Raw genomic sequence first — 55,839 nt, forward strand, 5'->3', positions numbered from 1 at the left:
TCCTTGCCGAACAGCACTTCGCTGTGCGGCTGGTCCAGCTCGATAGCGGCCAGGTGCAATACGCCCGTCCACAGGCTGTCGAGTTGCAGGTTGCTATACAGGCGCTCGAAGGCAACCTGCTCCTGGCCGGCTTCGCCGATGCGCAGGCCCCAGAGGCTGAGCTCCAGGCTGAAGGGGTTGAGTTGCAGGCGCTCGAGGCTGGCGGGGCCGGTGGCGTACTGGGCCAGTTGCTGGTTGGCGATGCGCAGACCGATACCGGGGAGGATCAGAAAGCCCAGCAGGCTGTACAGGGCCACGGCTATAACGGTTGCGCTGGCAGCGCGCTTTATTCCTTTAAGCATAAAAACGTCATCTATCCCGACGAGAAATGCCTTGGAGTATGGCATGCGCGTAGGGTTCCACAGAGTCCTGGGTGGGATTTTCTCTGGGGCGATCAGAATTGCAGGATCAGGGTTTTTAGCGGCGGCTGGCCATCCAGGGAGGGGAAGTCCGCCGCCGGTGCCAGCACCTGACAATCGCGCACCGGCCGGCCGAGCTTTTCCGCGCAGCGCAGCACCTGCTCGCGCCAGTCGCTGAGGGCGACTTTTGCCAGGTTGTTGCAGCAGATCAGTACACCGTCGTCGGCGGTGGCGAGGATCGCCGGCTTGAGCAGGCTCTGGTAGTCGCGCAGCAGGTCGACGGTGCCGAAGGCGCTCTTGGCCCAGGCCGGCGGGTCGAGCAGCACCAGGTCGAACTGGCGTTGTGCAAGGCGCGGGTAGTGCGGCAGCTTCTGCCCGCGCCGCGCATTGATCGGCAGGCCGGCCAGCTGGCGGATTGCCGGAAAGTAGTCCGACTGGACAAACTGCATGGCGGGTAACTCGGGGTTGAGCGCGCCATTCTCGCGGCCCACCGCCAGGTTGCCCTCGGCGAAATCCAGATTGACCACTTCCCGCGCGCCGCCGGCCGCGGCACTCAAGCCGACGCCGCAGGTGTAGGCGAACAGGTTGAGCACGCTTTTATCGGTGCTGTGCGCTTTTACCCAGCCGCGGGCGTTGCGCAGGTCGAGAAACAGCAGCGGGTCCTGGCCGGCGTGACGGCCGCGTACCCGGTAATTGAGGCCCCATTCATGGCCGATCAGGTCTTCCAGTGCCTCGGGTGCGGCCTGATAGACGGGGTCGCTGCGGTCGACCCGCGAGTTGCCCCGGGAGCGGTCGTTGTAGACCAGCAGCAGTTCGTCGCCGAGGCTGGCCTGGCACTGCTCGGCCAGCTGCAGCAATTGGTCGCGTTCGAGGCTCTGGTGAAAGCTCTGCACCAGCAATTGTGGGCCGTAGCGGTCGATGGTCAGGCCGCCGGCACCCTCCTGGCTGCCGTGGAACAGGCGGTAGCAGTCGGTGCCCTGGGCGTACAGCTCATTGAGCAGGGGCTGGCGATGGGCGAGGGCGGCGCGCAGCGCCTGGTCGAGAGCAGGCATGCGCGGCGGCTCGGAAAAAGGAAGGCGCGCAGTTTAGCAAGAAAAGCCCCGGGGTTTGCCTGGGATGCGCCTAGCCCTGGGCGAAGCTGCGCAACTCCTCGCCAGCCAGGCGATAGCGAATCCACTCATCCTGGGGCTTGGCCCCCAGGCTCTGGTAGAACTGGATGGCCGGCTCGTTCCAGTCCAGCACGCTCCATTCCAGGCGCGCACAGCCCTTGGCGCAGGCCAGTTGCGCAAGATGGCGCAGCAACTGCTTGCCGGCACCGCTGCCGCGCTGTTCGGGGGTGATATACAGGTCTTCCAGGTACAGGCCCTGGCGGCCGAGCCAGGTCGAGTAACTGAAAAAATACACCGCATAGCCAATCGGCACGCCGTCGCGGCTACAGATCAGTGCGTGCGCCGGCGAGCCCTCGGCGAACAGGCTCTGCTCGATATCGGCGACGCTGGCCAGCACTTCGTGCTCGGCCTTCTCGTAGATCGCCAGGTCGGTGATAAAGGCATGGATAAGCGCGGCATCGCTGGGGGCGGCCGGGCGAATGCTAAGGGTCATGACTACTCCTGAAGTTAGGGGCTGTGGCCATTTCATTGCTCGTGGCACGCGGTTCGCTATGACGCGGCAACAGGCTCTAGGCCGTAGGTGGTGGGGGTTGCAGCAGCCGCGCGAAGAGTTCGGCGTGACCGCTGACGCCCAGCTTGTGGTAGAGGTTGCGCCGGTGCACCTTCACCGTTTCCGGGGAGATGCCCAGGCGCTGAGCGATGGCCTTGCTGGAGAAACCCTGCAGAATCAGCCGCGCGGTTTCGGTTTCACGTTCCGACAGGCGCGCGTCCAAACGGTCCAGCAATGCCAGCAGATCGCCCGCCGCTGGGGCGACCTTGCCCTCCGGCGGCAGCAGCTGCACATGCCGGCGCATGGCCGCCAACACCCAGTCACGCACGCACAGCAAACGGCCCTGCTCCTGCGCGTTGAAGGCCGTATTGCGCCCCAGTGACAAACCCAGCACCACGCCGTCGAGGGTGCAGAAGAACTGCAGTTCACCCATGCCGATCACCGGGCGGAAGTAGCTCAAGTAGTACTCGCTGTGCTGAAACTGATCCGGGGCGACTGATTCGAGGCTGTGCAGGCCATCGGCGATGCCGGCGCAGGCGGCCTGGTAGAAGGGGTCGAGCAGGTACATGCCGGCGCAGTAGTCGGCCAGCCCCTCGCGCTCATCGGTGCCCGCGCGGAACTCGAAATCGGCCAGCAGAGTGGGCACTCGGCCGCTCTGCATCAGGGTTACCAGGGCATTGTCCAGTGGCACCAGCAGTCGCAGGGCGTCCACCAGGCTGCGCCAGAAGCCATCCTGGCCCACGGCGGCGAACATCCGTGCCAGGCTCTGATGCATGGGCAACTCTTTCAATAAAGCGTCCACTGACTACCCCTTTCGCGTAACCCGTGATGGGAATTGGTCTGGCCCCTGCGCGGCACTAGCCTGGGCCCTCCTGAACCAACCGGCCTGTAGCAGGCCAGGAGTGCCGCATCATGCGTGGACATCGCTTGTATCTCAACCTCGGAGTCGGGGCCTGCCTGTCGGCATCGATAACGGCTGCCGCAGCGGATGCGCCAACTGTGCATGTGTACAACTGGTACGACTATATCGGCCCCACCACCCTGGCCGACTTCAAGCGCGATACGGGGATCATGCCGATCTACGACACCTTCGACAGCGCCGAGGTGCTGGAAAGCAAGCTGCTGACCGGACGCAGCGGCTACGACGTGGTGGTGGCCAGCAACTTCAGCCTGCCGACCCTGATCAAGGCCGGCGTGCTCGAACCGCTGGACCCGGCCAAACTGCCGAATTACTCGCAAATGGATCCGGAGCTACTGGCCAAGCTGGCCAACAATGACCCGGGCAATCGCTATGCCGTGCCCTATATGTGGGGCACCAACGGTATCGGCTACAACGTCGAGCAGGTGCGCGCCGCCCTCGGCGACAACGCCCCGGTGGACTCCTGGGACCTGCTGTTCAAGGAAGACAACCTGGCCAAACTCAGCCAGTGCGGCGTGGCCCTGCTCGACTCGCCCTCCGAGATACTGCCCGTCGTTCTGCACTACCTGGGCTTGCCGCCCAATAGCCAGGACCCGGCCCATTACCAGCAGGCCCAGGCACTGTTGCTCAAGCTGCGCCCGCATATCGCCTACTTCAACTCGTCCAAGTTCATCACCGACCTGGCCAACGGCGATATCTGCGTGGCCCTGGGCTGGGCCGGCGGCATGCTGGACGCCAAGGCCAGCGCCGAGCAGGCCGGCAATGGCGTGCAGATCGAATACAGCCTGCCCAAGGAGGGCGCGCCAGTGTGGTTCGACACCCTGGTGCTGCTCAAGGACGCGCCCCATCCCGCCCAGGGCCTGGCCTTTATCGACTACCTGATGCGCCCGCAAGTGATCGCGCCTATTACCGACTACCTGCGCTACCCCAACGGCAACCTCGGCGCGACCGCCCTGTTAGCCGCCGAGACCCGCAACAACCCGGCCGTCTACCCGTCGGCCGAGACCATGGCCAGGCTGTACACCCTGGAGCCGCTGCCGAAGAAGATCGAGCGCATTCGCACCCGCGTGTGGAGCAAGGTCAAGAGCGGCCAGTAAATCCCCCCCTGAGTTCGTCCTGCAACAACCCCGCTATTGATAAAGAGCAGTGAGAAAGACCATGAGAGAGACGATGAAACCACGTGCCCGCGACCTGAAGATTCAATTCGGCCAACTGCAGCCCGGCCCGCTCAACGCCATCACCGACGTACCCGGCGTGCGCGTCGGCCACAGCGATGTGCGCGGGCGCACGGTGGGCGGCCGTGACATCAACACCGGGGTCACCCTGATCGAGCCGCGTGCCGGCTCCACCACCGAGCAGCCGTGCTTCGCCGGCGTGCATATCCTCAACGGCAACGGCGACGCCACCGGCCTCGAGTGGATTCGCGAGGCCGGCCTGCTGACCAGCCCGATCGCCTTTACCAACACCCACAGCGTCGGCGTGGTGCGCGACGCGCTGATCGCCCTGGATCGGCAGAATCAGTCCACCGACGGCCGCCTGTACTGGAACATGCCGGTGGTGCTGGAAACCTTCGACGGCCTGCTCAATGACATCAACGGCTTTCATGTGCGCCCCGAGCATGTGGCCGAGGCCCTGGACCGCGCCAAGGCAGGCCCGGTGGCAGAAGGCGCGGTGGGCGGCGGTAGCGGCATGATCTGCCACGAGTACAAGGGTGGCATCGGCACCGCCTCGCGCCGCCTGAGCGAGGCCCAGGGCGGCTGGACCGTGGGGGCCATCGTCCAGGCCAACCACGGCACGCGCCGCGAACTGCGGGTGGATGGTTATCCGGTGGGGCGCTATATGGAAAAGGCCACCTCGCCGTTCCTGCGCGCCGACCTGCCGCATCCCGGCATGGGCTCGATCGTGGTCTGCCTGGCCACCGATGCGCCGCTGCTGCCGCACCAGTGCACGCGCCTGGCCCAGCGCGCCAGCATCGGCATCGCCCGCACCGGCGGCGGCAACGAGGACTGCAGCGGCGATATCTTCGTCGCCTTCTCCACCGGCAACCCGCAGCTGCAGGCCACCGCTTACGAACGCAAGGGGGCCTTTACCTGCGACGGCCTGCGTATGGTCAACAACGACCATATCGGCGACCTGTTTCTCGCCGCCTCGGAAGCCGTGGAAGAAGCCATTATCAATGCCCTGCTGGCGGCCAACACAGTCGAGGGCAATGGCCACCGGGTCCAGGGGCTGGACCGTGAAACCCTGCTGCAGGCCCTGCGCAAGGCGGGCTGGCCGGGGGATGAGCAGCCGGCGTAGTTAAACCGCCATAGTCCGCATAGGGCTACCGCGCGACTCTGCAGGCTCCCGGGCGCGCTGTGCGCAGCTGGGGCATGCAGATAAGCCGGAGTCGATAGGCATCGGTAACGCCACGGCGAATCCGCCAGACGAGAAATCGAGAGCCTGGGGGCCTTCGTTCTGAAGCGCAGGCGCGCTCAGACGGGGGTCATTGCCAGCGGCGGGCTGGCCCTCTGCTGCGCCGCGCAGGCCAGGTAGGCGGCCAGCATCTCGGTCAGGCTATCGATCAACTCTTCCTCGCTCAGGGGCGGGTTCTCCAGCGCCAGGTAACGCACCAGTGTCATCAGGGTGCCGTTGATGATCACGAACAGTACCGGGATGGGGTTTTCGATGGGGAACTCGCGGACATGGCGCAGCAGGTAGCGTCGGCACACCTCGGACAGGTGCTGCTCCAGTCGATCGACCACTCGCAGGGTCTGCAGCTGCTGCCAGTGACGCACCAGCTCCAGGTAGCGGCCGTCGCCGCCGCGGATAAATGCGAGCATTTCGCCCAGCAGCATCTTCACCGCGGTTCTGACATCGGCTGCCAGCAGCTGCGTCATGCGTGCATCTATCAGGCGCGTCATGTCCAGCGCCATGCGTTCGAGCAGCGCCTCCAGCAGCTCCTGCTTGTTGGCGAAGTACTGATACAGGGAGCCAATGCTCACGTCTGCCTCGGCGGCCACCCTATTGGTGGTCAGGTTGGCCAGCCCCTGGCACGCGATCACCCGGCCACTGGCCTCCAGGAGGATATCCACCATCTGTTGCGAGCGTTGTTGGCCGGGTCGCTTGCGCATGACTGTTCCTTTGCGAATTAAATGCGAGCCAACACTCGCATTAACATCGGTGGCACACAAGCGCATGGGAGCGACCGAGTATGCAGGCCACCTGTTCCATTCCAACCGAGCAGCAGATACAACCCCTGGGGCCAGAGTCGCTGACGTGGCGATGTTTCGGTGATCTGCGCGGGCTGTTGTTGATCAGCCGCGTCGGCCTGCTGCAGAACCTGCACCCGAGTCTCGCCGCTGGCGTGCAGGAGCATTCCGACCTGTTCCTCAATCCCTGGAACCGCCTGTTTCGCTCCATCCCGCCGATTCTCGCAGTGGTGTACGGTGGCAAGCAGGCGATGGCGACCGGTCAGCAGATTCGCGACTGGCATCGCCAGATCAAGGGCGTGAACGCCCATGGTCAGCGCTATCACGCCCTGAGCCCGGAGCTCTTCTACTGGGCCCACGCCACCTTCTTCGAAGGACAGATCGCCATGCAGGCCATCTTCGGCACGCCTCTGGATGCGGCCACGCAGGAGCGCCTGTATCAGGAGTCGATCCAGTGGTATGCCCTCTACGGGCTGCCGATGGCGACGGTGCCGGCCGACTACGCGGCGTTCAGGGTCTACTGGCAAGGCATGCTGGAAAACCGCCTGGAAATGACCGACGTGGCCCGCTGGTTTCTTGCCGGCAACCCGAATCTGCCGGCTCCTTATGCCTGGATGCGCGGTCCGCTGTGGTGGGTGCTGCGGCCTCTATTCGACCGGGGCGCGCGCTGGCTGGCGCTGGGTACCCTGCCTGTGGACCTGCGTCAGCGCCTGGAACTGCCGTGGACCGCGAAAGACCAGCGGCGTCTGAATGGCCTGGCCTTTTTGGTCAGGAACCTGTGGAAGGTGCTGCCACGGCGCTGGCGCTATTTCCCTCAGGCACACGGCGCGATGCGCAGGGCTGGAGGCCAGCGCTGACGAACGCCAAGGGGGACAAGGTCGCATAATCATTTCGCCTGGAGCCCCTCCCGCAAAGGGGCGGGGGAACTGGCCGATGTAAGCCGTGCCATCGTGCAACACCGCCTGGACCCAGAACCTGTAAAAAAGCCCGTCCTGCGCATCTGCCGCGCAGGACGGACAAGGGGTGATTCAGTGAGCCAGCTGCAGCCAGTCGGCCAGACGCGCGAGCATGGCGTCGCAGCCGGCCAGTTGCGTGAGGCTGATGAATTCGTCCGGCTTGTGGCCCTGTTCCATGCTGCCGGGGCCGCAGACCACGGTGGGGATGCCGGCCTGATGGAACAGCCCACCCTCGGTGCCGAAGGCCACTGTGGTGAAGTCGCGGCTGCCGCTAAGCCGCGCCAACAACTCGGCCGCCTCGCTGTGCGGGTCGGTGGCCAGGCCGGGGTAGGCCGACAGCGGCTGGAAGTCGATGGCGCTGGCGGCGCTGCGCTGGCGCATCTGCGGCAGCAGTTCGCGTTCGGCATAGGCGCGCAGCTCCTCGGCGACCTGCTGTGGGTCGTCGCTGGGGAGGGCGCGCACCTCGAAATCGAACTGGCAGTCGGCCGGGACGATATTCAGCGCGCGGCCGCCCTGGATCAGGCCGGTCTGCACCGTGGAGTAAGGCGGCTCGAAGCGCGCGTCCTGGCGCTCGATGGCGCTCAGGCGCTGGCCGATATCGCCGAGCTGGTTGATCAGTTTGGCGGCGTACTCGATGGCATTCACCCCCTGGGTTGCATAGGCCGAATGGCAGGCCGCGCCCTGCACCTGGCAGCGCATGGCCAGCTTGCCCTTGTGCCCGAGCACGGGCTTGAGTTCGGTGGGCTCGCCGATAATGCACAGCACGGGTTTGTTGGGCCGTTGCTGCAACTCGGCCAGCAGCGAACGCACGCCCAGGCAGCCGACTTCCTCGTCGTAGGAAAACGCCAGATGCAGCGGCAGGCGCAGCGGCGTTTGCAGAAAACGCGGCACGGCGGCCAGCACGCAGGCGATAAAGCCCTTCATATCGGCGCTGCCACGGCCATACAGCTTGCCGTCGCGTTCGCTCAGCTCGAACGGTGGCCGCGTCCAGGCCTGGCCGTCCACCGGCACCACGTCGCTATGCCCGGACAGCAGCACGCCGCCACGGTCAGTCGGGCCAATAGTGGCGAATAGATTGGCCTTGCTGCGTTCGTCGTTGTAATCCAGCTCGCAGACCACGCCGAGGCCCGCCAGGTAGTCGCGGACGAATTCGATCAGCGCCAGATTGGAGTCGCGGCTGACGGTGGGAAAGGCGACCAGTTCGGCCAAGAGTTCGCGACTGCTGAGCATGGGTCAGGCTCCAGATTGCTTGGTGATGATGGGTATCGCTGCGCTCAACCCATCGCTTCACGCGTCGCCGGGCACGCCATAGCTGGGCGCGGCGGTGGGGTCGAGGGCGCGGATCAGGTAGTCCTGCATCTGCGGCCGGTAGGCCTGCCAGAGCCGATCCAGCGCAGCGATGGGGTTGTCCTCGGCCCAGTCCACGCGCAGGTCGATGATCGGCCAGGTGAGGTCGCCGACCACCTTGAGCGCCGCCGAATGCACCGGTCCCGCCTCCCCACCGGCGGCCATGGCCGCGTGCATGGCCGCCAGCAGGCGTTCGGCCAGTTGTCCCGGCGTCTGTTCGAAGGTCGTCACCAGCGCCTCGATCACGGCAGGCGAGGCCAGCAGATTGCCGGCCGCGACGCATTGCTCGCCCGCCAGAGCGTTATGCCTGCCGAGCGCCTCGCTGCCGGAGAACAGCGCGCTGCGGCCCTGGCCATCGAGCACCGCGACCTGGCGATACTGGCTGTAGCCATTGCGGCTAAGCGCCTGGTCCAGCGCCGCCGCCGGCTCCAGCCCGTTGCTCAGGGCGTCGAGAATCTGCGGGCCGAGGGCCGGCAGGGTGATGTTCTGGCTGGCCACCGCGCCCACCCCGGCGCGCAGCCAGGGGCAGCGGGCACCGACGGCGATGCTCGACGAGCTGATGGCGATGCCCAGCTGGCCGGTTTCGGCGCAGCGGCCGACTATGGAAAAGGTCATGGCTTACTCCTTGGCATTGGTAGGGCGGATGACGCTTTATCCATCCACCATGCGCCACACGGTGGATGGGAAACGCGCCGTCCTCCCTACTTAATCTCGCTTATGGCTGGCTGTCCGGGATAACCGCAATTACGTCGATCTCCATCAGCCACTCGGGCTGGCCGAGGCCGCTGATCACCAGGCCGGTGGAGATCGGGAAGACGCCTTTGAGCCACTTGCCGACCTCCTGGTAGACCGGCTCGCGGTAGCGCGGGTCGGTCAGGTAAGTGGTGGTCTTGACGATGTGCGAGAGGTCGCTGCCGGCTTCTTCCAGCAGTTGCTTGACGTTCTTCATCGCCTGCTCGGCCTGGGCCCGCGGGTCGCCGAGGCCGACCAGCTTGCCGGAAAAATCGGTGCCGATCTGGCCGCGCACATACACGGTATTGCCGGCGCGCACGGCCTGGCACAGGTCATTGTCCAGGCTCTGGTTGGGGTAGGTGTCCTTGGTGTTGAACATGCGGATACGGGTATGGGTAGGCATCAAGTGCTTCCTTCGATCTGGTGGTTGGAGCGGGCTGGGTCAAGCGTCCTGACGCTGCGCGGCGTCCTGATAGGCCAGGTAGCTGCGCTGGGTGGCGATATGCCCGGCCACGTGCTTGGCGTCGTGCCATACACCCCAGATAAAACTCGAACCGCGGCGTGACAGCCATGGCAGGCCGAGGAAGTACACCCCCGGCTCGCGGGACACGCCGCGCTGGTGCTGTGGCTTGCCCTGGGCGTCGAAGGTATCCACCTGCAGCCAGCTGAAATCCACGGCGTAGCCGGTTGCCCAGATGATGGACGTGACCCCGGCTGCGACCAGATCGAGTTCGAGAATGGGCTGGGTCACGCACTGCGGGTCCGGCAGCATGCTGCGAGCCTCGGGTTCGTGCGGCAGGTCGAGGCCATTGCGGGCGATATAGGCGTCGGCCGCATCCAGCAGCGCCAGGTAGTTCTTATCGCCGTTCTTGAGGTTTTCCAGCAGGTCCTGCTGGAAAGTCACCACGCCGTCGTTGAAGGTTTTGGTCAGGCCGACCAAAGTCATGCCCTGTTGGGCCAGACGACGGAAATCCACCGTATGGCCGCCCCGGGCACCGCTGACGGCGATGGTGACGTGCTCCTTGCCCGGCTGGGCGATTTCCGCGTCCCATTCACCGAGTACCCCCAGCCACCAGCAGAAGTCGCGGTTGCGGTAGGCGCGCGGCGGGCGATCGTGCGGGCCCACCGAGAGGTAGACCTTTTTCCCGGCGCGTTGCAGCTCGTCGGCGATCTGCACCCCCGACGAGCCGGCACCCACCACCAGCACCGCGCCCTCGGGCAACTGCTGCGGGTTGTAATACTGCGCCGAGTGGATCTGGGTGAAGCGTTCATCCGTGGGCGCGAGCGCCGGGATCACCGGGCGCTGGAAGGGGCCGGTGGCGACCACCACGCGGTTGGCCTGGATCACCCCCTCGGAGGTTTCCACGGTAAAGCCCGAACGCTCGGCATTGCGCGTCACCTTGCGTACGTCCACGCCGGTGCGGATCGGCGCGTTGAACTTCTGCGCATAGGCTTCGAAATAGGCCGCGACCCGCTCCTTTGGGGCAAAGGCGTCGGCATCGATATCGTCGAAGGCCAGGCCCGGGAAACGGTCGTGCCAGGCCGGGCCATTGGCCACCAGTGAATCCCAGCGGCCGGTGCGCCAGGCTTCGGCGATGCGGTTTTTCTCCAGCACCAGGTGCGGCACGCCGAGGCTGCTCAGGTGCTCGCTGATGGCCACGCCGGCCTGACCGGCACCGACCACCAGGGTGTCGATGCTGCTGCCGGGGGTGGGCATGGCGTTGATGCGGGCGAGGTCGGGTTGGTTCAGGTCGGTCATGGTTGATTTCCTCTGCTACCGATCGTTGTTGTTCTGCAGGTGCGGCTGTCTGTGGGGTGTTGGCCGCATTCTGGGTGGCGCAGGGCAATCGCGAAATTATGATTTTTGTGCTCGTTGGCGAGGAAAAAGCGTGCCCCTGGCCAGCGCGGCGCAGGGGCGACAAAAGAGGCAGGTGCGCGATGCGCCGGGGCAGGGCCAGCCACGGCATCCCTTGGGCCATGGCCGCCAGGTGTTGTCTAGCGCCAGCCGAGCAGCGCGCAGAGCGCCGGTTGCAGCATCAGCGCGGGGGAAGGGGGAAGGGGGGGAGGGGGACTTCGCGATGCACCGCGACGGCATCCCGACCATCGACCCGGACACCCTCAGCGGCCGCATGGCCTATTCCAGCAGGCTTTCGCGGCTCCATTGTTCCAGCGCCTGGGCCAGCGGCAGCACCTCGCCGGGACGGCTCAGGGCATAGCCGGGCAGCTGGCTGATACGCGCCTGGAAGTCCGGGTGTTGCAGCACTTCGAGCAGGGCCCCCATGGCCGGCAGGGCCAGGCTGTCCTGATGGCAGAGCAAGCAGTAGTGCTCGCGGGCCATGGGAATAAAGGCCAGGCCGAACATCCGCGCCGCCGCCTCGACGCCGAAGCCGACATCGGCCATGCCGCTGGCGACGTAGGCGGCGACCGCCGCGTGGGTGTATTCCTCGTTGTGGAAGCCGCCGATGCCGACGCTGTCGATCTGCGCCTGTTGCAGCAGGCTTTCCAGCAGCATGCGTGTGCCCGAGCCCTGTTCGCGGTTGACCAGGCGCAAGCCGCTGCGCTGCAGGTCGGCCAGCCCGGTAATGGCCAGCGGGTTGCCGGGGGCGAGGATCAGGCCCTGGGTGCGCACGACGAAGGTGATCACCCGGTGCTCGGCGCGCAGCCAGGGCTGGATGCGCGCCATGCTCAGATTGCCCAGCGGCCCGGCCGGTACGTGCAGGCCGGCCAGGTCGCAGTCGCGGCGCTGCAGCGAGAGCATCGCCTCGGCTCCGCTGCGAAACTGCAGCTCCCACTGCCAGCGGTCGTCCTGCTCCAGCCATTCGCGCAGCGCCGCCACGGCGAAGCCATGGCTGGCATGGATGCGCAGGCCGGGGCGGGTTTCCTGTAGCGCGCGGTTGAGTTCGACCTCCAGCTCGCCGGCCAGGTTGTCCAGTTGCGGTGCCAGGCGCGCGCGGATCCGCTGGTCGGCGCGCAGCAGTTTTTCCCCTAGGCTGGTCAGGCGCGCACCCTTGCCGCGCTGCAGCTCGATCAGTGGGCTGCCGAAGAACTCCTGCCACTTGCCCAGCAGGTTCCAGGCATGCCGGTAGGAGTAGCCGCTGCGGGCGGCGGCCTCGGTCAACTTGCCGCAGTCGTGGACGTTCTGCAGCAGGCTCAGACCCTGGGGGTCGAGGCTGCTGCCGTCTATCTGGTGAAAGCGCCAGCGCGGTTGAATCTCGATGCGGATCATATGTCCTCTGCTTCATATTTGATCGCGGAATGGCCCATGCTAACGTGCGGCATCTGGCGGTTTTACGCCTGAGTATAAGAACATTACTTCATATATGGCGACCCTCAGCGGAACGCCAGAGATAACTGGGCCAGCAGCCGTGACTGGCCCCGTCTATCTCCCCGACAGCACCGGCTTAGCCCGCCGGCTGGAGCATCGAACATGGCCACTCTTCCCCAGCGCTTCGACCCCGAACAGTACCAGGCCGTCACCCGCGAGGTGCTGGCGGCGCACCGCGACGAACCCGGCGCCCTGCTGCCGATTCTTCACGACATCCAGGATCGTCTCGGCGCGGTGCCGCCCGAGGTGCTGCCGCTGATCGCCGAGGACCTCTGCCTATCGCGCGCCGAGGTGCATGGGGTGGTCAGTTTCTACCATGATTTTCGCGCCAGCCCGCCGGGGCGTGTGCACCTCAAGCTGTGCCAGGCCGAGGCCTGCCAGTCGATGGGGGCCAAGGCCCTGACCGCCGAGCTGCAGGAAAAACTCGGCCTGCAACTGGGTGAGACCCGCGCCGATGGCAGCCTGACCCTGGAAGCGGTGTATTGCCTGGGTAACTGCGCCTGCGCGCCGAACGCCATGCTCAACGGCGAACTGCACGGTCGCGTCGATGCCGAGGATCTGCTGGATTTGTTGGAAGAACAGGAGGCGCGGGTATGAATTCGCCCATTACCGTTTATGTGCCGCGTGATGCCAGCGCCCTGAGCCTGGGTGCCGACAAGGTGGCCCGGGCCATCGTCGCCGAAGCCAAGGCGCGCAATCTGGACGTGCAGCTGGTACGCAACGGCTCGCGTGGGCTGTTCTGGCTCGAGCCGCTGGTCGAGGTCGCCACCCCGGCCGGGCGTGTCGCCTATGGTCCGGTCAAGGCGCGCGACGTTGCCGGGCTGTTCGACGCTGGCTTCCTCGACGCCGGCGAGCATCCGCTGGCGCTCGGCCTGACCGATGAGATCGACTACCTCAAGCGCCAACAGCGCCTGACCTTCGCCCGCGCCGGGATCACCGATCCGCTGTCGCTGGCCGACTATATCGCCCATGACGGCTATCGCGGCCTCAAGCGCGCACTGCAAATCGGCTCCGAGGCGATCATCGCCGAGGTGCTCGAGTCCGGCCTGCGCGGGCGCGGCGGCGCGGCCTTTCCCACCGGCATCAAGTGGCGCACCGTGGCCGGCTGCGAGGCTGTGCAGAAGTACATCGTCTGCAACGCCGACGAGGGCGACTCGGGTACCTTCTCCGACCGTATGGTGATGGAGGACGACCCCTTCGTGCTGATCGAGGGCATGACCATCGCTGCCCTGGCCGTCGGCGCGACCGAAGGCTATATCTACCTGCGCTCGGAATACCCGCATGCCGAGGCGGCGCTCCTGGCGACCATCGCCACGGCCAATGCCGAGGGCTATCTGGGTGACGACATTCTCGGCAGCGGCAAGGCTTTCCATCTGCACCTGCGTCGCGGTGCCGGTGCCTATGTCTGCGGTGAGGAGACCTCGCTGCTGGAGAGCCTCGAAGGCAAGCGCGGCGAAGTGCGGCCCAAGCCGCCGTTGCCGGCGATCGAAGGCCTGTTCGGTCAACCGACGGTGATCAACAACGTGATCTCCCTGGCTTCGGTGCCGATCATCCTCGACAAGGGCGGTGCCTATTACAAGGATTACGGCATGGGCCGCTCGCTCGGCACCCTGCCGATCCAGCTGACCGGCAACATCGCCCGCGGCGGCCTGATCGAACTGGCCTTCGGTATCACCCTGCGCGAACTGCTCTATGACTACGGCGGCGGTTCGGCCACCGGCCGGCCGATTCGCGCGGTGCAGGTCGGCGGCCCGCTGGGTGCCTACCTGCCGGAAGCGCAATTCGATACGCCGCTGGACTACGAGGCCTTCGCCGCCCTCGGCGCGGTACTCGGCCACGGTGGCATCGTGGTGTTCGACGACACGGTCGACATGGCCGACATGGCGCGCTACGCCATGGAGTTCTGCGCGATCGAATCCTGCGGCAAGTGCACACCCTGCCGGATCGGCTCGACCCGTGGCGAAGAATTGCTCGATCAGATCATCGTCGCCCGCTCGGAAGGCCCGCAGCCGGGACGCATCGAACTGCTCAAGAGCCTGTGCGACACCATGCTCGGTGCCTCGCTCTGCGCCCTCGGCGGGATGACCCCCTATCCGGTGCTGAGCGCCCTCAATCACTTTCCCGAAGACTTCGGCGTGTCGCAAGACACTGCCGAAGCTCGCTGATCCGGAGACGCCCCCATGGCCCTGTTTCGTGAACTCGACTACGGAACCCCCGCCCGCACCGGCGCTCCGGTAACGGTGGAAATCGATGGCACGTCCATCACCGTACCGGCCGGTACTTCGGTGATGCGCGCCGCCCAGGAAGCTGGCATTTCCGTGCCCAAGCTGTGCGCCAGCGACAGCCTCGAGCCGTTCGGCTCCTGCCGCCTGTGCACCGTTGAAATCGAAGGTCGCCGCGGTTTTCCGGCGTCCTGCACCACCCCGGTAGAAGCCGGCATGAAGGTCAGCACGCAGAGCCCGAAACTGGCCGAACTGCGCCGCGGCACCATGGAGCTGTATATCTCCGACCACCCGCTGGACTGCCTGACCTGTTCGGCCAACGGCAACTGCGAACTGCAGGACATGGCCGGCGTGGTCGGCCTGCGCGAGGTGCGCTACGACCCGGTGAAGACTCACCTGGCCGAGCCAAAAGACGAGTCCAACCCCTATTTCACCTTCGATCCGGCCAAGTGCATCGTCTGCAACCGTTGCGTGCGCGCCTGTGAGGAAGTGCAGGGCACCTTCGCCCTGACCATCACCGGCCGTGGCTTCGATTCGCAGGTCAGTGCCGGGCAGAACGAAGACTTCCTCGACTCCGAGTGCGTGTCCTGCGGAGCCTGCGTGCAGGCCTGCCCGACCGCCACGCTGATGGAAAAAACCGTGGTCGAAAAGGGCCAGGCCGAACGCAGCGTCACCACCACCTGCGCCTATTGCGGTGTCGGTTGCTCGTTCAAGGCCGAGATCAAAGGCAATGAAGTGGTGCGCATGGTGCCGAACAAGGATGGCCACGCCAACCACGGCCATGCCTGCGTCAAGGGCCGCTTCGCCTGGGGTTACGCCACTCACCCGGACCGCATCGCCGCGCCGATGATTCGCGAAAGCATTCAGGATGCCTGGCGCACCGTCAGTTGGGACGAGGCGATCGCCTATACCGCCCAGCGTTTCAAGGACATCCAGGCGCAGTACGGCCGCGGTTCGGTCGGTGGCCTGACCTCTTCGCGCTGCACCAACGAAGAAGCCTATCTGGTGCAGAAGCTGGTGCGCGCCGCATTCGGCAACAACAACGTCGACACCTGTGCACGGGTCTGCCATTCGCCGACCGGCTACGGCCTCAAGGTCACCCTCGGCGAGTCCGCCGGGACCCAGGATTTCGACTCGGTGCTGGCCTCCGACGTGGTGCTGGTGATCGGTGCCAACCCCACCGACGGTCACCCGGTGTTCGGCTCGCAGCTCAAGCGTCGTCTGCGCCAGGGGGCCAGGCTGATCGTCGCCGACCCGCGCGGCATCGACCTGGTGCGCGGCCCGCACGTCAAGGCCGACCATCACCTGCAGCTGCGTCCGGGCAGCAACGTCGCCCTGCTCAACAGCCTGGCTCACGTCATCGTCACTGAAAATCTGGTGGACGAGGCCTTCGTCGCCGAGCGTTGCGAGGTCGAGGCCTTCGAGCAATGGCGCGCCTTCGTCGCCGACCCACGGCACAGTCCCGAGGCCATGCAGGAGTTGACCGGCGTGCCGGCCGCCAGCGTGCGCGCCGCTGCGCGTCTGTATGCCACCGGCGGCAACGCGGCGATCTACTACGGCCTGGGCGTGACCGAGCACAGCCAGGGTTCTTCGACCGTGATGGCGATCGCCAACCTGGCCATGGCCACCGGTAACATCGGTCGTACCGGCGTCGGCGTTAACCCGCTGCGCGGGCAGAACAACGTGCAGGGCTCCTGCGACATGGGCTCCTTCCCCCATGAGCTGCCCGGCTACCGCCACGTCTCCGACCCGCAGGCGCGGGCGCAGTTCGAACAATCCTGGGGCGTCAGTCTGCTCGACGAGCCGGGCCTGCGCATTCCCAACATGCTGGCGGCGGCGCATGCCGGCACCTTCAAGGGCATCTACATCCAGGGCGAAGACCCGGCGCAATCCGACCCGGACACCCAGCACGTCACCGATGCGCTCAAGGCCATGGAGTGCGTGGTGGTGCAGGACCTGTTCCTCAACGAAACTGCCAAGTTCGCCCATGTGTTCCTGCCGGGCGCTTCGTTCCTGGAGAAAAACGGCACCTTCACCAACGCCGAGCGACGCATCTCGCCGGTGCGCAAGGTGATGCCGGCGCTGGCCGGCAAGGAAGACTGGGAAGTGACGGTGGCGCTGTCCAACGCCCTCGGCTACCCGATGAACTACACGCACCCGGCGCAGATCATGGACGAGATCGCCAGCCTGACCCCGACCTTCACCGGCGTCAGCTACGCCAAGCTCGATCGTCTGGGCAGTATCCAGTGGCCGTGCAACGACGAGGCACCGGAAGGTACGCCGATCATGCATGAGGACGCCTTCGTGCGCGGCAAGGGCCGCTTTATGATCACCGAGTACATCCCCACCGAGGAGCGCACCTCGCGCAAGCGCCCGCTGATCCTCACCACCGGACGGATTCTTTCGCAGTACAACGTCGGCGCGCAGACCCGGCGCACCGCCAACGGTGCCTGGCACGCCGAGGATCGCCTGGAAATCCACCCGGTGGATGCCGAGGACCGCGGGATCAACGACGGCGACTGGGTGGCGATCAACAGCCGCGCCGGTGAGACGGCGATGCGCGCGATTATCACCGAGCGGGTGCAACCGGGGATTGTCTACACCACTTTCCACCACCCGGAATCCGGTGCCAACGTGATCACCACCGATAACTCCGACTGGGCCACCAACTGCCCGGAGTACAAGGTCACCGCCGTGCAGATCAGCAAGGTCGAGGCTCCGTCGCAATGGCAGGCCGAGTTCCAGGCCTTCACCCACGAACAGCTCGATCTGCTGCCGCAGATCAAGGTGGTGCTGCTATGACCGGGCGGCAATCCGTGCGCCCGGCCGCAGCCTGCGCCGACCGATCCATCCTGCCTTGGAGGACTGCCCGATGGGTATGAATGCCACGCACCTGATCAAGATGGCCAATCAGATCGGCGACTTCTTCGCTTCTCAGCCTGATCCGCAGCAGAGCCGCGACGATTTCGCCCAGCACCTCAAGCGCCAATGGGACCCGCAGATGCGCATCGCGCTCTACGCCCATCTCGACGCCAGTGGCGGCGAAGGGCTGAGCGCCTTCGTGGTCGATGCCATGCGCGCCCAGCGCGAACAGGTCGAGCCGTTGGCCCGGCCGGCTTAACGCTAGCCCATGGTCAGGGAGTCTTCGAGCATGCCGCCCGGCACCGCCAGCGTCATTACGGACGCCCCCGAGGCGCAGGATGCCTACGCCTATGTCGAGCTGGATGACGCGGCAGTGTGCGGCAGCGCCGTGCTGGCCGAGGAGTGCGCCCTGGCGATTGCCTACAACGGCATCGGCCATGCGGTGATGATGGTCTCGCCCTCGGCTATCGAGGACTTTGTGATCGGCTTTAGCCTGAGCAGCGCGGTGGTCGAGAGCGTCGAGGAGATCTATGACGTGCGCGTCACGCGCAACGGTGACGCCCTCAATGCCGAGGTGCAGATCAGCAATCGCGCGTTCTGGGCGCTCAAGCAGCAACGTCGGCAACTGGCCGGCACCAGCGGCTGTGGCCTGTGTGGCGTGGCGGCGCTGGAGCAGGCGTTGCCGCACCTCACCCCGGTGCCGGGCAGCCCGTTGCCGCCTGCCGAACACCTGGATGATCTGCGTACGCGCATCGCCAGTGCGCAAAGCCTGGCGCGCCACAGCGGTGCGCTGCATGCCGCGCTGTTCGTCGACCAGCACGGCGACGTCAGCCTGTGCCGCGAGGATATCGGCCGGCACAACGCGCTGGACAAGCTGATCGGCGCGCTGCGTCGGCAAGGTCACAGCGCTCGCCAGGGCTTCGTGGTGATCACCAGCCGCTGCAGCCTGGAGCTGATCCACAAGGCCGTGCGCGGCGAATTCGCCACCCTGGTCAGCCTCTCGGCACCGACCAACCTCACCGTGCGCTGGGCGCGCGAGCACCGACTTAACCTGATCCACCTGCCGCATCGCAGTGCGCCGCGGGTCTACAGCCCTGCACCGGACGTACGCTAGCTCCTGGACTTAGCCTCTGGGATATCGCTACCTGCGAAAGCCTTGCTATCGCGCCACAAACTGGCGGCACGCACGCCTGTCGGCTTGTGGGCATCTGCCCAGCGGCTGGCCGCGATGGGTTTCGCGGGCCTGGTCCGCGCCTCGATCGTTCTGCGCAATTTGCGCCGCAATGCAGCCTGCTAGGGCTCTCCGTGGCGGTTGCGGCTGGCCTGGACGATACGCTGGGCCGGCACCCGCAACTGGGTCAGCAGGTAGTCGGCGAAGTCCGCTGCGTAGGGCTGCAGGGCAATGGCCTGGGCCATGCAGCTCAGCCAGAGTTCGCTGAGGCGTTCGTCTATGGGCCACTGGGCGTGGAAGGACGGGATGGCGATGCTGCCGTACTTTTCCTGGAACAACTTGGGGCCGCCGAGCCAGCCGCTCAGGAAGCAGGCCAGCTTGTCGGCGGCCAGCTCCAGGCTGTCGCCGTGCAGGCGGCGCAGGTCGGCGGCTTGCGGCTGCTGATCCATCAATCGATAGAAATCGCCAGTCAGGCGCTGCAGGCCGTCGATGCCGCCAGCGGCCTGGTAGGAGGCGTCGCCGACGCCGTAGGCAGGGGCAGGGGTCATGGCAGGCTCCCAGGAAAAGACACCATTGTAAGGGCCTGGGGCTGCATGGGAATGCCTTTACCCAGGCTGGGGCATTTACCTGTAGGAGCCAGCTTGCTGGCGATCCTGCTGACGTAATCGCCAGTAAGCTGGCTCCTACAAAAGCAATTGCAGCGCTTCGCTGCGAGACATTTATCTGGCAAATACATAGCTCAGAGTTATGCATAACATAATAAATATACATTTGATAAATGCGAGGTGCGGGCGGATTCTTGCTTCGCGGCGGTGACCGGTTGGTCATCCAGTGCGATGTGAAGCGGGCTTGCGGGTGACGGCCGGCTTCACGGCGAATCACGATTCCAGAGGAAAATAAAATGAATAAGACTCTCCGCTCCCTGTTGCTCTGCGCCAGCCTCGGTGCACTGCCGTTCGCGGCCGCCCAGGCCGCCGAAGGCCCGACTCTGCGCCTCGCCACCGAAGGTGCCTACCCGCCCTTCAACTACTACACCGCCGACGGCCAGCTGGCCGGCTTCGATATCGAGATCGGCAAGGCCCTGTGCGAGCGCATGCAGGCCAAGTGCAGCCTGGTGGCTCAGGACTGGGACGGCATCATCCCCGCGCTGCTGGGGCGCAAGTACGACGTGGTGATCGCCTCCATGTTTATTACCGAGGAGCGCCGGCAGAAGGTCGCCTTCAGTGACCCCTACCAGAAGTCGGCGATGACCTTTGTGGTGGCCAAGGATTCCGAAATCAGCGATTTCAGCCCGGCTGCCATGGCCGGCAAGACCATCGGTGCCCAGGGCGCAACCACCCAGGCCGATTTCCTGATGGCGATGTTCCCCGACTCCGACGTGCGTCTGTATCCGACCCAGGATGCGGTGAACCTGGACCTGGTGTCCGGACGCCTGGATGCCCAGGTCGGCGACATGATCCCGATGCTCGACTGGACCCTGAAGTCCGAGGATGGCAGCTGCTGCCGTCTGGCCGGCGCGCCGATCAGCGACCCGAAGTATGTCGGCGAGGGCGTCGGCATGGCGCTGCGCAAGGAGGACGAAGCGCTGCGTCAGCAGCTCAACCAGGCCCTGGCGTCGATCATCGCCGATGGCACCTATCAGGCCATCAACGACAAGTTCTTCTCGGTCAATCTGCTGACCCTGGAGCAGTAAGCCACGCGCTGCTGACCTGCTGAGCGAGAAGAGGATCTGTTATGGACTGGCTCATCTACCTGAGCTTCGGTGACGCCGGCTGGGGCGACGAATTGCTGCAGGGCCTCGGGGTGACCCTGGCCCTGGCGTTGACGACCCTGCCGGTCGGCCTGCTGCTGGGCCTGCTGGTGGCGGCGCTGGCGCTGTTCGGCGCGCGCCCGGCCCGCGCCCTGGCTCTGGCTTTCAGCACCACATTGCGCGGCCTGCCCGAGCTGCTCACCCTGTTTATCATTTACCACGGCGTGGGCATGGGCCTGAACGCCCTGCTGCGCTGGTACAACCCGGAGGCCGGCTATCTCGAGCTGAGCCCCTTTATCGCCGGGGTGCTGGCCCTGGGCCTGGTCTTCGCCGCCTATTCCAGCGAAGTCTGGCGCGGTGCCTGGCAGGCCCTGGACGGCGGCCAGCGCGAGGCGGGACAGGCCATGGGCCTGCGCCGGCTGACCATCTTCCGGGTGATCGAGCTGCCGCAACTGCTGCGCCTGGCCCTGCCGGGGCTGGGCAACCTGTGGGTCAACCTGCTCAAGGACACCGCGCTGGTCTCGGTGATCGCGTTGAGCGACCTGATGCGCATGGCCAATATCGCCGTGGGCACCACCAAGAAGCCGTTTCTGTTCTTCCTCGTGGTGTGCCTGGCCTACTGGCTGGTGTGCCTGCTCTGCGAGTGCCTGCTGGCACGCATGGAGCGCCGCGCCAACCGCGGCTACCGCACGGGAGGTGCCACGGCATGATGGAACTCCTCACGCGCTTCTCCGGCCAGCTGTTGGCCGGTGCCGGCCTGACTCTGCAGCTCACCGCCATCGCCGCGCTACTGGCCTGCGCCCTGGCGCTGCCCCTGGCCATTGCCCGCTGCAGCGAACGCGGTCTGCTGCGTTGGCCGATTCGTCTGTTCGTCTCGTTCTTTCGCGGCACGCCTCTGCTGGCCCAGTTGTTTCTGGTCTATTACGGCTCGGGCCAGTTCCGCGCCGAGCTGAGCCAGCTGGGGTTGTGGTGGTTCTTCCGCGATCCCTACTACTGCGCGCTGCTGACCTTCGTCCTCAACTCCACGGCCTACCAGGTGGAAATCCTCCGCGGCGGCCTGCGCGCCGTGCCCTATGGGCAGATCGAGGCGGGCGTGGCCATGGGTCTGTCGCGCTTTAACCAGTACCGCAAGATCATCCTGCCCAATGCCTACCGCATTGCCTTTCCGGCCCTGGGCAACGAGATCATCCTGCTGCTCAAGGGCAGCGCGGTGGTCAGCGTGATCACCCTGTTCGATGTGATGGGCCAGACCCGGCGCATCTTCTCGCAGACCTTCGATTTGTCCGTGTACCTCTGGGCGGCACTGCTCTACCTGCTGATGACCAGCGCCTTCGTCTGGCTCTGGCACCGCCTGGAGCTGTGCCTGACTCGCCACCAGCGTGTGCGCCAGGCCCCATCCACTGCCACTTCACTCGCCTCGAAGCGGGTATCCGCCGGAGTGTCGCCATGACCGCCAGCATCCCCCAGACCACCGCCCTGCAGGTGGAGAACCTGTACAAATCCTTCGCCGGTATCGAGGTGCTCAAGGGCGTTTCGCTGACCGCCGAGAAGCACGACGTGATCAGCATCATCGGCTCCAGCGGCTCGGGCAAAAGCACCTTGCTGCGCTGCATGAACCTGCTGGAGTTCCCCGACAGTGGCCGCCTGCGCGTGCACGGCGAGGAGCTGGAGCTGGGCACCAACCGCCGTGGTGTGCGCTCGCGGCGCTGCCAGCGGCAGATCGAGCGGGTGCGGACGCGCCTGGCCATGGTCTTCCAGTCGTTCAACCTGTGGTCGCACATGACCGTGCTGGAGAACCTGATGCTCGGCCCCTGCCTGGTGCTTAAACGTAACCGTGTCGATGCGCAGGCCCAGGCGAAGAAGCTGCTGGCCCGGGTCGGCATGCTGGAGAAGTGCCAGATGTACCCCGACTGCCTGTCCGGTGGACAGAAGCAGCGGGTGGCCATCGCCCGCGCCCTGGCCATGGACCCCGAGGTGATGCTGTTCGACGAGCCCACGTCAGCCCTGGACCCGGAGCTGGTGGGCGAGGTGCTGCTGGTGATCCGCGAACTGGCCGAAGAAGGCCGCACCATGATCATGGTCACCCACGAGATGCGCTTCGCCCGCGAGGTGTCATCCAAGTTGGTGTACCTGCACCAGGGGCGCATCGAGGAGCAGGGCAGCCCGGAACAGCTGTTCAACGCCCCGCAATCGGACAACCTGCGCCGCCTGCTGGCGAGCCAGTACTGATTTTGTAGGGTGTCGCGGGGCCGCCTAGGCCATGCGCACCACCGGCAATCACGCGAAGGTGCGCACGGCGCACCCCCCCCTTCTTTAATGGAGTGAGCAAAGCCATGAGTCAAGTCGTCTCCCTGCACCCCTGGAATCGAGCGCAGCATCTTGAAAGCGCCCGCAATCAGCTGCTGATCGACGGGGTCAGCGCCGTCGAACTGGTCGAGCGTTATGGCTCGCCGCTGTTCGTCTACTCGGAAGCCAAGCTGCGGGAAAACGCCTGGGATATCCTGGAGAGCTTCCGCCGCGTGCACGGCAAGACCCGGGTCTGCTTCGCCAGCAAGGCCTGCGCCAACCTGGCGGTGCTCAAGGTATTCAAGGACTGCGGCCTGGACCTGGAGGTCAACTCCGGCGGCGAGTTCTACAAGGCGCAGATCGCCGGTTTCGCCCCAGAGCAGATGGTGTTCAACGGCGTGGCCAAACAGCTGGGCGAGCTGCGCGAGGTGATTGCCGCCGGAATCAAGGCGATCAATGTCGATTCGCTGTCGGAGCTGGCGCGCATTCTCGCGGTGGCAACCGAGCTGGGCCAGCAGGCCCGGGTCAGCCTGCGCATCATTCCGGAGATCCAGGGTGGTGCCGCCGCCGGCTGGCAAACCGGCACCTCGACCTCCAAGTTCGGCATGACCGCCGCCGAGCAGAATGATGCCATCGAGCTGATCCTGGCCCATGCGGACGCGCTGAAGCTGGTGGGCGTGCACGCCCATATCGGCACCCAGATCACCGACATCGGCGTGTACCAGGCCGAGGCCAACTTCCTCATCGACTACGTGCGTCAGGTCAGCGAGCGCCTGCCTTACCCGCTGGAGCATGTGAACCTGGGCGGCGGCTTCCCCAAGAACTACAGCAGCGCCCAGGAGAATTTCGATTCGGTGGCCCCGCACTACTGCGCCAATTATCGCACCGAGATCGACTTCGCCAGGCTCGCCGAGCACCTGATCAAACCTGTGTCCCAGGCTTTGGGCGAGCAGATCGAACTGATCGTCGAGCCGGGGCGCAGCATGGTCAGCGACACCGCCATCCTGCTGACCCGCATCGAGGCCCACAAGGAGCGTCAGGGTCGCCCGGTGTTCTATCTGGACGCCGGCTACAGCGTGCTGTTCGACCTGTATAACGGCTGGTACTTCCATATGCTCAACGCCTCCCGCGCCGATGATCGGGACACCCAGCACTGCCGCATGGCCGGGCCGCTGTGTGACAGCAGCGACACCTACTACGACATCGAAGGCGAGGGCGCGGTGGCGGACCTGATCGCCGAGGAACCGGCCCTGGGCGCATACCGGGCGGTGCTGGAGCAGGTGCTGGTGCACCAGCCGAACCTGCGCGAACTGCCGGCAGCCACCGCCATGGGCGATGTGATTGCTCTGCTGGACGTGGGGGCCTACGCCCTGGAGATGATGAGCCAGTACTGCGGCCGCCAGTCCGCCGCCGCGGTGCTGGTGGATCTGCAGCAGGGTAGCCGGCTGATCCGCCGGCGTGGCGAATACCGCGACCTGCTGGCCCATGATCTGGATTGAATGCCGTAGGGTGCGCTGTGCGCACCAGCGCCGACCGCAGATTGCCGGTGCGCATGGCGCACCCTACGCAAGCCTTGCGCCAGAGACGGTGTGCGGTGCACTGTTGCCCAAGTGGCCGATATGACGGCCTGTCTGGGAGAGCCACCGATCATGCTGTCGCCCCGCGAGCGTTTGCTGCGCAACCTGGACTGGAACCTGCTGTACACCTTCCTGGTCATCGTCGAGGAGAGCAGCATCACCGGCGCGGCGCGCAAGCTGTCGCTCAGCCAGCCCAGCGTCAGCAATGCCCTCAAGCGCCTGGAAGAACACCTGGGCATGCGCCTGATCCAGCGCAAGAAGGGCATGTTCTCCCTGACCGAGCAGGGTTTGCGGGTGTACGAGTACATTTCCTCGGCCGGCAGCATCATCGACAAGATGGCCGAGCAGTACGCCGGCGAGGCCGGCGCGGTGCTCGGCGAGCTGCATATCCAGGTCGCCAGCCATGTCAGCTGTCAGCCCTTCGACGACAGCCTGGCGCAGTTCCACCGCCTCTATCCCAATGTGCTGATCAGCCTCAGCTCCCAGCCCAGCGCCGACATCGTCGACGCGGTGGCCAGAGACAGCCTGCATATCGGCATCAGCAACAAGAAGACCGCTCAGACCGGTCTGCACTTCGACCTGATCGGCTACGAGCAGATGGCCTTCTACTGCGGCCCGCGCCACCCGTTGTTCGGCCGCGCGGACCTGACCGCCGCGGACCTGCGCGGTCTGGCCTATGTCTCCTTCGAGAGCGACCAGCCCGGCGAGGGCCTTAGCGCGGTCAACTCGGTGCGCACCGAACAGCAGTTCTGGGGCCGCCTGGTGGCTGTGTCGCCCAACGAGGAGGAGGTACGCCGGCTGATCCTCGCCGGCCTCGGCTTCGGTGCCCTGACGGTGGAAGGGGCCAAGCCCTTCGTGGCGCAGAAGCTGCTGTTCCAGCTGCCGCCCTACGACGAACTGCCGGTCAACGAGGTGTACCTGGTGACTCCGGAAAACCAGCTGCTGACGGATGTGGAGCAGCTGTTTATCGCCCTGCTGCGCGAGGCCACGGTGGCGGCGGTGCGGACGCGCTATTTCAGGTAGATACGGCGTAGGTACCGGCAGAACATGGGAGGCGCGGTGCGAAGCCCAACGAAAAAGGCGAAGCCCATGGGCTTCGCCTTTTGTTTGCTTGCCGCGCTTAGTGTTTGCGCGGTACCGGCTTGAGCAGTTCGTCCGGCGGCATCTCGCAGGCGATCTTGCGGCCCATCAGGGCTTCGATGGCTGGCAGGGCGTAGGCGTCGTCTTCGCCGGCGAAGCTGATCGAGGTGCCGCTGCTGCCGGCGCGACCGGTGCGGCCGATGCGGTGCACGTAGTCGTCGGGGGTTTCCGGCAGGGTGAAGTTGATCACGTGGCTGATGGCGTCGACATGGATGCCGCGACCGGCCACGTCGGTGGCCACCATGACGCGGATCTTGCCTTCGCGGAAGCCTTCCAGCGCCTTGATGCGCTTGTGCTGCGGCACGTCGCCGGACATCTGTACGGCGCTGATGCCGTCACGGGTCAGGCGCTCCTCGATGCGCCGCACTTCATCCTTGCGGTTGGCGAAGACCATGACGCGGATCCAGTCGTTCTGGGTGATCAGGTTGTACAGCAGCTTGTACTTGTCGCTGCCGGCCACGGCATAGACGTGCTGTTCCACCGTGTCGCTGGCGACGTTCTCCGGCTCGATCTCGACGATGGCCGGCTCGGTGGTCCATTGCTTGGCCAGGTTCATCACGTCGTCGGTGAAGGTGGCGGAGAACAGCAGGGTCTGCCGTTCGCCCTTGGGGGGAGTCTGGCGGATGATCTGGCGTACCTGGGGGATAAAGCCCATGTCGAGCATGCGGTCGGCTTCGTCCAGCACCATCACCTCGACCATATCCAGGTGCACTTCGCCGCGCTGATTGAAGTCCAGCAGGCGGCCCGGGGTGGCCACCAGGATGTCGCAGTAGCGCGATTCGAGCAGCTTGAGCTGCTTGTCGAAGTCCATGCCGCCGACAAACTGCATGACGTTGAGGCCGGTGTACTTGGTCAGGTCGGCGGCGTCCTTGGCGATCTGCACCACCAGCTCGCGGGTCGGGGCGATGATCAGCGCCCGCGGCTCGCCCATATAACGCTCTTTCGGCGGCGGGGTCTGCAGCAGCTGGGTGATGATCGAAACCAGGAAGGCGGCGGTCTTGCCGGTGCCGGTCTGCGCTCGGCCGATGGCATCCTGGCCCTTGAGGGTGAAGCCCAGTACCTGCGCCTGGATCGGCGTGCAGTAGGGGAAGCCCAGGTCATGGATGGCGTGCATCAGCTCGGGGGCCAGTTTGAAATCGTGGAAGCGGGTCTTGCCCTCGGCGGGCGCGACCTGGAAGTCTTCCAGTTTCCAGTTGTCCACCGGTTTGGCGGCACGCTCACGGCGTGGTTTGTTCTCCGCGCTGTCGCGTGCGGGCTTGGCGGCGCTGGCCGCGGGAACCGGAGAAACAGTGGGTTCACTGGCCGCCTGACGTGGGGTGGAATTGCGGTTGCGGTTTTCGCTGGGGGCATCGTTAGCGCGAGGCGTTGCAGGCGGGCTTGCTGGGCTGGGCTGCTGGCCCTCGGCTTTGCCGAACATTTTCTTGAGTGCTTTGAGCACGGTCATCTCTTCAATTGGTTAAGGAGTGAACGGCTGCCAGTGTAAAGCAAGAAGCCGGCGCGGCGAAGTGCCGCGCGGATCGCCGCCGTTTCAGGGTTTTTAGCGCGGGTGACCCAGGCTGGAGGGCGCATAAACCGGGGCTTTGGCCGCAAACGGGCGATCCTTGTGGCCAACCTTTCAAGGCTGCGGCAGGCTGGCCAGCAGCAGGCGCTGCACATTGCCGCCCATGATCGCGGCGATCTCCCCGTGGCTGAACCCCGCTTCGAGCAGGCCCTGGGTCAGCTGCGGCAGGCCGGTGACGTCGAAGGGGGTGTGCACGGTGCCGTTGAAATCCGAGCCCAGGGCCACGTGCTGGACGCCGACCTTGTCGGCGGTGTAGCGGATCGCCTGGACGATGGCGTCGACCGAGGTGGCGCATACCGCGGTTTCCCAGTAGCCGATGCCGATCACCCCGCCCGTGGCGGCGATGCCCTGCAGGTGTTGGTCGCTGAGGTTGCGGGTGCCCGGGCAGGTGCCTTCGACGCCGGTGTGGGAGACCAGTACGGGGCGTGTGGCCATGGCCAGGACATCGTCGATCAGCGCCCGCGAGGCGTGGGCCAGGTCGATCAACATGGCTTTTTCTTCGAGGCGCTTGACCACCTGGCGGCCCAGCGGGGTCAGGCCGCCTTTTTCCAGGCCATGGGCCGAACCGCCCACTTCGTTATCGAAGAAGTGGGTCAGGCCGGCGATGCGAAAGCCGGCATCAAAAAGAGTGTCGAGATTCTCTAGCTTGCCTTCGATGGGCTGCAGCCCCTCGGTGGCGAGGATGGACCCCAGACGCTGCGGGTCCTGCTGCCAGGCCTGGATAAAATTGCTCAGGTCGTTACGGGTTTTGATTATGACCAGGCGGCCCTGGCTATTGGCGCTGGCTTCGCCAAGTTTCTGCGCCTGATAGAGGGCGCGCTGCAGCAGGCTGCTCCAGGTTTGCCGCGGCCAGCGCTGGGCCATGGCCAGCAGGGTGATGTTGTCGCTGTCGCCGCTGTTGCGCTCGTAGTTGATGCCGCGCGGGGTCTTGGTCACGGTGGAAAAGACCTGCAGACCGACCCGCGCCTCGAGCATACGCGGCAGGTCGGAGTGGCCGAAATCGTAGCGCGTGAGCAGGTCGCGCTCCCAGAGCAGGGCGTCGTCATGCAGGTCGGCGATAAACAGGGTCTGGTGCAACTGCTCGGCGGGGGCGCTGGCGGGATAGGGCGCGGGTGACTCGACGCTGTTCATCTGGCGGTCGAGCAGGGACGGCAGGCTGAAGATCAGGACGCTGCCGACCAACAGGATAATCAGCAGGCTCAGGAGAAGTTTGCGCATGGGCTGCCATCCGGGCGTGGTTGTGATGCGCGGACTCTAGCAGAGCGCTAGCGGGAATAGAGGGGAGTAGAGCCTGCTTACGAGCTCGCGAGCTAGAGCCAGACAAGGCGCTACGTTAGTAACAGCCTCCGGCTGGTCAAAACGCCGAGCAAGCGCAGTTCACGAGTTGTAAATGAGCATTACTCGTTTCACTCGCCCTTCGGGTCGCGCTAAAGCGCGTTAGCCGCAAGCGGCTTACCGAGGCTGTTTTTAACGCCGGATGGCTGACGCGCAGCAGATCGTAAACAGGCTCTTAACCGTACAGGCAGTTGCGACCCTGCCGCTTGGCCCGATACAGGGCGCTGTCGGCACGGGCGATCAGGCCTTGCAGGCTGTCCTTGGGATGCATCTTGGCCAGGCCGATGGAGACGGTTACCCCCGGTATGACGCCTATGGGGGAGTGGAACGAGCCGATCTTCTGCAGCGCCAGGCGCAACCGCTCGCCGATGCTGCGGGCTTCCTCCTCGGCGATGTCCGGCAGCAGGATGACGAATTCCTCGCCGCCGAAGCGGGTCAGGCTGTCCTTGGGCCGCAGTTGATTGCGCAGGGTATTGGCCACCAGGGACAGGGCATAGTCGCCAGCCAGGTGGCCATGCTGGTCGTTGTAGGCCTTGAAGTGGTCGACATCGAGCATCAGCATGCACAGGGGCTTGCCATTGAAGGCGCTGCGGGTGCTTTCACGCTCGAACATCTGCTCCAGCCAGCGACGGTTATAAGCTCCGGTGAGGGCGTCGACATTGGCGTTCTGTTCGCTGTTGATAATGATCCGGTTGCCCTTGCGCACCCGTTCGCAGAGCAGCTCGAGCATGTTCTGCATCAGTTCGGGGGACTGCTGGAACAGCTGGAACAGCGACTCGCGGTGCAGGCGCAGAACCTGGCTCGGCTCGCTCGCCACGACATAGGCGGAGGGATGCTCATTGTCGATAAAGCTGATTTCGCCGGCACAGTCGCCCGCCTTCAGGAGGCTGACCGCCTGACTCTCCAGGGTGCCGAGATGGACCTTGAGCTGGCCCTTGAGCAACAGGTAGAGGTACTGGTTGCGGTTGAAGGGCGAGAGCAGCACTTCCCCCGCTTCGAGATCACAGGCGCGAAATTCCTTGAGCAGCTCGTTGATGCTGCTGACCGCGACATTGTGGAACAGCCGCAGTTGCCGCAGCTGGTGCAGGTCGGCCTGCCACGTGGCCTTTTTCATGGCAGTGCCATGGCGGGTTGATTGAACGCTGTGGTTGGCATCGCTAACGCTCCCTGCATTGTGGGCGAACACCTGAGACGAACATATTCCTGGGCCAGTGGCCTGACAATCCCGGAGCCCAGTCTGAGTGACCGGCGGCATTTAAACTGAACCTTCGGTCACACTTTCGGCGCAATCCTTGCGCCGGCGTGCATGGTTAGTGGCCGTGATGCAACTCGATGGGGATGGCGAAACCCGCCAGTCGTTCGCTCACTGCCTGTGCAAGCGCCGCATCCTTGGCGGCCAGGTGGATATGGGCCACCTGGCCGAGGCGCTCATCGCTGAGCACTTCGACCCACAAGTTGCCGGACAGTTCACTCAGGGCCTGTTGATAGACGCGGCGAATGGCATCGAAGCGCAGGCTCGGCTTGAAGGTCTTGCCCACCGCGGTCAGCGGAATGGCCTCGATGATCCACACATCCTTGGGAATGGCCGCGCGCTCGGGGATATGCGCGGCGGCATGGGCCAGCAGTTCGGCCTCGCTGGCCTGCAGGCCGGGCTTGAGCTGCACATAGGCCACCGGCAGTTCGCCGGCCTTCTCGTCGGGCTTGCCGACGGCGGCGGCCAGGGCCACGGCCGGGTGCTTGTGCAGCGCCTCTTCGATCATCTGCGGGTCGATATTGTGGCCGCCGCGGATGATCAGGTCCTTGCTGCGCCCGGTCAGCCAGACATAGCCATCGGCATCCATGCGGCCCAGGTCGCCGGTATTGAACCAGTCGCCATCGACCCAGATACCGGCATTCTTGCCGGCTTGCAGGTAACCCTTGAACACCGTGGCACCGCGGATGCACAGGTTGCCGATTTCATTGCGCGCCGCTTCGCGCAGGTACTGGCCCTGGTCGTCGAGGACCTTGATGCTCACCTCGCAGTAGGGCATGCGCAGGCCGATGGAGCCGGGGCGGCGCTCGCCGCCGACCGGGTTGGCGCAGCTGCCGCAGGTACCTTCGGTGAGGCCGTAGCCTTCGATCAGGGTCAGGCCGGTCTTGCTTTCGAACTGGCGGATCAGTTCCACCGGCATCGGTGCGGCACCGCATAGCGCGTATTTCAGCGAGGACAGGTCATGGCCTTCGCTGGGCACCTGCAGCAGGCCTGCGTAGATGGTCGGCACGCCGCTGAAGAAGCTGACTCGGTGGCGTTCGATGATTTTCCAGAAATTGCCGATCAGTGCCGTGTTGCGATAACCCTGGGGCGTGGCCAGCAGCACTTCGGCTCCGCCGCTGAAGGCGGTCAGGCCGGTGACGATCACGCCGTTGACGTGGAACAGCGGCAGGCCGCAGAGGGTTACGTCGCCCGGGCCGAAACGGGTCACCAGGTTCATGCTGTAGGCCATGGCCACTTCGTTGCCGTGGCTGTGCGGGGCCAGTTTCGGCGTGCCGGTGGTGCCGCCGGTGTGGAAGTAGCTGGCGATATCCTCGGCGGCGATCACCCGGCCGCTTTCCAGGCGCTCGGCCGGGCAGGTGGCGATCAGCTCGTCGAAGTCCAGCACGCCGTCCGGCAGTGCGCCGCGCTGGGCCTGCACGGCACTGCGCTGCGGCTCGGGCAGCAGCTTGGCCATGTCCACGCAGATAATCGCCTTGAGCTGCGGCAGGCGCGCACGCAGCCCTGCGACCTTGGCCCACAGGTCGGTGCCGGGGAAGGGTGCCAGGGTCACCAGCAGCTCGGAGTCGGAGGCCTCGATCAGTTCGGCGATGTGTTCGGGTTCGAGCAGCGGGTTGATCGCGTTGACGATCCCGGCCGCTTCGCCGCCCCAGATGGTGAAGTGGGTCTGCGGCAGGTTGGGCAGCAGGAAGGACACCGCCTTGCCCGGGCGCAGGCCCAGGCGATGGAAGGCGTTGGCGGTCTGGGTGATCTTGCCCAGCAGTTCGTTATAGCTCAGGCGATAGGCCGCTTCATCGGCATTGCCTTGCAGGATAAACGACAGGGCGGGCGCATCCCCGTGCCGGGCGGCGCTGCGGCGAATCAGCTCGAAGGTGCTGGCCGGCAGGTCGCGGGCGGCCAGTGGGGTCTGTTCGATCCGTTCGATATCGCGCAGTGATTCGATTGCGGGGATGGCGTGCATTATTGTTCTCGCTCCGGCGGTCAGCGGTTCAGACGTTGCTCCAGCCAGTCGGCGATGTCGCGGATTTCCTCATTGATCACTTCATGACCCATCGGATATTCGCGCCATTGCACGCTGACGCCGGAGGCGCTCAGGTAGTCATGGGCGGCGCGGCCCATGGCCGGCAACACGATGTCGTCGAATGTGCCATGCAAACAGAGGACTGGCAGTTGTCTTTTTGTATCTGCCAGCTGGATCTCGTCGCTGAAGGTTGGCGCATAGGTCGACAGAGCGATTACCCCGCCGAGCGCGAACTGCCAGCGCAGGAAGGCGGTGTGCAGCACAACTGCACCGCCTTGGGAAAAACCGGCGAGAACGATGCGCGAAGGATCAATACCGCTGTCGCGCTGCGCCTCGATCAGCTCGATCACCTGCTGCGCCGAGGCTTCCAGCTGATCGCGGTTGATCGCCCGCGCCGGGCTCATGGCGAGGATGTCGTACCAGCTGGGCATGGCGTAGCCACCATTGATGGTCACCGCCCGGGTCGGTGCCTGCGGCAGGACGAAACGGGTGCTGGACAAGCGCTGCTGCAGGGCTTCGGCCACCGGCATAAAGTCGTAACGATCGGCCCCCAGGCCGTGCAACCAAATGACGCAGGCATCGGCCGCAAGTGTGGGCTGAAGAATCAAGGGTTCGCTCATCTGTGGTTCCGCCGTGGTGCGTGCGCGCCGAATTAGTGCGCGCTAAATTTTAGGGGGTGACTAATCTGGAAAGAAGTTGTCGCCAGGCTGCAAGTTTTGCTCTTGACCTGTCCGTATGGTGCTCAAGGCGCGGCGCTGGTACGGGCCTTGCTATAAACCTTAGGGACTGATGACGTTTTCCGGTAGTGGTAACACAGTTGCCAAATCGGGCGCGGAGCAGACTGGAACGCCTTTGCATGGGCTTCCAATACGTTCGCCACGGGCTACAGGCTGAGCGATATGTCACTTGCTATCTGTCTCTGGCCCATTCAAATAATGGGTGGATGCGAGTTTATGGCCGTTGGAGCATTCGGCAACTAGACTGGCATCAAGGTCCGATCCCCGGTTGAACCTGTTGCTGCCGACAGGTTCAACGAGCCCCACAAGGGTACGGCGGTAGAACCGAGACTCCAAACACAACAAAAGCAACTGGAGGTTTTAATGAAGATGGTGAAATCCACTCTGGCAGTACTGACTACCGCAGCCGTGCTCGGTGTCAGCAGCTTCGCGCAAGCGGGCGCTACCCTGGATGCGGTACAGAAGAAAGGTTTCGTACAGTGCGGTATCAGCGATGGTCTGCCTGGCTTCTCCTACGCTGACGAGAAAGGCAATTATCTGGGGCTGGACGTCGACGTCTGTCGCGCTGTAGCTGCTGCTCTGTTCGGCGACGCGACCAAGGTCAAGTACAGCCCGCTGACGGCTAAGGAGCGCTTCACTGCGCTGCAGTCCGGCGAAGTCGACATCCTCTCGCGCAACACCACCTGGACCAGCTCGCGTGACTCTGGCCTGGGCTTGAACTTCGCCGGTGTGAACTACTACGACGGTCAGGGCTTCCTGGTGAACAAGAAGCTGGGTGTTTCCAGCGCCAAGGAACTCGACGGCGCAACCGTGTGCATCCAGGCCGGTACTACCACCGAGCTGAACCTCTCCGACTACTTCCGTGCCAATAACCTGAAGTACACCCCGATCACCTACGATACTTCGGATGAAAGCGCCAAGTCGGTGGAAGCCGGCCGTTGCGACGTACTGACATCCGACCAGTCGCAGCTTTACGCACAGCGTATCAAGCTGGCCGATCCAGAGTCCTACGTGGTACTGCCGGAGGTGATCTCCAAGGAACCGCTGGGCCCGGTCGTGCGTCAGGGTGACGACGAGTGGTTCAACATGGTGCGCTGGTCGCTGTTCGCCATGGTTAACGCCGAAGAACTGGGTGTCGACTCGAAGAACGTCGAAGACCTGGCCAAAACCACCAAAAACCCCGACGTAGCCCGTCTGCTCGGTGCTGAAGGCGAGTTTGGCAAGGACCTGAAACTGCCGAAAGACTGGGCCGTTCAGATCGTCAAGCAAGTGGGTAACTACGGCGAAAGCTTCGAGCGCAACGTCGGTGCCGGCAGCGAGCTGAAGATCGAACGTGGCCTCAACGCCCTGTGGAACAAAGGTGGTCTGCAATACGCACCGCCGGTGCGCTGACCGTCTGTTGCCAGCGTCCCGTCCTGGGCCGCTGGCATCGTTCTGATTGATGCGAACCTCATGCCCGCCGATGCGGGCATGAGGGTTCCAAGAGGGCTCCTATGCAAACCACTGCAAATGTCCCGCGCCCCGGTGGATCGGTCTGGACCGACCCCAAGGTGCGTGCGTGGCTATTCCAGATTCTCGCCGTTATCGCCGTTGTGGCGCTCGGCTGGTTCCTGTTCGACAACACCCAGACCAACCTGGAGAAGCGCGGTATCACTTCGGGCTTTTCCTTCCTTAATAACAGTGCCGGCTTCGGCATTGCGCAGAGCCTGATCGACTACAACGAAAGCCACACCTACGGTCGGGTATTCGTCGTCGGCTTGCTCAATACCTTGCTGGTCTCGGTTATCGGCATCGTCCTGGCGACCCTGCTGGGCTTTCTGCTCGGTGTCGCGCGCTTGTCGCCGAACTGGCTGATCAGCAAGCTGGCAACCGTCTATATCGAGACCTTCCGTAATATTCCGCCGCTGCTGCAGATCTTCTTCTGGTACTTCGCGGTGATGCTGTCGCTGCCTGGGCCGCGCCAGAGCATGGGGCTGGGCGAAACCTTCTTCCTCAACAGCCGCGGCTTGTATATGCCGGCCCCCAGCCCTTCGGACAGCTTCGGCACCTTTATCGCGGCCCTGGTGATCGCGATTATCGGCGTGGTGCTGCTGGTGCGCTGGTCGCGGGCGCGTTTCGAGGCCACCGGCAAATACTTCCCGGTGTCACTGGGCGCGATACCGCTGTTGCTGATCCTACCTGGCCTGGCGATCTTGCTGAGCGGCAATCCGCTGCAGTGGAGCACGCCCGAGCTGAGCGGCTTCAACTTCCGCGGCGGCTGGGTGCTGATTCCCGAGCTGATGGCGCTGACCCTGGCGCTGACCATCTACACCGCGGCCTTTATCGCCGAGAACGTGCGCTCCGGGATCATGGCAGTCAGCCATGGCCAGACTGAGGCGGCACGCTCCCTGGGCCTGCCGGCGGGCAAAACCCTGCGGCTGGTGATCATTCCCCAGGCCCTGCGGGTGATCATTCCGCCCTTGACCAGCCAATACCTCAACCTGGCGAAGAACTCCTCGCTGGCGGCTGGTATCGGTTATCCAGACATGGTCTCGCTGTTCGCCGGTACGGTGCTCAATCAGACCGGACAGGCGATCGAGGTGATTGCCATCACCATGAGCGTTTACCTGGCGATCAGTATCAGCATTTCCATGCTGATGAACTGGTACAACAAGCGCATTGCGCTGATCGAGCGGTAAGGAGCAGCCATGCAGACCCATACGTTCAAACCCGACCTGCCGCCACCGGCGCTCAGCGTCGGCGTGCTCGGTTGGCTGCGCGCCAACCTGTTTTCCAGCTGGTTCAATACCCTGCTGACCCTGTTCGCCGCCTACCTGATCTGGCTGATCGTGCCGCCCCTGATCCAGTGGGCCTTGATCGATGCCTCCTGGAGCGGTACCACCCGTGCCGATTGCACCAGCGGCGGCGCGTGCTGGGTGTTCATCCAGCAGCGCTTCGGCCAGTTTATGTACGGCTTCTATCCGACCGAGCTGCGCTGGCGGGTGGATACCACCCTGTGGCTGGCGATCATCGGTGCCGCACCGCTGTTTATTCCGCAGATGCCGCGCAAGGCGGTCTATGGCCTGGCCTTTCTGGTCGTCTATCCGTTGCTGGCCTACTGGCTACTGCATGGCGGCTTCTTTGGCCTGAGCGAAGTGGAAACCAGCCAATGGGGCGGCCTGATGCTGACCCTGGTGATTGCCTCGGTCGGCATCGTCGGTGCCCTGCCGCTGGGCATCGTCCTGGCACTCGGGCGGCGTTCGGACATGCCGGCGATCCGGGTGATCTGCGTGACCTTTATCGAGTTCTGGCGTGGTGTGCCCTTGATCACCGTGCTGTTTATGTCCTCGGTAATGCTGCCGCTGTTCCTGCCGGAAGGCATGAGCTTCGACAAGCTGATGCGTGCGCTGATCGGGGTGATCCTGTTCCAGTCGGCCTATATCGCCGAGGTGGTGCGCGGCGGCTTGCAGGCCATACCCAAGGGGCAATACGAGGCGGCCGCAGCCATGGGGCTGGGCTACTGGCGGATGATGGGCCTGGTGATTCTGCCGCAGGCGTTGAAGCTGGTGATCCCGGGGATCGTCAATACCTTTATCGCCCTGTTCAAGGACACCAGCCTGGTAATCATCATCGGCCTGTTCGATGTACTCAACAGCATCAAGCAAGCCACCACCGACCCGGCGTGGCTGGGCATGGCGACCGAAGGCTATGTATTCGCCGCCCTGGTGTTCTGGATTTTCTGTTTTGGTATGTCCCGCTACTCCATGCACCTGGAGCGCAAGCTGGAAACCGGCCATAAGCGTTAGGAGTTTTTTCAATGTCTGAAGCAATCAAACAAACCAGCGCCGAGCCGATGATCCTGATGCAGGGCGTGCACAAGTGGTACGGCCAGTTCCATGTGCTCAAGGACATCAACCTGAGCGTGCAGGCGGGTGAGCGTATCGTTCTCTGCGGCCCGTCCGGTTCGGGTAAATCCACCGCGATTCGCTGCCTCAATCGCCTGGAAGAACACCAGCAAGGCCGCATCGTGGTCGATGGCACCGAGTTGACCCACGACCTCAAGCACATCGAGGCGGTGCGCCGCGAAGTCGGCATGGTGTTCCAGCACTTCAACCTGTTCCCCCACCTGACCGTGCTGCAGAACTGCACCCTGGCCCCCATGTGGGTGCGCAAGATGCCCAAGCGCAAGGCCGAGGAAATCGCCATGCATTTCCTCGAGCGGGTGCGCATTCCGGAACAGGCTAACAAGTTCCCGGGGCAGCTTTCCGGTGGCCAGCAGCAGCGCGTGGCGATCGCCCGGGCGCTGTGCATGAAGCCGAAGATCATGCTGTTCGACGAGCCGACCTCGGCCCTCGATCCGGAAATGGTCAAGGAAGTGCTGGACACCATGGTCAGCCTGGCCGAAGACGGTATGACCATGCTCTGCGTGACCCACGAAATGGGCTTTGCCCGCACCGTGGCGAACCGCGTGATCTTCCTCGACAAGGGCGAGATCGTCGAAGAAGCCGATCCGGAGACCTTCTTCAACAGCCCGAAGAACGAGCGTACCCAGCTGTTCCTCAGCCAGATCCTGCACTGAGTCGTAGCCGTTACCAGAGAGGGGGCCTTCGGGCTCCCTTTTTTATGGCTTTGGTTTACTGCTGAGCACGCTCGCAGCTGTAGGCGCTGCCTGTGATTACGCGGCGCTCTGCCGCTGGCGGGTCAAGCCTGGCGCATACGTCGGCGAAAGGCCCCAGGCGTCTCCCCGCACAGCTGCTTGAACAGCTTGGCGAAGGTGGCGCGGTCGGCGTAGCCAACCTGGGCGGCCACCTGTTCCAGGGAGTCGGCTGGGTTGAGCAGGGCCTGTTGCGCTGTGCTGATGCGCAGGCGTTGCAGGTAGTCGTTGGGCGTCAGCCCGGTGCCGGCCTTGAAGCGGCGCAGCAAGGTGCGCGGCGAGCAGTTGGCTTGTTCCGCCAGGCGCTTGAGGTCGATGCTCTGGCCCTGGTGGCGCTGCATCCACTGCAGCAAGGTGGCCAGCTGGCTGTCTTGGACGGCCTGGGTGGGCAGTAGTGGCGCATAGCGTGCCTGGCTGCCGCGCTGGCTGTCGAATACCAGGGCGTTGGCCACCTGCCTGGCCAGTTCGGCCCCCGCCTGCTGGCCGATCAGGTACAGACACAGGTCCAGCCCGGCCTGGGCGCCGCCCGAGCTGAGCAGGTTGCCGTCGTGACAGAGCATTTGCTCGATCTGCAGTTCCACTTGCGGGAAGCGCCTGCGGAACTGCCCGGCCAGGGCCCAGTGGGTGGTGGCGCGGCGGCCGTCGAGCAGGCCGGCGGCGGCGAGCAGAAAGGCGCTGCTGCACAGGCTGGCGAGCTGTTGGCTGGCCGGGCGCTGGGCCAGCCAGGGCAGCAGCGCGGCATTGGCGCTCAGGGTGCTGTCGATGGCGCTGCCGGTGGCCGGCAATAACAGGCAGTCGGCCGCGGCGGCCAGGCTCAGGTCGCCGTCGACCTGGACCCGGGCGAAGCCGAGATCGACCGCCTGGCCATCTAGACTGAAGCGCTGCAGCTCGAATGCGGAGCGCCCGCACAGGCTGTTGGCCAGGGCAAAGGCGTCCATGGCCATGCTCAGGCTGGAGCAGCGGGTTTGCGGGCAGACATACAGGGCGATCTTCGGCATGGCAGCGGGCCGGGTAAAGAATTTGGCGATTATTGACACAAAATTGTCTTTAGCGCCAATCGCGCGCCGGGGCTTTTGGCGCAATACTCAATCCAGTCCTAATCCGGAGCCTTACCCCATGCGCCATGCCAACGCCGAATTGATCACGCGTTTCTATCAAGCCTTCCAGCAACTGGATGCCGAGACCATGGCCAGCTGTTATGCCGAGGATGTGCGTTTCAGCGACCCGGTATTTACTGACCTGCGCGGTACGGACGCCGGCGATATGTGGCGCATGCTCTGCGCCAAGGCTCAGGGCTTTACCCTGACCTTCGAGGGCGTGGCGGCGGACGAGTACTCCGGCCGGGCGCGCTGGGTCGCGACCTATATGTTCAGCCAGACCGGCAGGACGGTGGTCAACCATATCGAGGCCAGTTTCGTGTTTCGCGACGGCAAGATAGCCGAGCACCACGACCGTTTCGACCTATGGCGCTGGGCCGCCCAGGCCCTGGGCCTCAAGGGTGTGTTGCTGGGCTGGGCCCCGTTTGTGCAGAAGGCCATTCGCCGGCAGGCAGCCAAGGGGTTGGCGGCTTTTCAGAAGAGCCATTAAGCTCTGCGGCCATCTCTAACGGCCTGCCGATTTCCCCGATGCCCGATTCGTCCCCTGATCTGAGCGCCGCTCTGCCCAAACCCTGGTTTGTCTACCTGGTGCGGGCGGCCAATGGCGCGCTGTACTGCGGCATCAGCGACGACCCGCACAAGCGCTTTACCAAGCACCAGAGCGGCAAGGGCGCGCGTTTCTTCCATTCCAGCCCGGCTCAGGCTCTGGTCTACACCGAGGCCTGCGCCAGCAAGGGCGATGCCCTGCGCCGCGAGCGGGCGATCAAGGCGCTGGCCAAGGCCGCCAAGGAAGCGCTGGTGGCGGCCGTCGTTATCGGCGTGGCTGATGACAGCCTATCAGGCTAAGCGGGTAGGCTGGCCGGGGCTGGCAGGGTTAAGCTGCGGGCTTACCTACAGTGGCGGAGCCCGTTATGCATGAGTTGATCCTGCACCATTACCCGACTTCACCCTTCGCCGAAAAGGCCCGCCTGATGCTGGGCTTCAAGCAGCTGTCGTGGCGCTCGGTGATGATCCCGCCGATCATGCCCAAGCCGGACCTGACTGCCCTGACCGGCGGCTACCGCAAGACCCCGGTGTTGCAGGTGGGGGCCGACATCTATTGCGATACCGCACTGATTGCCCGCCGCCTGGAAGCGGAAAAATCCACCCCGGCGCTGTTTCCGGAAGGTCAGGAATTCAATGTTGCCAGCTTCGCCCAGTGGGCCGATACCCAGGTTTTCCTGCATGCGGTGAGCCTGGTGTTCCAGCCGGAGTCGATTGCCGCACGCTTCGGCAAGCTGCCGCCGGAGTTTCTCAAGACCTTTATCGCCGACCGCTCGACGCTGTTCAGCGGCGGCCTGGCCAGCCGTATTCCGTTGGACGTGGCCAAGCATCAGTGGCCGACCCTGATGGCGCGGCTGCAGCAGCAGCTTGAGCGCGAGGCGGGGGACTTCCTGTTCGGCGAACCGTCGCTGGCCGACATCGCCATGGCCCATCCGCTGTGGTTCCTGCGCGGCACGCCGGTGACCGCAGCGCTGGTCGATGACTATCCGGCGGTGGCCACCTGGCTGGCCCGGGTGCTGGATTTCGGCCATGGTTCGTTCAGCGAGATGAGCGGCGATGAGGCCGTCGCCATCGCCCGTGACGCCAGCCCGGCGGCCCTGCCGGAGCAGGCCCTGGTCGACCCCAATGGCTTTGCCGTCGGTCAGCAGGTGGCGATTTCCGCCATCGATTACGGTGTCGACGCGGTGGCAGGGGAGCTGGTGTTCAGTGGCACTGAAGAACTGATCCTGCGCCGCGAAGACCCCCGCGCCGGCACCCTGCATGTGCACTTCCCGCGCATCGGCTTTCGCCTCGAGGCGCGATAGGGTTTGTTGCCGTTTCGTCGCGAGCCGCGTTGCTGCGAAAAATCTCGCCAGGCTAGGCGGAGGACGCAGGTAATGGTTGTTCCCTTGCCAAGTCCTCCAACACCGCATGGCGAGATTTTGCGCGCAACCCGCAGGGCCGGGCCTGTTTTAGCGCGATACTGCGTTTCTCGACACTCATTTGGAACAACCAAACTTCGTGTCTCGTGCCTTGCCCCGCGCTAAAACAGGCTCCGGCGCGGCCGCGAACGAAACGGCAACAGACCCTAGCGGCAGGCCTGGCATAGCGCCGGAGCCGGGGTCTGGCGTAGGCGTGGCAGTTGTGCGGCGAGCGCATGGAAGTAGGTCAGGCGCTCGTAGCACAGCACCAGCTCGCCGCCGGTACGGCTGTACCAGGCGTCCGCTGCGCCGCAATTGCTCAGGCGCAGCACCAGATCGCGGGGCAGGCGGTAGGCTTCGCTGGCGCGGGCGGCGATGGCCTCCACTTCGCCCGAGCGGCGGATCTGCGCGAGCAGGTGCTGGCTATCTTCCAGGTACTGGCTGAGCGGCTCGTAGATCACCTGGATGCGATGGCGGATCGGCTCGTTCGCTGTACGGCCGTGCTGCTGCTCGACCCAGGCCAGTGCCTTGCGCACCTGGGCATATTCCTGGTCGCAGTAGAGCGCGCGCTCCACCGGCAGCCCGGTGACCTTGGGAACCCACTCCAGTTGGTCCGGGTCGCTGCCGTAGATCAGGCAGGCCAGGTTGTAGAACCGCTGGGCGTCGAGACCATGGCTGGCCCAGGCATACACCTCTTCCTCCGCCGGCTTGATCCGTTGCCATTCCAGTCGCCAGTAGTCGGCGATATCCAGCAACTTGGCATAGAAATCGGCATCGCGTTGGCGGCCGTAGGAGAGGAACAGGCTGATAAAACCAAGCTGATCGGCGGCATCCTCCTCGCGGCCGAGCACCGGCAGATCCAGCTCGGCGATCAGCAGATGACCCATCTCGTGCAGCAGGGTGAACTCGGCATTGGCCGCCACGAAGCGTCCGCTATCGCTGCGCAGCGCTTGCGGCGGCGGCTGCTCCGTGGCCATGGCCAGCGTGGCGGCCAGCAGGACCAGGCACAGCGCCACACGTGCACGCCCGGGGCGGGCGCAGGGAAGCGGGCAGGACGGGCTGCGAAGGGAAGCCATTGTCGGCTCCTGGCGGCTGGGGCAACCTACTCTATGACTCTAGTCCAGTCGTCACTGCATGCGCGCGCGGGCCCGCGATTCAGTAAGCGGCGCGCATGGCCTGCGGGTTGTAGCCGTGAATGATAGTGCCCCTGATATTCAGCAGGGGCACGCCGCGCCCGCCCAAGGCCTTGAAGCGCGCCTGGCCGGCGGCATCCTTTTCGATATCGACTTCGCGGTAGGCCACCCGGTCGGCCGCCAGCAGCTCGCGCGTTTTGGCGCAGTAACCGCACCACTGGGTGGCGTACAGCACCACCTCGCCCGGCTGACTGGCCTGCGCCGGTTGCAGCCAGTTCTGCAGTTTGTCCCAGTGCTGATAGAGCGCCAGACAGGCGAGCAACAGGATGATCTTTTTCATGGGCACTCCTTGGCCTGATCCAGATCGTCGAGACTAAAGGGTGGCGGGCTATCCGGCCAGTCCAGTTGCAGGCGTTGCAGTTCGCGGGCCAGCAGGCTCGCCACCAGCCAGTCGCGCAGCCAGCGATGATCCGCCGGGATCACATACCAGGGCGCTGCCGGGCTGTGGCTGGCACTTAGCTGTTCGGCCCAGCGCTGCTGGCGCAGGTCGTATTCACGGTAGCTCTGCAAATCGTTGGCATGCAGCTTCCAGCGCTTGTGCGGGTGTTGCAGGCGCTCGCGCAGGCGTCGTTGCTGCTCGTCGCGGGAGATCTGCAAAAAGCATTTCAGCGGGCGGATATGCAGGGTGGGCAGCCGCGCTTCGAAGGCCAGGATGGCCTGGCGGCGCGCGGGCAGCTCGGCGTCGCGGCACAGGCCGTCCAGCGGGTCGCTGATCAGGCCTTCGTAATAGCTGCGGTTGAACACCCCGAGCAGGCCGGGGGCGGGCAGGTGGCGCTGGTAGCGCCAGAGGAAATCATGGCGCTGCTCGCAGGCGTCGGGTTGCACAAAGCCGTGGATGCGCAGCCCTTGCGGGTCGAAGCTGCTGATCACCCGGCGAATGACGCCGTCCTTGCCCGAGCAGTCGGTGCCTTGCAGGATCAGCAGCAGGGCGTCGCGGCGGTTGGCCCAGAGCATGCGTTGCTGGCGATTGAGCCAGGGCCGCAGTTCGGCCATGGCCTGCTGGGCGCTGCACTTATCCAGACCGAAATCCCGCGCCGGGTCCTGCCCGAAAGGGGCCGCCGGGTCGCACAGGCAGGCGTCCAGCAGGCTGTCGGGCAGGCGAGTCATAGATGTGACAGACCGTTTAAAAACGTAGGCGAGGCAGCCGAGGCAAGGCGCTACGTAGTAACAGCCTCCGGCTGGTCAAAGCGGCGAAAAAGCGGAGTTTACTGGTGTAAATGAGCATTACTCGTTTCACTCGCCCTCCGGGTCGCGCTAAAGCGCGTTAGCCGCATGCGGCTTGTTGAGCCTGTTTTTAACGCCCCTTTCTTTTATTGAGAGGGGCAACGTAGGTAGTTTTTAAGCGGCCTGTTAGTTCTTGCGGCGCTTGAGTTGATCGGTGAGCTGGGTCGGCAGGTTACGGATCACCAGGGTGTCGCTGCCTTCGTCGTACTCGATCTTCGAACCCAGCAGGTGCGCCTCGAAGCTGATCGACAGGCCTTCGGCGCGCCCGGTAAAGCGCTGGAACTGGCTGAGGGTGCGTTTGTCCGCCGGGATCTCCGGCGACAGGCCGTAGTCCTTGTTGCGGATATGGTCGTAGAAGGCCTTGGGCCGCTCTTCGTCGATCAGCCCCGAGAGTTCGGTCAGGGTCATGGGCTCGCCCATCTTGGCCTGGCTGCTGGCATAGCCAACCAGGGTCTTGGTCTTCTCGCGGGCCTGCTCTTCCGGCAGGTCTTCGCTTTCGACGAAGTCGCTGAAGGCCTTGAGCAGGGTGCGGGTCTCGCCCGGGCCGTCGACGCCTTCCTGGCAGCCGATAAAGTCGCGGAAATACTCCGAGACCTTCTTGCCGTTCTTGCCCTTGATAAAGGAGATGTACTGCTTGGAGTGGGCATTGTTCTGCCACTCGGAAATATTGATCCGCGCCGCCAGGTGCAGTTGGCCCAGGTCGAGGTGCTTGGCCGGGGTCACGTCCAGCGCCTCGTTGACCGCCACGCCTTCGCTGTGGTGCAACAGGGCGATGGCCAGGTAGTCGGTCATGCCCTGCTGGTAGTGGGCGAACAGCACATGGCCGCCGGTGGACAGGTTGGATTCCTCCATCAGCTTCTGCAATTGCTCGACTGCCTGACGGCTGAAGGCGGCGAAATCCTGACCGCCGTCGAGATAGTGCTTCAACCAGCCGCTGAACGGGTAGGCCCCGGACTCGGCGTGGAAAAAGCCCCAGGCCTTGCCTTGCTTGGCGTTATAGCTCTCGTTGAGGTCGGCGAGCATGTTCTCGATGGCCTGGGACGCGCCCAGCTCGGTGTCCCGGGCATGCAGCACGGCGGGCGTGCCATCGGGCTTCTTGTCGATCAGGTGGACGATGCAGTGGCGGATCGGCATGCAGGTTCTCTTCAAATAGCGTGAGCGGTGAACAGGGGCGTTGCGCCGCCGCTTCGGCGGGGCAACGGCCAGGGAGTGGCGCGCAGTTTACCTGACTGGCTGGCCCGGGGGCGTCCGGCGCTGTTGCAGGGTATGCAGACGCTCGATCACATAGCGCAGGTGTACATGCAGTTCGTACAGCTCGTTGGAGTAGGACAGTGGCACATCGACCTTGGCCAGCTCGTCTTCCAGCTGCTCCAGGCGTTCCACTTCGGCGTCCAGGCGCTCGGGCAGGGTGCCGGCATCCAATTGCCGGTCAACTTCGCGCAGGTGCTTGTACCAGCGGTAGATGCGCGCACGAATGCGCCAGCGATACAGTGGGCCAACTGCCTTGAGCAGCGGAATCAGCACCACCAGCAGGGGGATCAGCAGGATGATGTAGCGATCGGCCAGGGAGGCGATGCGAAACGGCAGGTAGCGCTGCAGCAGCGGCAGGCCGTTCTTGTAGTAATGCTCGGCATCGCCGGACAGCTCGAAGGTCAAGGGCTCGGCGCTGGGAAAGGCCCCGGCCTTGTCGAGCAGGGTGCCGTTCTTCATCACTTCGCGGCTGGCATCGAGAAACAGCGGCACCAGGCCCGGATGGAAGTTCTGGTTGATCACCAGGGTGGCGACCGGGGAGAGGATCTGGGTGTCCCGGGGCGGGCTGTTCTGCGCCAGGTTGAGCAGGCCTTCGCCCACCGTGAGGCGATTGAAGAACGGCAGGCGTGCCTCATAGGCGGCCGCGCGGCGGAAGTTCGCCAGGCGCAGCGCGGGGTTGGCAGCCAGCTGCTGCACCTGAGCACTCTCCGCCGGGCCGACGAAGAAGGCAGCGTCCAGTTCGCCGGCCATCAGGGCGGCCACGGCTTTGCTGCCACCGCTGGCTTGCCAGTTGAGGGGGTAGTGTTCGGGGTCGATCGCATTGGCCCCGAGAATGGCCGCGGTGGCCGCCTGGGTGCCGCCACCGGCGCTGCCGAGTGCCAGGCGCAGGGGCAGCAGATCGGCGATGCGGTCCAGGCTGAGCTCGGCGCGGTAGAACAGCCACAAGGGCTCCTGGTAGACCGCCCCCAGGCTTTGCAGGCGCTCACGGTCGGCCTGGACTAACTGGCTCTCCATACCGCTTTGCACCAGGGCGATTTCGACCGGGCCGCCCGCGGCCAGCAGCTGTTCCAGGTTATCCCGCGAGCCCTTGCTCGGTACCAGCTCCAGCTCGAAGCCTTGCTTGGCCAGTTCTTCGCGCAGGCGTTCGGCGAACAGGCGGTAAGCCCCGCTCTCTGTACCGGTGGCCATGACCGCGCTCATCGGCGGTGGCGGGGCGACGAAGTAGAAAACCGCGCCGACCAGGGCGGCCACCACCGGCACTATCCACAGATTGGCCAGCAGCATGATTTTCAGGTCATTGAGTACGCGGGGCATGGGGCATCCTTTCTCGTTATTCAGAGCAAGGATAGAAGGATGTGCGGCCTCAGGTCACCTTTAGCAGGCCGCTGAAACACGATCCGCGTCGGCAATACGGCATTGCAACCGGCCTCGCCTAGGTTGCTCAGTGGCCTGCTAGCGGCTGTTTGCGCGGGCTGCGCAGATAGTCGAGGCCGCTCAGTAGCACCAGCAAACCCAGGGCATACCAGGCATCCATGCCGAGCATCAGCAGCACCAGGGTGCACAGCAGCGCGCTGAAGGCGGCCAGCCAGCGCCAGACGCCACGCAGCAGCACCCAGCCTGCGGCCATGCTGAGCAGGTAGATGACCACGAAGTTGCCGTTGGCGTAGCGGATCAGGTCGTCCACGGTCAGGTCGAGCACGCTGGCCAGGCCGGTGCACAGGGCGCAGGCGATTATCACCAGCAGCAGGGCGCGGGCCGGTACGCCGTGCTGGTTGCGTTGAGCCAGGCTGCTTGGCAGTTTACCCTCGTCGGCCAGGCTCCAGATCAGTCGGGCGAAGCCCTGCATATAGACGTTCATCGAGGCGAAGCAGGCCAGGTAGCCCACAGTGGCGGCAATCCAGCGCGCCTTCTCGCCCAGCAGCAGGTCGAGCATACGCGGCAGGGACGCGGCATCGCTGGTCACATCGCCGTAGGCCTGAAAGCTCAGCACCGCCACCGAGCAGGCCCAGTACACCAGGCCGGCCAGCAGCACGCCAAACAGCAGGGCCAGGGGGAAGTCGCGCTCGGGGTTCTTGAACTCCTCGCCCATATGGGTAAAGGCCTCGATGCCGACAAAGCACCAGAACATCACCCCCAGCGCCGCCGGCAGCAGATGCCAGGAGCCCTGGATGGGCGGCAGCAGCGGCTGGCTGCCGACGGGCAGCTCGCCGACCCACCAGATCAGCGCGATGGTGGCGATGATCGCCACGGCGATCGCGCCCTGAATCATCCCGCTGGCCTTGGCCGGGCGCTGGCCGAGTAGCAGCATGGCGACGAGCGTACCCAGCTGAATGGCCAGGGCCTGGCCGCGGCTGAGATCGAACAGCGCCTGCCAGAAGCCGCTGGCGATATTCAGCGCCGCCGGCAAACCCACCGGCAGCACGGCGAGAAATAGCAGGGCGCTGAGGCGCTCCATGCGTGCCCCGAAGGCACGGCCGATCAGGTGCGGCGCGCCGCCGGCATGGGGGAAGTGGCGGCCCAGCTGGGCAAAGGTAAAGGCCACCGGCAGCACCAGGGCGATCAGCAGCATCCAGGCCCACAACGAGGCCTCGCCGGCCGCGGTGGCGGCCAGCGCCGGGATCACGAAAATCCCGGTGCCCAGCAGCGAGGTACTCAGCAGGCCAATCCCTTGCAGCAGGCCCAATTCCTGGTTCAGACGGCTCATGTTGTATGCTCTGCGGTTTCGTTCGCCATGTTAAATCGCCCAGCTGTTGCAGGCTGCTGGCGAAGCGTCGGCTTTGACCGACGAACTGGCGCAATTGCCCGTCAATTTGCCTTTTTCGAGAGCCCCGCGTGGACAAGTTCGACCAGCAGATACTCGCCCTGTTGCGCGCCGATGCGCGCTTACCCGTCAGCCAGATCGCCCGCGAGGTCAACCTGTCGCGCTCGGCGGTCAGCGAGCGGATTCGTCAGCTGGAACACAGCGGGGTGATCGGCGGCTATCACGCCCGGGTGGCAGTGCCGGGCGATGGGGCGATCAAGGCCTATCTGGAACTGTTCTACCAGGGCGGGCGTTGCGAGCACTATGTCGAGCTGATGCGCGTATACCCCGAGGTGCGCCGCTGCAGCGGCATCAGTGGCGAAACCGATATGCTGGTGGTGATCGAGGCCGCGTCGATGCAGCGCCTGAGCGAGATTCGCGGCGAGATCGAAAACTTCCCCGGTATGCAGAAAGTGAAGACCCATATGGTGGTCAAGGATTGGGTGTTCTAAGCATGCGCATTCTGCACAGCTCCGACTGGCACCTTGGCCAGCACTTTATGGGCAAGACCCGCCAGGCCGAGCATCAGGCGTTCTGCACCTGGCTGATCGAGCAGGTGCGCGCGCATGCCGTCGATGCCGTGCTGATCGCCGGCGATATCTTCGACACCGGCGCGCCGCCCAGCTATGCCCGCGAGCAGTACAACCGCTTTATCGTCGAACTGCGCGCTACCGGCTGCGAACTGGTGGTGCTCGGTGGCAACCATGATTCGGTGGCCATGCTCGGCGAAAGCAAGACCCTGCTGGCGCAGCTGGGTACCCGGGTGATTCCCGGGGTCTGCGAGGCGCTGGATGAACAGCTGCTGGTGCTGCATCGGCGCGATGGATCGGCCGGGGCGCTGCTCTGCGGCATCCCCTTTATCCGTCCCCGCGATGTGCTGCAGAGCCAGGCCGGGCAGAGCGCTCAGGACAAGCAGCAGTCGCTGCAACAGGCGATTGCCCAGCATTACCAGCAGCTCTATGCCCTGGCCGAGGCGAAGCGTGACGAACTGGGCGGCGAGCTGCCGATTATCGCCACCGGCCATCTCACCACCGTCGGTGCCAGCGCCAGCGATTCGGTGCGCGAGATCTATGTCGGCAGCCTGGAGGCCTTTCCCACCAGCGCCTTTCCGCCGGCGGCCTATATCGCCCTGGGGCATATCCACCGGCCGCAGAAGGTCGGCGGCCTGGAGCACATCCGCTATTGCGGCTCGCCCATTGCCCTGAGCTTCGATGAAGCCAGGCAGCAGAAAGAGGTGCTGCTGGTGGACCTCGATGGCAGCGGCGTGCGCCAGATCAGCGCGCTGCCGGTGCCGCGCTTTCAGCCGCTGCTGTCCTTGCGCGGCTCGCTTAAAGAGCTGGACGTGCAGATCAAGCAAGCGGCAGAGCAGGGCAGCGCTGAGCAGCCGGTCTGGCTGGAAGTGCTGGTCGGCAGCGACGATTACCTGAGCGACCTGCAGTTGCGTATCGCCGCCCTGTGCGAGGGCTTGCCGGTGGAGGTGCTGCGTATCCGCCGCGAGCGCGGCAATGCCAGCGCCAGCCTGCAGGGCCAGGCCCGGGAAACCCTGGACGAACTAAGCGTGGAAGACGTGTTCGCCCAACGCCTAAGCAGTGAAAGTCTGGATGACACCGAACAGGCGTGCTTGCTGGGGTTGTATCGGCAGGTGGTAAGCGAGCTGCGCGAGGGCGAGGCATGAAGATCCTTAGCCTGCGCCTGAAAAACCTTAATTCGCTAAAAGGCGAGTGGAAGATCGACTTCACCGCCGAGCCGTTCAAGGACAACGGCCTGTTCGCCATTACCGGGCCGACCGGGGCGGGCAAGACCACGCTGCTCGACGCCATCTGCCTGGCCCTGTATCACCGCACGCCGCGCATGAGCACGGTGTCGGCCAGCGCCAACGAGCTGATGAGTCGGCATACCGCCGACTGCCTGGCCGAGGTCGAGTTCGAGGTCAAGGGCGTGGGTTATCGCGCCTTCTGGAGCCAGCGCCGCGCCCGCGACAAGGCCGACGGCGCGCTGCAGGCACCCAAGGTCGAGCTGGCCGCCGCCGATGGCCAGATCATCACCGACAAGATCAATGAAAAGCTGCGCGAAACCGAGCGCCTGACGGGGCTGGATTTCGAGCGCTTTACCAAATCCATGCTGCTGGCCCAGGGCGGTTTTGCCGCCTTTCTCGAAGCCAATGCCAACCAGCGCGCCGAGCTGCTGGAAGAGCTGACCGGCACCGATATCTACGGGCAGATTTCCCAGCGGGTGTTCGAGCAGTGCCGCGAGGTCAAGGTCGCCCTCGACCAGCTGCGCGCCAAGGCCGACGGCGTCGAGTTGCTAAGCGAAGAGCAGCGTACCGAGTTGCAGGCGCAGGCCGAGCAACTGGCTATTGATGAAGCGACGCTTAGCGCACAACAGGCCGAGGTGCAGCGCCAGCGCCGCTGGTGCGAGGAGCTGGATAAGGCCCAGGTGCAGTTGCACGCCAGCCAGCAGGCCGAACAGACGGCGCAGCAGGCTTTACAGCAAGCCCAGCCGCAGCTGGCGCAACTGGCCGCCAGCGAGCCGGCCCTGCGTTTGCAGCCGCTGCACCATGACTGGCAGCAGGCCCGCCAGAGCCTGACGCAGACCGAGCAAGGCCTACAGCAGAATGCCGAGGAACAGCGCCAGGTTGAGCAGGCGATTGCCGAGCACAGCTGGCAGGCCCGCGAACTCAGCGCCCTGCTGCTTGTCGATTGCCAGGCGCAGCGTCAGCAACTGGCCGAACACCTGCAGGGGTTGCAACAGCAACTGGCCGCGCAGCCGCAGCATGGCCGTCTGGGCGAACAGCTCGGCAGTTGGGGCGAGCAGCTAAAGGCGCGCCAGCAGCTGGCCGAGGAAATCGCCCAGCTGCAACTGAGGCAGCAGCAACTGCAAGAAACCATCGCCGCACTGCAGGCGCAGCTTGGTCAGCAGGCTGAGCAGCTCGGCAGCGAACAGCTTCGCCTGCAGCAGGCCCGCGAGCAGGAAGACGCCGCGCAGCAGCAACAGCATGGGCTGCTGGCCGGGCGTAGCGAGGCGGCCTTGCGTGAGCGCTGGCAGCAGCTGCATATCCAGGGCGGCCTGCTGACTCAGCTGGGCGAATTGGCCACGGCTCAGCAGCGTCTGACGGTCGAGCAGACCCAGCTGGCAACCGCCCTGATCAGCTTGCGCGAGCAGCATCAAGCCAAGGGTGCCGAGGTGGCGCAGTTGCGCCTGAGCTACAAGGACCTGCAGCAACAGGTGCAGGCCCAGGAAAAACTGCTGGAGCAGGAACAGCGCATCCAGGCCCTGGAAGCCCATCGCGCCCAGCTGCAACCCGGCGAGGCCTGCCCGTTGTGTGGCTCCGAGTCGCACCCGGCGATCAGCGCTTATCAGGCCCTGGATGTTTCGGCGACCAGGGCGCTGCTTAACAGCAAGCGCAGTGAGCTGGAGGCCCTGACCGAACAAGGCCGGCAACTGGCCGGCGAGCTGGAAAAACTAGCCGCGCGTCTGGAGCAGCAACAGCAGCAATTTGAGCGCGGTCGGCAGACCCAGGCCGAGCAGGACGAACGCTGGCAGGCGCTTAGCGCGCAGCTGGAAAAGCCGCTGGCCGATGCCGTTACTCTGGCTGAACAGCAGGCGCAACAAAGCCTTGAGCTGCAACAGCTGGAGCAGTGCCTCGAGCAGTTGCAACAGCTCAATACCCTCCTTGAACAGCACCAGCAGGCGCGGCTAAATCTGCAGCAGCTGTGCAGCGCGCTGGAGCAGCAGCAGGCACTCAACCACCTGCAACTGCAGCAGCGCCAGGAGCAGCGTGAGCAAGGGCAATTGCGTCTGCAGCAACTGCTGCAGGTGGTCGATAAGCGCACCTCTAGCCTAAGCCAAGCCCTGGCTGAGTTCGGTTATCAACTGCCGGACGACGCCAGCGCCTGGCTCACCGAGCGCCAAACAGAGTGGCAGCGCTGGCAGCACAATCAGCAGCAAAGCCTGGATTTACAGCGCCAGCTAAGCGAGCTGGACCATGGTCTGCAGGCTGCTGTGCAGCAGGCGGCGCTCTGGCAGCAGCGCTGGAGTGCGCTGGATTTAGCCGACCAACCGGCCTTGGCCAAGCCCGCCGATGCTCAGGCGGCCTTGCAGCAGGCACAGGTTCAACTGGAAGAGGCGCAACGCCGTCAGCAGCAGTTGGCCGGTAGCCGCCAGGAGTTGGCCAGCCGTCTGCAGGGTGACCACGCGCGTCTGCAACAGGCCGAGCAGCAGTGGACGGCGGCGCTGGCCGTTAGCCCTTTTAATGCTGAAGCCGATTATCTGGCTGCCTTGCTGGATGACGCTCAGCGCGCTGCGCTGCAGCAGTTGCGTCAGCGTCTGGATAAGGCCTTGAGCGATGCCCAGGCCCTGGCCAGTGCCGCCGCGCAGCAGCTGGCCGCCTTACAGGCCAATTCGGCAACTTTGCTCGATCTCGCGCAACTGGATGAGCAACTGCTGGCACTTAATGCCCAATTAAAAGCCCTGAGCGAGCGCCAGGGGGAAATCCGCGCCCAGCTGCAGGGCGATGACGCGCGCAGGCACGGCCAGCAAAGCCTGTTCGCAGCGATTGCCGCCAAGCAGGGCGAATACGATCTGTGGCAGCAGCTCAACAGCCTGATCGGCTCGGCCGATGGGGCCAAGTACCGCAAGTTCGCTCAGGGCCTGACCCTCGATCACCTGGTCTACCTGGCCAACCAGCAGCTCGAACGCCTGCATGGCCGCTACCAGCTGGCGCGGCGCAGCAGCGGCGAGCTGGAACTGGAGGTGATCGACACCTGGCAGGCCGATGCGGCGCGCGACACCAAGACCCTCTCCGGCGGCGAGAGCTTTCTGGTCAGCCTGGCACTGGCCCTGGCGCTGTCCGATCTGGTCAGCCACAAGACCAGCATCGACTCGCTGTTTCTCGACGAAGGCTTCGGTACCCTCGACGGCGAAACCCTGGAAGTGGCCCTGGACGCCCTGGATAACCTCAATGCCAGCGGCAAGATGATCGGCGTGATCAGCCACGTCGAGGCGATGAAGGAGCGCATTCCGGTGCAACTGAAAGTACACAAGGGCGTGGGCATGGGCTACAGCGGGTTGGACAGGCGCTTCGCGGTAGAGCGATAGCGCCTATCCGGCCTGGCCGCGGCGCGCCTGACCGGAGTCGACCTGCTAAAGCGGCGTCGCGGCGATAAACGTCACCACCACCTCGGCAAGCCGTTCGCCCTGGTCTTCCTGGAGGAAGTGCCCAGCACCGACGATGGTGGTGTGGGCCTGGCCGCGGGTGCCGGGGATCAGCTTGTGCATCAGTTTGTCGCCACCGGCGGTGATCGGGTCCGAGTCGCTGAAGGCGGTGAGGAAGGGTTTTTGCCACTGGCCGAGCACCTGCCAGGCGGCGCGGTTCTTCTCGCTGGCGGGGTCGTCCGGGGTGATCGGCACCAGCAGTGGGAACTGGCGCGCGCCTTCCTTGTAGCGTTCGTCCGGATAGGGCGCATCGTAGGCGTCGATCACCGCCTGGGGCAGGGGCGTGACGGTGCCGCCCTTGAGCACCCCGCCGGCGGGGAATACCGGCACCTCCTGGGAGAATTTCTGCCAGTTGCTGAAGGCCTCGCCGGGGGCATGGTCGCCGGTCGGCAGCATGGTGTTGGCCGCTACCACCCGGGCGAAACGCCCGGGGTTTTCCGCCACCAGGCGCAGGCCGATCAAGCCGCCCCAGTCCTGGCAGATCAGAGTGATGCGCTCGAGTTGCAATTGATCGAGCAGCGCCTGCATCCAGTCGACGTGCCGCTGGTAACTGTAGTCCTGGCGGCGGCTCGGTTTGTCGGAACGGCCGAAACCGACCAGGTCGGGGGCGATCACCCGGTGCCCGGCGGCGACCAGGATGGGGATCATCTTGCGGTACAGGTAGCTCCAGGACGGCTCGCCATGCATCAGCAATACGGGGTCGGCGTCGGCGGGGCCTTCGTCGAGATAATGCACGCGCAATTGGCCGCCTTCGCTATCGTCGACCATCAGGTAGTTTGGGCTGAACGCATAGCCGGGCAGGTCGGCAAAGCGGCTGTCGGGGGTTCGCAAAAACTCCATGGGGATCGTCCTCTGGGTGGCCAAACGATCAGCCTGGCTTTTTCGCAGGCCAATGCACAGCACATTGCGCCTGTGAATAGGGATCAATTATTCAAGGTTCTGTTCGCTGCAACCGCCCGGCCGCTCGGCTCGCTCAGTCGGGTATGCTAGCGCAGGTCGTTACCTTTCGCTTAACCGAGACAGTCCGTGATTAGTTTATTCGCCGTCAACAGCCTGATCGTCGTATGCGTGGTGGTGCTGCACTACGAATTTTTGTTGAGGATGAGCCTGTGGGTGCCGCGCATGAAGGTCAGGCATCGCCTGCGCATTCTCATCGGCGTGGGCGGCGCGTTGATCGCCCATGCCATCGAGGTCTGGATATTCGCCTTCGCCTATTACCTGATGGATCGCGCCGAAGGCTGGGGGCATCTTGAAGGCAATACCGACGGAGGCTTGTTCGACTGCGTGTATTTCTCCTTCACCACCTTTACAACTTTGGGCTTCGGCGATATCCAGCCGATCGGCGATTTGCGCTACCTGACCGGGATCGAGGCACTTACCGGCCTGGTATTGATCACCTGGACCGCGTCTTTTCTGTTTGTCGAAATGCAACGCTACTGGAACGCCAGGTAAGCCCGTCCCGACCGGCGTAGCGGCCGAACGCTTGGTTAACGCCGACGGCGCGCGCATGATCGGGTGGTATCGAGGAGCAAACCGCTATGGCCAGAACCTCCGCACCGCCTTCCGCGTCCGCCCTGGGGCGCTTTCTCACCCTGGCGGGCACTGCCACACGTATCGGCGGTGGCCTGCTGGGGCAAGGCCTGCGTCCGGGGCGCAGCGGCATCGACTGGCAGCCGGTGGGCGACCTGCTCGGCGAGGTGCTGGGGGAGATGAAAGGCCCGGTGCTCAAGCTCGGGCAAATGGCCTCGCAGTGGCAGGACGTGCTACCGCCGCCGGTGGCCGAAGCGCTCGGCAATTTGCAGAACCGCGTACCGGCGTTGCCCTTCGAGACGCTGCGGGGCCATTTGCAGCAGGTCTATGGCGACGACCTGGGGCAGTTCTTCCGGCATATCGACGAGCAGCCCTTTGCCGCCGCCTCGCTGGGCCAGGTGCACCGTGCGGTGGCCCTGGATGGGCGGGCGCTGGTGCTCAAGGTGCAGTACCCCGGGATTGCCGAGATCTGCGCGGCCGACCTGCGTCAGCTGCGCCGCTTGCTGCCGCTGGGACGTCTGTTCCGCGCCCCGGCCGAGCAGCTGGAAGGCGTGTATCAGGAACTGGCGGCGGTGATCAGCGCCGAGCTGGACTACCCCGCCGAGATGCAGCGCCTGCAACGTTTTCGCCAGCACTTCGCCGACTGGCCGGGCCTGCGCCTGCCGCAGCCTCAGGAAGACCTCTGCCGCCCCGGGGTGCTGGCCCTGAGCGAGGAAGCCGGTTTGCCCTTTGCCGAGGTCAGCCAGGCCAGTGCCGAGGTGCGCGAGCGTCTGGCCCTGACCCTGGTGCGTTGGCTGAGTGCCCAGGCCTTCGAACTGGGGCTGCTGCATGCCGACCCGCATCCGGGCAACTTCGCCTACACCGCCGCGGGTGAGTTGGTGGTGTATGACTTCGGCTGTGTGCAGGACCTCTCCGCAGAACTGCTGGCCGCCTACACCCAGACCTATCAGGCCCTGCAGGCGCGCGACGGCGAGCAGCTGGAAAGCGCCTTCCAGGCCCTGGGCACGCGCCAGCCGCAATCGACCACGCCCTATGGCCTGTACCGTCAGCTGCATGGGTTGCTCGGGCCGTTGCTGCAACCCGGCGCGCGCTGGGATTTCGCCGCCATGCCCTTGCATGAGCAGATCCAGCGCCTACTGCCGGATGTTCTGGGCGCGTTGGGCAGCCTGCAACCGGCACCGGCGACCCTGCTGGTCAACCGCACGCTGGAAGGGCATTACTGGAACCTCAGCCGGTTGGGTGTGGCCTTGCCATTGGCCGATCTGTTGCAGGTGCAGATGGCCGCCCGCGCTAGGGTGTAAGTAGCGCGTCAGGCGCTTCCAGCTGGTAATGGCCCTGTTGCAGGTCGTCGAAATAGCGCTGGTAGCGTCCGCTGGCGCGGTAGTGCTGCAGGCGTTTGTTGAAGCGTTCGAGCAACGCCGGGCTGTCTTCCAGGCTTTTCGGCAGCATCAGGTAGCTGAGGTTTATCAGCAGAGGCTTGGGGTGATGGGTGATCTTGGCCCTATCGGCGGCGCTGAAGTGGTTGCGCAGGGCGGCATAGCCCACGTTGATTTCCTGGGGGTAGAGCACCACGCGTTCCTTGAGCAGCTTCTCGAAGTTCTGCATATCGCTCGATACCCGCTCGATCCTCACCTTGTCCTCGGCAAGAAAGGCGTCGAAGTCCGGGCCGTAGCTGTATTCCAGGCCGCCGCCCAGGGTCATGCCGGTGAGGTCGTCAAAACGCTGCCAGTCGAAGGGCAGGCTTTTCAGGTGAAAGAACACGAACTGTTCGTCGAGCAGCGGCGCGCTGAACAGAAAGTCGGCCTCACGCTCGGTCTTGTGCATCCATATCGCGCTGGCATCGAAACGCCCCGCGGCGGCAGACGCATAGGCGCGGGGCCAGGGCAGAAACTGGAACTCCACGTGATAACCCTGATCGGCGAACAGGTCGCTGATCAGGTGGGCAATCACGCCGCTATGTTTCATCTCGCTGGAGAGGTAGGGCGGCCAGTCGCCGACGCTGATATTGAGTACGCGCTGTTCGCTGGCCTGGGTCGCCGCGCAGGGCAGCAGGCATAGCAGTGCGACGAACAGGTTCTTCCATTTCATTGATGCCCCTCAGTTGCACCGGGATTACAGCCATGCGCCTGGTCGTGGCGCAGTAATACCACCTCGGTGGCAAGGATGAAATGCCATCAATGCTTCATCAAAGCGTCATCCTGCGGGTGAAGACTGCTGCGGATTTGTTCAATCCCCATGTCTTTGCATAAGGATAGTTGTTGTGCTGCAAATCCCTACCTTTTGTGTGCTTTTGGCCCTGGCTCCCTTGGCCTCGGCCCTTGAGCTTAAACCCCTGGCGCTGTACCAGAGCGGCTTTGCCGCTGGCACCGAGATCGTCAGTGTACAGGCCTCGAGCATGCGCGTGATCGTCTCCAACAGCGCCGAAGGGCTGGTGGATATTCTGCAGCTCGACCCGGCCAAGGGCCTCGAGCGCATCGCCCGGCATAACCTGGTGGCGGCAGGCGCGGGGGAAAT

Annotated in this window: 52 protein-coding genes (2 of these 52 only partly in view); 27 read left to right on the top strand and 25 right to left on the bottom strand. The window is 64.7% G+C overall.

Annotated elements, in window-relative coordinates; translation table 11 throughout:
* The 4 genes from AACY13_RS11685 to AACY13_RS11700 form a co-directional block, all read right to left on the bottom strand.
* Nucleotides 1–341 carry the 5' end (the start) of a DUF748 domain-containing protein gene (locus AACY13_RS11685; protein ID WP_339461653.1) on the bottom strand. 2,680 nt of this gene lie to the left of the window's left edge, so the window shows 341 of its 3,021 coding nt (coding positions 1–341); the start codon lies at nt 339–341; the stop codon falls past the left edge of the window.
* 92 nt (nt 342–433) lie between these two features.
* Complete coding sequence (locus tag AACY13_RS11690) at nt 434–1,450, bottom strand: class I SAM-dependent rRNA methyltransferase (protein ID WP_339461655.1); 1,017 nt, start codon at nt 1,448–1,450, stop codon at nt 434–436.
* A 70-nt stretch (nt 1,451–1,520) separates the two neighbouring features.
* The gene (locus tag AACY13_RS11695) at nt 1,521–2,000 is read right to left on the bottom strand and encodes a GNAT family N-acetyltransferase (protein ID WP_339461656.1); all 480 of its coding nucleotides are present in this window, start codon (nt 1,998–2,000) and stop codon (nt 1,521–1,523) included.
* Nucleotides 2,001–2,076: 76 nt separating this feature from the next.
* Entirely contained in the window at nt 2,077–2,859 is a 783-nt protein-coding gene (locus AACY13_RS11700) for a helix-turn-helix transcriptional regulator (RefSeq protein ID WP_339461658.1), read from the bottom strand.
* A 110-nt stretch (nt 2,860–2,969) separates the two neighbouring features.
* Here AACY13_RS11700 and AACY13_RS11705 point away from each other — a divergent pair, with 110 nt between their 5' ends.
* Nucleotides 2,970–4,073 (top strand): polyamine ABC transporter substrate-binding protein, encoded by a 1,104-nt coding sequence (locus tag AACY13_RS11705; protein ID WP_339461660.1) that lies wholly within the window; start codon nt 2,970–2,972, stop codon nt 4,071–4,073.
* A gap of 73 nt (nt 4,074–4,146) precedes the next feature.
* Nucleotides 4,147–5,274 (top strand): DmpA family aminopeptidase, encoded by a 1,128-nt coding sequence (locus tag AACY13_RS11710; RefSeq protein WP_339461662.1) that lies wholly within the window; start codon nt 4,147–4,149, stop codon nt 5,272–5,274.
* 176 nt (nt 5,275–5,450) lie between these two features.
* Here AACY13_RS11710 and AACY13_RS11715 read toward each other — a convergent pair whose 3' ends face one another.
* Entirely contained in the window at nt 5,451–6,089 is a 639-nt protein-coding gene (locus AACY13_RS11715) for a TetR/AcrR family transcriptional regulator (RefSeq protein ID WP_339461663.1), read from the bottom strand.
* Between the two features lie 80 nt (nt 6,090–6,169).
* On the opposite strand from AACY13_RS11715, the gene AACY13_RS11720 reads away from it, so the two are divergent.
* A complete protein-coding gene (locus tag AACY13_RS11720) occupies nt 6,170–7,024 on the top strand; it encodes an oxygenase MpaB family protein (RefSeq protein WP_339461665.1) in 855 nt (284 codons plus the stop codon).
* 171 nt (nt 7,025–7,195) lie between these two features.
* Here AACY13_RS11720 and argE read toward each other — a convergent pair whose 3' ends face one another.
* The 5 genes from argE to AACY13_RS11745 all read right to left on the bottom strand — a co-directional run bounded on the left by argE (nt 7,196) and on the right by AACY13_RS11745 (nt 12,428).
* Entirely contained in the window at nt 7,196–8,353 is a 1,158-nt protein-coding gene (gene argE / locus AACY13_RS11725; RefSeq protein WP_339461667.1) for an acetylornithine deacetylase, read from the bottom strand.
* A gap of 57 nt (nt 8,354–8,410) precedes the next feature.
* Entirely contained in the window at nt 8,411–9,085 is a 675-nt protein-coding gene (locus AACY13_RS11730) for a DUF1028 domain-containing protein (RefSeq protein ID WP_339461669.1), read from the bottom strand.
* A 100-nt stretch (nt 9,086–9,185) separates the two neighbouring features.
* On the bottom strand, nt 9,186–9,605 hold the full coding sequence (locus AACY13_RS11735) for a RidA family protein (RefSeq protein WP_339461671.1): 420 nt from the start codon (nt 9,603–9,605) through the stop codon (nt 9,186–9,188).
* A gap of 39 nt (nt 9,606–9,644) precedes the next feature.
* The gene (locus AACY13_RS11740) at nt 9,645–10,961 is read right to left on the bottom strand and encodes a flavin-containing monooxygenase (protein ID WP_339461673.1); all 1,317 of its coding nucleotides are present in this window, start codon (nt 10,959–10,961) and stop codon (nt 9,645–9,647) included.
* Nucleotides 10,962–11,336: 375 nt separating this feature from the next.
* Complete coding sequence (locus AACY13_RS11745) at nt 11,337–12,428, bottom strand: substrate-binding domain-containing protein (protein ID WP_339461674.1); 1,092 nt, start codon at nt 12,426–12,428, stop codon at nt 11,337–11,339.
* Nucleotides 12,429–12,629: 201 nt separating this feature from the next.
* Here AACY13_RS11745 and AACY13_RS11750 point away from each other — a divergent pair, with 201 nt between their 5' ends.
* From AACY13_RS11750 to fdhD, 5 genes are all read left to right on the top strand, one after another.
* A complete protein-coding gene (locus AACY13_RS11750) occupies nt 12,630–13,124 on the top strand; it encodes a formate dehydrogenase subunit gamma (protein ID WP_339461675.1) in 495 nt (164 codons plus the stop codon).
* Nucleotides 13,121–14,692, top strand: a complete 1,572-nt coding sequence (locus AACY13_RS11755) for a formate dehydrogenase beta subunit (RefSeq protein WP_339461676.1) — start codon at nt 13,121–13,123, stop codon at nt 14,690–14,692. The genes AACY13_RS11750 and AACY13_RS11755 overlap by 4 nt, the downstream gene beginning before the upstream one ends.
* 15 nt (nt 14,693–14,707) lie before the next feature.
* Complete coding sequence (gene fdhF, locus AACY13_RS11760; protein ID WP_339461677.1) at nt 14,708–17,551, top strand: formate dehydrogenase subunit alpha; 2,844 nt, start codon at nt 14,708–14,710, stop codon at nt 17,549–17,551.
* 70 nt (nt 17,552–17,621) lie between these two features.
* The gene (locus tag AACY13_RS11765) at nt 17,622–17,870 is read left to right on the top strand and encodes a formate dehydrogenase subunit delta (RefSeq protein WP_339461679.1); all 249 of its coding nucleotides are present in this window, start codon (nt 17,622–17,624) and stop codon (nt 17,868–17,870) included.
* Between the two features lie 30 nt (nt 17,871–17,900).
* Nucleotides 17,901–18,725 (top strand): formate dehydrogenase accessory sulfurtransferase FdhD, encoded by an 825-nt coding sequence (gene fdhD, locus AACY13_RS11770; protein WP_339461681.1) that lies wholly within the window; start codon nt 17,901–17,903, stop codon nt 18,723–18,725.
* A 179-nt stretch (nt 18,726–18,904) separates the two neighbouring features.
* Here fdhD and AACY13_RS11775 read toward each other — a convergent pair whose 3' ends face one another.
* On the bottom strand, nt 18,905–19,330 hold the full coding sequence (locus AACY13_RS11775) for a group II truncated hemoglobin (RefSeq protein ID WP_339461683.1): 426 nt from the start codon (nt 19,328–19,330) through the stop codon (nt 18,905–18,907).
* 353 nt (nt 19,331–19,683) lie between these two features.
* Here AACY13_RS11775 and AACY13_RS11780 point away from each other — a divergent pair, with 353 nt between their 5' ends.
* The 6 genes from AACY13_RS11780 to AACY13_RS11805 all read left to right on the top strand — a co-directional run bounded on the left by AACY13_RS11780 (nt 19,684) and on the right by AACY13_RS11805 (nt 25,418).
* Nucleotides 19,684–20,475, top strand: coding sequence for an ABC transporter substrate-binding protein (locus AACY13_RS11780; protein ID WP_339461685.1), 792 nt, complete (start codon nt 19,684–19,686; stop codon nt 20,473–20,475).
* A gap of 41 nt (nt 20,476–20,516) precedes the next feature.
* Nucleotides 20,517–21,242 carry an ABC transporter permease gene (locus AACY13_RS11785; RefSeq protein ID WP_339461687.1) on the top strand — a complete coding sequence of 242 codons (726 nt, stop codon included), beginning with the start codon at nt 20,517–20,519 and terminating at the stop codon, nt 21,240–21,242.
* Nucleotides 21,239–21,982, top strand: a complete 744-nt coding sequence (locus tag AACY13_RS11790) for an ABC transporter permease (protein WP_339461688.1) — start codon at nt 21,239–21,241, stop codon at nt 21,980–21,982. Before AACY13_RS11785 ends, AACY13_RS11790 begins: the two co-directional genes overlap by 4 nt.
* Nucleotides 21,979–22,761, top strand: a complete 783-nt coding sequence (locus AACY13_RS11795; protein WP_339461690.1) for an ATP-binding cassette domain-containing protein — start codon at nt 21,979–21,981, stop codon at nt 22,759–22,761. The genes AACY13_RS11790 and AACY13_RS11795 overlap by 4 nt, the downstream gene beginning before the upstream one ends.
* A gap of 104 nt (nt 22,762–22,865) precedes the next feature.
* Nucleotides 22,866–24,317: a diaminopimelate decarboxylase gene (gene lysA, locus AACY13_RS11800; RefSeq protein WP_339461692.1), complete on the top strand. Its 1,452-nt coding sequence runs from the start codon at nt 22,866–22,868 to the stop codon at nt 24,315–24,317.
* A gap of 150 nt (nt 24,318–24,467) precedes the next feature.
* Entirely contained in the window at nt 24,468–25,418 is a 951-nt protein-coding gene (locus AACY13_RS11805) for a LysR family transcriptional regulator (RefSeq protein ID WP_339461693.1), read from the top strand.
* 97 nt (nt 25,419–25,515) lie between these two features.
* On the opposite strand, the gene rhlB is transcribed toward AACY13_RS11805, so the two are convergent.
* From rhlB to AACY13_RS11830, 5 genes are all read right to left on the bottom strand, one after another.
* Nucleotides 25,516–26,973 (bottom strand): ATP-dependent RNA helicase RhlB, encoded by a 1,458-nt coding sequence (gene rhlB, locus AACY13_RS11810; protein ID WP_339461695.1) that lies wholly within the window; start codon nt 26,971–26,973, stop codon nt 25,516–25,518.
* Between the two features lie 177 nt (nt 26,974–27,150).
* The gene (locus tag AACY13_RS11815; protein ID WP_339461697.1) at nt 27,151–28,314 is read right to left on the bottom strand and encodes a dipeptidase; all 1,164 of its coding nucleotides are present in this window, start codon (nt 28,312–28,314) and stop codon (nt 27,151–27,153) included.
* A 292-nt stretch (nt 28,315–28,606) separates the two neighbouring features.
* Entirely contained in the window at nt 28,607–29,545 is a 939-nt protein-coding gene (locus tag AACY13_RS11820; RefSeq protein ID WP_339461698.1) for a GGDEF domain-containing protein, read from the bottom strand.
* Nucleotides 29,546–29,741: 196 nt separating this feature from the next.
* Nucleotides 29,742–31,643 carry an acyl-CoA synthetase gene (locus tag AACY13_RS11825; protein ID WP_339461700.1) on the bottom strand — a complete coding sequence of 634 codons (1,902 nt, stop codon included), beginning with the start codon at nt 31,641–31,643 and terminating at the stop codon, nt 29,742–29,744.
* A 20-nt stretch (nt 31,644–31,663) separates the two neighbouring features.
* A complete protein-coding gene (locus AACY13_RS11830) occupies nt 31,664–32,323 on the bottom strand; it encodes an alpha/beta hydrolase (RefSeq protein ID WP_339461701.1) in 660 nt (219 codons plus the stop codon).
* A 480-nt stretch (nt 32,324–32,803) separates the two neighbouring features.
* Here AACY13_RS11830 and AACY13_RS11835 point away from each other — a divergent pair, with 480 nt between their 5' ends.
* The 4 genes from AACY13_RS11835 to AACY13_RS11850 all read left to right on the top strand — a co-directional run bounded on the left by AACY13_RS11835 (nt 32,804) and on the right by AACY13_RS11850 (nt 36,998).
* Nucleotides 32,804–33,832: an amino acid ABC transporter substrate-binding protein gene (locus AACY13_RS11835; RefSeq protein ID WP_339461703.1), complete on the top strand. Its 1,029-nt coding sequence runs from the start codon at nt 32,804–32,806 to the stop codon at nt 33,830–33,832.
* Nucleotides 33,833–33,933: 101 nt separating this feature from the next.
* Nucleotides 33,934–35,118, top strand: a complete 1,185-nt coding sequence (locus tag AACY13_RS11840) for an amino acid ABC transporter permease (RefSeq protein ID WP_339461705.1) — start codon at nt 33,934–33,936, stop codon at nt 35,116–35,118.
* Nucleotides 35,119–35,127: 9 nt separating this feature from the next.
* Entirely contained in the window at nt 35,128–36,225 is a 1,098-nt protein-coding gene (locus tag AACY13_RS11845) for an amino acid ABC transporter permease (RefSeq protein ID WP_339461707.1), read from the top strand.
* Nucleotides 36,226–36,236: 11 nt separating this feature from the next.
* Nucleotides 36,237–36,998: an amino acid ABC transporter ATP-binding protein gene (locus AACY13_RS11850; RefSeq protein WP_339461708.1), complete on the top strand. Its 762-nt coding sequence runs from the start codon at nt 36,237–36,239 to the stop codon at nt 36,996–36,998.
* Nucleotides 36,999–37,120: 122 nt separating this feature from the next.
* On the opposite strand, the gene AACY13_RS11855 is transcribed toward AACY13_RS11850, so the two are convergent.
* On the bottom strand, nt 37,121–38,071 hold the full coding sequence (locus AACY13_RS11855; RefSeq protein ID WP_339461822.1) for a GlxA family transcriptional regulator: 951 nt from the start codon (nt 38,069–38,071) through the stop codon (nt 37,121–37,123).
* 118 nt (nt 38,072–38,189) lie between these two features.
* Between AACY13_RS11855 and AACY13_RS11860 the strand changes: the two genes are divergently transcribed.
* The 3 genes from AACY13_RS11860 (at nt 38,190) to AACY13_RS11870 (ending at nt 40,017) form a co-directional block, all read left to right on the top strand.
* The gene (locus AACY13_RS11860) at nt 38,190–38,660 is read left to right on the top strand and encodes a nuclear transport factor 2 family protein (RefSeq protein WP_339461710.1); all 471 of its coding nucleotides are present in this window, start codon (nt 38,190–38,192) and stop codon (nt 38,658–38,660) included.
* A gap of 59 nt (nt 38,661–38,719) precedes the next feature.
* The gene (locus AACY13_RS11865) at nt 38,720–39,016 is read left to right on the top strand and encodes a GIY-YIG nuclease family protein (protein ID WP_339461823.1); all 297 of its coding nucleotides are present in this window, start codon (nt 38,720–38,722) and stop codon (nt 39,014–39,016) included.
* Between the two features lie 65 nt (nt 39,017–39,081).
* Nucleotides 39,082–40,017 carry a glutathione S-transferase family protein gene (locus tag AACY13_RS11870; RefSeq protein ID WP_339461712.1) on the top strand — a complete coding sequence of 312 codons (936 nt, stop codon included), beginning with the start codon at nt 39,082–39,084 and terminating at the stop codon, nt 40,015–40,017.
* Nucleotides 40,018–40,280: 263 nt separating this feature from the next.
* Here AACY13_RS11870 and AACY13_RS11875 read toward each other — a convergent pair whose 3' ends face one another.
* The 6 genes from AACY13_RS11875 to yjeH all read right to left on the bottom strand — a co-directional run bounded on the left by AACY13_RS11875 (nt 40,281) and on the right by yjeH (nt 46,485).
* Nucleotides 40,281–41,189 carry a DUF4344 domain-containing metallopeptidase gene (locus tag AACY13_RS11875; protein WP_339461713.1) on the bottom strand — a complete coding sequence of 303 codons (909 nt, stop codon included), beginning with the start codon at nt 41,187–41,189 and terminating at the stop codon, nt 40,281–40,283.
* Between the two features lie 79 nt (nt 41,190–41,268).
* Complete coding sequence (locus AACY13_RS11880) at nt 41,269–41,586, bottom strand: glutaredoxin family protein (protein WP_339461715.1); 318 nt, start codon at nt 41,584–41,586, stop codon at nt 41,269–41,271.
* The gene (locus AACY13_RS11885; protein WP_339461717.1) at nt 41,583–42,413 is read right to left on the bottom strand and encodes a polyphosphate kinase 2 family protein; all 831 of its coding nucleotides are present in this window, start codon (nt 42,411–42,413) and stop codon (nt 41,583–41,585) included. The genes AACY13_RS11880 and AACY13_RS11885 overlap by 4 nt, the downstream gene beginning before the upstream one ends.
* Nucleotides 42,414–42,656: 243 nt before the next feature.
* Nucleotides 42,657–43,664 carry a nucleoid-associated protein YejK gene (gene yejK, locus AACY13_RS11890; protein WP_339461719.1) on the bottom strand — a complete coding sequence of 336 codons (1,008 nt, stop codon included), beginning with the start codon at nt 43,662–43,664 and terminating at the stop codon, nt 42,657–42,659.
* Nucleotides 43,665–43,751: 87 nt separating this feature from the next.
* Complete coding sequence (locus tag AACY13_RS11895) at nt 43,752–45,095, bottom strand: TAXI family TRAP transporter solute-binding subunit (protein WP_339461721.1); 1,344 nt, start codon at nt 45,093–45,095, stop codon at nt 43,752–43,754.
* 127 nt (nt 45,096–45,222) lie between these two features.
* Nucleotides 45,223–46,485, bottom strand: a complete 1,263-nt coding sequence (yjeH, locus tag AACY13_RS11900; RefSeq protein WP_339461723.1) for an L-methionine/branched-chain amino acid transporter — start codon at nt 46,483–46,485, stop codon at nt 45,223–45,225.
* A gap of 128 nt (nt 46,486–46,613) precedes the next feature.
* On the opposite strand from yjeH, the gene AACY13_RS11905 reads away from it, so the two are divergent.
* From AACY13_RS11905 to AACY13_RS11915, 3 genes are read left to right on the top strand one after another with little or no spacing between them, the layout of a single operon-like run.
* Entirely contained in the window at nt 46,614–47,033 is a 420-nt protein-coding gene (locus tag AACY13_RS11905; RefSeq protein WP_339461724.1) for an Lrp/AsnC family transcriptional regulator, read from the top strand.
* A 2-nt stretch (nt 47,034–47,035) separates the two neighbouring features.
* Complete coding sequence (gene sbcD / locus AACY13_RS11910) at nt 47,036–48,256, top strand: exonuclease subunit SbcD (protein WP_339461726.1); 1,221 nt, start codon at nt 47,036–47,038, stop codon at nt 48,254–48,256.
* Entirely contained in the window at nt 48,253–51,678 is a 3,426-nt protein-coding gene (locus AACY13_RS11915) for an AAA family ATPase (protein ID WP_339461728.1), read from the top strand. The genes sbcD and AACY13_RS11915 overlap by 4 nt, the downstream gene beginning before the upstream one ends.
* Before the next feature lie 45 nt (nt 51,679–51,723).
* Here the strand turns inward: AACY13_RS11915 and AACY13_RS11920 are convergent, their stop codons facing one another.
* Nucleotides 51,724–52,635 (bottom strand): haloalkane dehalogenase, encoded by a 912-nt coding sequence (locus AACY13_RS11920; RefSeq protein WP_339461729.1) that lies wholly within the window; start codon nt 52,633–52,635, stop codon nt 51,724–51,726.
* A 186-nt stretch (nt 52,636–52,821) separates the two neighbouring features.
* Between AACY13_RS11920 and AACY13_RS11925 the strand changes: the two genes are divergently transcribed.
* Together AACY13_RS11925 and AACY13_RS11930 are read left to right on the top strand one after the other, a co-directional pair.
* Complete coding sequence (locus tag AACY13_RS11925; RefSeq protein ID WP_339461730.1) at nt 52,822–53,247, top strand: potassium channel family protein; 426 nt, start codon at nt 52,822–52,824, stop codon at nt 53,245–53,247.
* A gap of 86 nt (nt 53,248–53,333) precedes the next feature.
* Nucleotides 53,334–54,626, top strand: a complete 1,293-nt coding sequence (locus AACY13_RS11930) for an ABC1 kinase family protein (RefSeq protein ID WP_339461732.1) — start codon at nt 53,334–53,336, stop codon at nt 54,624–54,626.
* Here the strand turns inward: AACY13_RS11930 and AACY13_RS11935 are convergent.
* Nucleotides 54,616–55,413 carry a substrate-binding periplasmic protein gene (locus tag AACY13_RS11935; protein ID WP_339461734.1) on the bottom strand — a complete coding sequence of 266 codons (798 nt, stop codon included), beginning with the start codon at nt 55,411–55,413 and terminating at the stop codon, nt 54,616–54,618. The two genes, AACY13_RS11930 and AACY13_RS11935, sit on opposite strands and share 11 nt — an antisense overlap.
* Before the next feature lie 172 nt (nt 55,414–55,585).
* Between AACY13_RS11935 and AACY13_RS11940 the strand changes: the two genes are divergently transcribed.
* A protein-coding gene (locus tag AACY13_RS11940; protein ID WP_339461736.1) for a choice-of-anchor I domain-containing protein crosses the window boundary here: on the top strand, nt 55,586–55,839 show its start. It continues 1,114 nt past the right edge of the window; 254 of the gene's 1,368 nt are visible here — the first part of the coding sequence; the start codon lies at nt 55,586–55,588; its stop codon lies beyond the right edge, outside the window.

Origin of the sequence: Pseudomonas sp. EA_105y_Pfl2_R69, assembly GCF_963970915.1 — a bacterium.
GTDB lineage: Bacteria > Pseudomonadota > Gammaproteobacteria > Pseudomonadales > Pseudomonadaceae > Aquipseudomonas.

Excerpts from the sequence above, each read along its gene's own strand:
- AACY13_RS11690 (WP_339461655.1), bottom strand. The coding sequence starts at position 1,450 with ATGCCTGCTCTCGACCAGGCGCTGCGCGCCGCCCTCGCCCATCGCCAG.
- AACY13_RS11695 (WP_339461656.1), bottom strand. The coding sequence starts at position 2,000 with ATGACCCTTAGCATTCGCCCGGCCGCCCCCAGCGATGCCGCGCTTATC.
- AACY13_RS11705 (WP_339461660.1), top strand. The coding sequence starts at position 2,970 with ATGCGTGGACATCGCTTGTATCTCAACCTCGGAGTCGGGGCCTGCCTG.
- AACY13_RS11710 (WP_339461662.1), top strand. The coding sequence starts at position 4,147 with ATGAAACCACGTGCCCGCGACCTGAAGATTCAATTCGGCCAACTGCAG.
- AACY13_RS11715 (WP_339461663.1), bottom strand. The coding sequence starts at position 6,089 with ATGCGCAAGCGACCCGGCCAACAACGCTCGCAACAGATGGTGGATATC.
- AACY13_RS11720 (WP_339461665.1), top strand. The coding sequence starts at position 6,170 with ATGCAGGCCACCTGTTCCATTCCAACCGAGCAGCAGATACAACCCCTG.
- argE (WP_339461667.1), bottom strand. The coding sequence starts at position 8,353 with ATGCTCAGCAGTCGCGAACTCTTGGCCGAACTGGTCGCCTTTCCCACC.
- AACY13_RS11730 (WP_339461669.1), bottom strand. The coding sequence starts at position 9,085 with ATGACCTTTTCCATAGTCGGCCGCTGCGCCGAAACCGGCCAGCTGGGC.
- AACY13_RS11735 (WP_339461671.1), bottom strand. The coding sequence starts at position 9,605 with ATGCCTACCCATACCCGTATCCGCATGTTCAACACCAAGGACACCTAC.
- AACY13_RS11740 (WP_339461673.1), bottom strand. The coding sequence starts at position 10,961 with ATGACCGACCTGAACCAACCCGACCTCGCCCGCATCAACGCCATGCCC.
- AACY13_RS11745 (WP_339461674.1), bottom strand. The coding sequence starts at position 12,428 with ATGATCCGCATCGAGATTCAACCGCGCTGGCGCTTTCACCAGATAGAC.
- AACY13_RS11750 (WP_339461675.1), top strand. The coding sequence starts at position 12,630 with ATGGCCACTCTTCCCCAGCGCTTCGACCCCGAACAGTACCAGGCCGTC.
- AACY13_RS11755 (WP_339461676.1), top strand. The coding sequence starts at position 13,121 with ATGAATTCGCCCATTACCGTTTATGTGCCGCGTGATGCCAGCGCCCTG.
- fdhF (WP_339461677.1), top strand. The coding sequence starts at position 14,708 with ATGGCCCTGTTTCGTGAACTCGACTACGGAACCCCCGCCCGCACCGGC.
- AACY13_RS11765 (WP_339461679.1), top strand. The coding sequence starts at position 17,622 with ATGGGTATGAATGCCACGCACCTGATCAAGATGGCCAATCAGATCGGC.
- fdhD (WP_339461681.1), top strand. The coding sequence starts at position 17,901 with ATGCCGCCCGGCACCGCCAGCGTCATTACGGACGCCCCCGAGGCGCAG.
- AACY13_RS11775 (WP_339461683.1), bottom strand. The coding sequence starts at position 19,330 with ATGACCCCTGCCCCTGCCTACGGCGTCGGCGACGCCTCCTACCAGGCC.
- AACY13_RS11780 (WP_339461685.1), top strand. The coding sequence starts at position 19,684 with ATGAATAAGACTCTCCGCTCCCTGTTGCTCTGCGCCAGCCTCGGTGCA.
- AACY13_RS11785 (WP_339461687.1), top strand. The coding sequence starts at position 20,517 with ATGGACTGGCTCATCTACCTGAGCTTCGGTGACGCCGGCTGGGGCGAC.
- AACY13_RS11790 (WP_339461688.1), top strand. The coding sequence starts at position 21,239 with ATGATGGAACTCCTCACGCGCTTCTCCGGCCAGCTGTTGGCCGGTGCC.
- AACY13_RS11795 (WP_339461690.1), top strand. The coding sequence starts at position 21,979 with ATGACCGCCAGCATCCCCCAGACCACCGCCCTGCAGGTGGAGAACCTG.
- lysA (WP_339461692.1), top strand. The coding sequence starts at position 22,866 with ATGAGTCAAGTCGTCTCCCTGCACCCCTGGAATCGAGCGCAGCATCTT.
- AACY13_RS11805 (WP_339461693.1), top strand. The coding sequence starts at position 24,468 with ATGCTGTCGCCCCGCGAGCGTTTGCTGCGCAACCTGGACTGGAACCTG.
- AACY13_RS11815 (WP_339461697.1), bottom strand. The coding sequence starts at position 28,314 with ATGCGCAAACTTCTCCTGAGCCTGCTGATTATCCTGTTGGTCGGCAGC.
- AACY13_RS11820 (WP_339461698.1), bottom strand. The coding sequence starts at position 29,545 with ATGAAAAAGGCCACGTGGCAGGCCGACCTGCACCAGCTGCGGCAACTG.
- AACY13_RS11825 (WP_339461700.1), bottom strand. The coding sequence starts at position 31,643 with ATGCACGCCATCCCCGCAATCGAATCACTGCGCGATATCGAACGGATC.
- AACY13_RS11830 (WP_339461701.1), bottom strand. The coding sequence starts at position 32,323 with ATGAGCGAACCCTTGATTCTTCAGCCCACACTTGCGGCCGATGCCTGC.
- AACY13_RS11835 (WP_339461703.1), top strand. The coding sequence starts at position 32,804 with ATGAAGATGGTGAAATCCACTCTGGCAGTACTGACTACCGCAGCCGTG.
- AACY13_RS11840 (WP_339461705.1), top strand. The coding sequence starts at position 33,934 with ATGCAAACCACTGCAAATGTCCCGCGCCCCGGTGGATCGGTCTGGACC.
- AACY13_RS11845 (WP_339461707.1), top strand. The coding sequence starts at position 35,128 with ATGCAGACCCATACGTTCAAACCCGACCTGCCGCCACCGGCGCTCAGC.
- AACY13_RS11850 (WP_339461708.1), top strand. The coding sequence starts at position 36,237 with ATGTCTGAAGCAATCAAACAAACCAGCGCCGAGCCGATGATCCTGATG.
- AACY13_RS11855 (WP_339461822.1), bottom strand. The coding sequence starts at position 38,071 with ATGCCGAAGATCGCCCTGTATGTCTGCCCGCAAACCCGCTGCTCCAGC.
- AACY13_RS11860 (WP_339461710.1), top strand. The coding sequence starts at position 38,190 with ATGCGCCATGCCAACGCCGAATTGATCACGCGTTTCTATCAAGCCTTC.
- AACY13_RS11870 (WP_339461712.1), top strand. The coding sequence starts at position 39,082 with ATGCATGAGTTGATCCTGCACCATTACCCGACTTCACCCTTCGCCGAA.
- AACY13_RS11875 (WP_339461713.1), bottom strand. The coding sequence starts at position 41,189 with ATGGCTTCCCTTCGCAGCCCGTCCTGCCCGCTTCCCTGCGCCCGCCCC.
- AACY13_RS11880 (WP_339461715.1), bottom strand. The coding sequence starts at position 41,586 with ATGAAAAAGATCATCCTGTTGCTCGCCTGTCTGGCGCTCTATCAGCAC.
- AACY13_RS11885 (WP_339461717.1), bottom strand. The coding sequence starts at position 42,413 with ATGACTCGCCTGCCCGACAGCCTGCTGGACGCCTGCCTGTGCGACCCG.
- yejK (WP_339461719.1), bottom strand. The coding sequence starts at position 43,664 with ATGCCGATCCGCCACTGCATCGTCCACCTGATCGACAAGAAGCCCGAT.
- AACY13_RS11895 (WP_339461721.1), bottom strand. The coding sequence starts at position 45,095 with ATGCCCCGCGTACTCAATGACCTGAAAATCATGCTGCTGGCCAATCTG.
- yjeH (WP_339461723.1), bottom strand. The coding sequence starts at position 46,485 with ATGAGCCGTCTGAACCAGGAATTGGGCCTGCTGCAAGGGATTGGCCTG.
- sbcD (WP_339461726.1), top strand. The coding sequence starts at position 47,036 with ATGCGCATTCTGCACAGCTCCGACTGGCACCTTGGCCAGCACTTTATG.
- AACY13_RS11915 (WP_339461728.1), top strand. The coding sequence starts at position 48,253 with ATGAAGATCCTTAGCCTGCGCCTGAAAAACCTTAATTCGCTAAAAGGC.
- AACY13_RS11920 (WP_339461729.1), bottom strand. The coding sequence starts at position 52,635 with ATGGAGTTTTTGCGAACCCCCGACAGCCGCTTTGCCGACCTGCCCGGC.
- AACY13_RS11930 (WP_339461732.1), top strand. The coding sequence starts at position 53,334 with ATGGCCAGAACCTCCGCACCGCCTTCCGCGTCCGCCCTGGGGCGCTTT.
- AACY13_RS11935 (WP_339461734.1), bottom strand. The coding sequence starts at position 55,413 with ATGAAATGGAAGAACCTGTTCGTCGCACTGCTATGCCTGCTGCCCTGC.